We start from the raw sequence: 57671 nt of genomic DNA on the forward strand, positions 1-57671 counted from the left end.
TACACCCGGTAGAAAACCCCTTCCCCCCCCCCCGCCTCTTTTCCTTTTCCCTCGGGGGCGGGCGCGACCGGGCTCCCCCTTTTTTTTCCCCCCCCCCCCCCCCCCCCCCCCCTCCCCCCTCCCCCCCCGCTTCCCGTGTGATCACCTTGCCGCGCGGGCCGGCCCGCCGTCCAAGACCGACGGTGATAGCCGATGGTTATCGATGACGGGAGCGTGCTCGGCACCACCGCCAGCCCGGGTCATGCTCGGCTCCGCCGGAGACCCGGGGTCGGCTCGGCACCGCTCGAAACCCGGGTCCGCCCCGGTCACGGCGGACCGACCACCACCGTGCGGTCCGTGGCGCCGGAGCGGACCTCGAAAACGGTGAAGCCGTGCGGCCCGGCCAGCACCTGGTGCACACAGCCGGACGGGATGAACACCACGTCGCCCACCCTCATGCGCACCCCGCCGGTCAACCCCTCGCCGGAGAACACGTCGCAGCTCCCCGCGGTGAGCAGCACGATCGTCTCCTCGTCCTCGTGGTGATGCACCGCCGTCCGCTCACCCGGTCCCAGGGTGGCGAAGAAGCCGCACAGGCGTCCGGCGCCCACCGTCGCGGCGGACACACGTTCGCTGATCCGGATGCCCTGCGCACCGACAAGGTCGGCGCCGGGAGGTACGAGCACGGCTTGGTTCACAAGTTCACGGTCGGCCATGAGTTCAGGGTCGACGCGGGCCGACAGCCGGAAACGCGCACCGCGCCGAACCACACCGAATGGGCGAGTCTCCCGGTCCGGACACGATCGCGACCGCCCGGCGTCGGCCCTTCCACGATCGGTACGGCGCCGGCACTCTTGGGGCGGCCTCGCGCGGTCCGGCCGGGACGCGCGGCTCGACTTCTTCGACGCGGGAGCAGCGATGGTGAACCGTGACCGGGTCGATTGGGTCGTTGCCCACCACGATGTGGCCGCTTCCGCCGCGCGGGCGATCGTGCGCGATGTGGTGGCCGCGGCGTCGGCGGCCGGGCGTGCGGTGAGCGTCGCGGTGGTGGACGGCGCGGGCGTACCGGTCGCGTTCGAACGCATGGACGGCGCGCTGCGGTTCAGCGCGGATCTCGCCGCGGCCAAGGCCCGCACGGCGGCGGCGTTCGGGCGGCCCACCGCAGCCATGGAGGAACTGCTCGGCGATCGGCCCGTGTTCGCGCAGAGCTTTGTCGCACAGGGGAGTTGGTATCTCGGGCGCGGCGGCCATCCGCTCCTGATCGACGGTCGCCCGGTGGGCGGGGTCGGAGTCAGCGGGGACGCGGCGGAGTTCGAGGACGAACTCGCCCGCGCCGCCGCCGAATCCTTCGGCCGCGACGCGGACGGCTGACCTATCGGGACGGCGCGCCCCTACCTCACGATGCGCTTCTCCACCTCAACCGTCGCCCGCTCAACGCCCCGAGCCACGTCCCGCACGAGGCCGTTGACCCGCAGCAGCACCGCCGAGGCGACCGTGGTCGCCGCCTCGATCAGGTTCCCGGACGCCGCCGCGGGCACTGCCGCGGCCGCCGCGCCGCGTACGCCGGTCGTCGCCGCCGGGAACGGCAGGGGCAACGGGCCGGCCTCCGAACGCAGGTCGGAGAGTTGGCCGTTCTTCAGCGCCATCAACGCGTCCTCGCCGGACACCAGCCCCTCGCAGTGACCGTGCCCCTTCAGCGCCGCGTGCAGGAACGCGGTCGCGTACACGTTGGTGATCGCGTGCTGCTCCGCGAAGGTGATGCCGGGCTTGCCGTCCCGGGGCAGGCCGGGCAGGTGGATGTCCACGTCGCTGGGGTCGAGGAACTGGACGTGATTGCCGCCGGTGATCTCCACGTACGCCTTGTAGCCCTGCGGGACCAGGTCCAGGTAGTGCACGCCGGATCCGGGCGAGATCCTGTCGTTCTGCCCGGACACGATCAGCGTCGGCGTGGCCACCTTGCAGACCTCGGCGTCGATCCGCGCGTACAGGTCGGGTTCCTTGACGTTGCGACCGGGCGCGAAACCCAGGACCGCGCGGATGCGCTTGTCCCGGGCCGCCGCCAGCAGCGCGCCGGCCCCGCCCAGGGACACCCCGACCGCCGCGAACGCGTCCTGCTTGATCAGGCCGCGCAGCGGGTTGAACCGGTCGTCGTCGATGTCGATCAGCTTGTCGATGGCGTCGCTGACGGTGTCGGCGTGCACATGCGGGTCGAGCGCGAGGATGTTCTCCGGGAAGTAGCGAAAGACGATGTACCCGTGCCGCACCACGTAGTCGGTGAACCAGTCGTACATGTTCGAACCGGTCCAGGTCGCGGGCGCCAGGACGATCGACGGATACGGGCCCTCGGATTTGTCCGCCGGGGCCAGCCAGCCGTCGTACTCCGCCGGGTAGCTGATCTTGGCGAGCGTGAACCCGGGGCCACCGGTCCAGAACGGGAACTCGATGGTGCCGATGTTGAAGTGACCGGGCTGGTCCGGTCGCACCGGACTCTCGGGTACGAGTGTGGTTGCCATGAGTGGAGTCAATCGTTGTCCAACTCGCTTTGGCAGGGCGATACTTGGCCAAAGAATGGAGACTCCGGTCACAGTGGTGGGATTCCGGCAACCCGAACGGGGGATCCGCCCGGCGGCTCGACGTGCGCCGCGGCCCGGTTCCCCTCCGGTCATTGATGGACCATCAGCAACACGGCCCGGTTGCTCTCGTCCAGTCCCCGGTAGACGTGTGGTCGGGTCGCGTCGAAGCGGATCGAGTCGCCGCTCGACAGGTCCCGACGGTCGGCGACCGGGCCCGTCTCGATCCGGCCGGCGGTGACCAGCAGGCACTCCTCGACGCCGGGGCGGTGCGGCTCGGACACCTGTTCGTCCTCGGTCACGTCGAGCTCGTACAGCTCCACCCAGCCGCGTACGTGCACCCGGTGCAGCAGCCGGGCCCGCACCGCCTCGCCGCTCACCCGCGGTCCCTGATCGGCCCGCACCACCGTGACCGCCGGCGCGTCGGCTTCGAGCAAGCCGCCCAGCGGGACGTCGAGCGCGCCCGCGAGTGCCCACAGCGTGCTCAGCGTCGGATTGGCCTCGCCCTGTTCGATGCCGTGCAGCGTGGTCTTGCTCAGGCCCGCGCTCGTGGCGAGATCGGCCAGGGAGCGGCCCGCCGCTTCGCGGAGCGTCCGGATGTTGTGTCCGATATCCCTTGCGATGGTCATGGCGTTCATTATGCTGGATCCACGTATCAGTTTACCGGTACGGGCGGCGCGCGATGCGCTGTTCCCCGGCACCGCCGACAGCACCCCGCACCGCTCGGCACCGCGCCCCAGGGATGGAGATCACGACCATGCGCGTCTCCCGCCTCCAGCACATCCCGGGCATCGGCGTGGACAAGGTCGGCGACGCCGCCGACGCCGCGCACGATCCGGACCTGCTGCGCCTGGAGAACCTCGATACCGACCTTCGCCCGCCGGCCGTCGCGCTCGCCGCGACCCGGTCCGCGATCGACGACGACACCGCGAACAGCTACCTGCCCTTCCACGGTTCGCTCGCTTTGCGGGAGGCCGCCGCCGCACACGTGGGCCGACTCGCCGGACGCGGGTACGACCCCGGTGGCGAGGTGGTCAATGCGGCCGGCGGGCTCAACGGCGTCCTGAACGTCCTGCTCGCCACCGTCGAACCGGGCCGCGAGGTGGTGATCGCCGACCCGATCTACGCCGGCCTGGTCAATCGCATCCGCCTCGCCGGCGGCGTCCCGCGCCACGTGCGGGCCACCCCGGGCCCCGCCGGCTGGAGCACCGATCCGGACGAACTCGCCGCCGCCGTCGGCCCGAACACCGCCGCCGTGCTGGTGATGGCCCCGGCGATGCCCACCGGCGCGCTGCTCGACGGCAGCCACTGGGACGCACTGGCCCGCGCGGTCGCCGAGCACGACTGCTGGGTCGTCTACGACGCGGCGATGGAGCGCATCCGCTTCGACGGCAAGGCCCCCGACCATCCGGCCGCGCATCCCGGGCTGGCCCACCGCACCATCACGTGCGGCGCGGCGTCCAAGGAACTGCGCATGATCGGCTGGCGGGTGGGCTGGGTGGTCGGTCCCGCCGAGATCATGGCCGACGTCAAACTCGTGGGCCTGAGCAACGTGGTCTGCCCGGTGGGCATCGGTCAGGCGGCCGTCGCCGCCGCGCTGTCCGCACCCGACGCGGACGCCGACGTCGCCGCGGCGACCGCGATCTGGCGCGAGCGCTGCGCGAGGATCCTGGATCGGCTCGCCGACTACCCGTGCGTGCGTCCACACGGCGGCTGGTCGCTGCTGATCGACACCACCGCGCTGGGCCTGACCCCCGAGACGGCCGCCGAACGGCTCTTCCGGCTCGGGCGGGTCGCCGCCACGCCGATGAACGGCTGGGGACCGCAGGGCAGTTCGTATCTGCGGTTGGTCTTCGCCAATGAACCGGTCGAGCGTCTGGGCGACCTGCGCGACCGGTTCGCCGCGGCGTTCGGCTGATCCGTAGGCTGACCCGCCGGGCGGTTGATCCGCCGGGTGCTCGTGCGACGGAACCACGGGCCGCGACCGGATCGGCCGCCTTCGCGTCGATCCGGACCGCCGTATTCAGCGGCCGGAGTCCCCCGAAACCAGCCGCAGACGCGACCGCCGCCGCGCCCGCTCGCCCTCGTCGGCGACCCCGATGCCGAAAGCGAAGCCCAGGCCGCCGGGTGCCTCGTTGAGGAGACGGCACATCGCCTCCGTGGAGTGGTTGCCCTCGTCGAGCAATCGACGGATCAGCGGCTCGTCCTCCGGCCGGTCCGCGCGCTCGGGATTGGCTATGCCCTCGGACAACCGACGCACCAGATCCAGCAGCGCGTGGTCCTCGGGCGTCAGATCGCCGGCCCGACGGCCCTGGGCGGCCGGATGGTTTCGGCGCATCGCCGCGCCCGCCGCCACCGCGCGGGCCGAACTCGGGTCGCGCATCGCCGATATCGCGCGCGCCGCCCACGCGCGCGGGCTCTGCCGGCGACGGTAGTCGAGCCGGTGGTCGGGCGGCGCCACGTGGCGTCGTTCGCGGCGCACGGCGGCGACCCGGCCACGCATCCGGTCCACCGTCGGGCCGTCGACCCACTCGATGCCCCAGGCCGCGATGCCGTCGACGACGATACGGACCTCGACGCCCGCCACCCGGGTCAATTCCCGATCCAGCCCGAACTCCCGGATCCCGCGATCGTTCACCGGTTCCCCTTCCGATCGCGTGATCACCCGTTCAGCCACTGCTCCGGATCATGCCCATGCCGACGGACCGGAACACAAAATACATCTGCAAGCCAAATCTGGTCTTCTCGTTCACATTTGCTACCCAATGATGGACATTCGGCCGGCAAATGCAAAATCCGATCGGGCCGGGTCGGTCGGCTGTCGCCGCCACCACGCATCTGCCCCCGAACTACGGCGTGTTCGGCACCCCGGCCGGTTCGAGTCGGGCCAGTACGGCGCCGAGTGCCTCCTCCCGGGACAACGTGACGCATCGAGCATAAGCCTCGTGGTAGCCCGCCTCGCCCAGCTCGGTGACGAGCCGGTCCACCAGCACCCGCAGCTCCGGGCTACCCGCGTCGAAGATGCCGCGAAGCGCCGCGCTCAGCCCCAGCGCCTCGGCCGCGCCGACCGGATCGCCCTCGCGCCCCAGCACCGCGGCCAGCAACTCCGCCGTCGGCGCCACATCCGCCAGGTCACGGCGGGACACCGCCGCCGCCGATGTGGCCGGCAGCAACTCCCGCGCCCGCGAGAGCACATCGGGGCCCTCGGCGGCGCTTGCGAGCAGTGTCGCCAACCGCCCCTGCGCGATCAGGTCACCGACCATCTCGGCGGGCAACGACAGACTCTCGGCGAGTGCTCCCACCCGGTCGAGGATGTCCTCGGCCGCAGCGAACTCCCCTTCTCGACGGTGTAGTTCGGCACGCCCGGTGAGTACGCCGATCTCCAGATAACGATGCCCACGCGCCCACGCCTGCCGCTCCGCGGCGTGCAGTTCGCTCCGCGCGCCGGCCAGGTCCCCGGCCCGCATGCGCTCGGCAGCCAGCGTGCCCCGGTACAGCGACAGATCGTCCACCGCGCCCAGTTCACTCGCCAGTGCCACCGCCCGCTCGAACGCGGCGATCGCCGCCGGGTGTTCGCCCCGGATCGAGTGGTGCGCGCCGATGGCCATCAGCGCCATCCCCAGGCCCCATCGATCGCCCACCGCCGCGAACCCGGACAGCGCTTCGTTCCGCGCCGGCGCTCCGCCCTGCCAGTCGCCGCGATCGGTGTACACGAAGTCGGTCATCCAGTGCGCGCACGCCCGGACCCACGGATCCGATCCGGCCGACATCCGGGCCAGCTCCTGCTCACCCACCTCGGTGTTCCCGGACAGGAAGGCGGCCAGCGGCAGTCCCACCACCAGTGCCGGATAGTGCGCGTACACGTCGGCCATGGCGCACGCCCGCAGCACCGAGCGCAGTTCCTCGCCGTCCGCGAGACGTGGGGCGTTGATCCCGGCCAGCACGTGCATCGCGGCGAACGCGGCTCGCGCATGCTCGGGCAACGCGTCGCCGAAGCGCAGCACCTCGGGCACGATGGTCTCGAACGGCGCACCGATCCCGCGCATCCCCCAGTACCAGAACATCGCACCGGCGAACCGGGCCGCGTCCGCCGCGTCCCCGCCGTCGACGAACGCCCGCAACGCGGCCATCAGGTTGTCGTACTCGGCGTCCAGGAGCGCGATCGAGGTGAGCTGCGCGGCGGTGCGCAGGAGCGGGTCGTGTTCGCAGGCCAACGCCAGGCAGTACCGCTCGAAGCGGCCGGCGAACTCGTCGCGTTCCCCGGCCCGGACCAACCGATCCGCCGCGTAGGCGCGTACCGTCTCCAGCATCCGGTAGCGCGGTTCGCCGTCGCCGACCGCGTCCACGATGGATTTCTCCACCAGGGAGCCGAGTACGTAGAACACGTCGTCCACCGGCAACATTTCGTCGGCGCACACGGCCTCCAGCGCGGCCACCGTCGCACCGCCCGGGAACACCGACAACCGCCGGGCGAGCTGCTGTTCCGACTCGACCAGCAGGTCCCAGCTCCACTCGACGACCGCCAGCAGGGTGCGCCGACGCGGTGCCTCGGCGCGACTGCCGGAGCTGAGCAGCCGGAAGCGGTCGTCGAGGCGGCGGGCGATCTGCTCGACGCTCATCGCACGCAGTCGCGCGGCGGCCAATTCCAGTGCGAGCGGCATCCCGTCCAGTCGTCGGCAGATCTCCACCACCGGTTCGATCGTGCCGGCGTCCAGCGTGAACCCGGGCCGCACCGCGGCGGCCCGGTCCAAGAACAGCCGCACCGACGCCGCCTCGCCCGCCGCGGCGAGATCCGCGCGCGGATCGCCGACCGGAGTCGGCACCGGCAGCGGGCCGACCCGACACAGCGCCTCACCGGTGATGCCCAGCGGCTCCCGGGTGGTGGCGACGATGGTGAGCTGTGGCAACCGGTCCAGGAGGCGGTACGCCAGCTCCGCCGCCGCCTCCACCAGATGCTCGCAGTTGTCCAGGATCAGCACCGCCTCGCCGACGTCGAGCAGTTCGGCGACCCGGTCCACCGGGGTGCCGGCGCGGCGCGGTCGCCCGTCCGAGGAGCGCAGTTCCCACGAACCGAGCGCGGCCAGCACGGCGTCGGCCACTCCGTCCGGCGTGCCCACGCCGGCCAGCGGCACGAACCACACCCGCCCGCGCCGATAGGCCTGATGCCGGGTCACCGCCTCCACGGACAACCTGGTCTTACCCGCACCGCCGGCGCCGACCAGCGTGACCAGCCGGGAGCCTGCCATCAGGTCGGCGAGCAACCGCAGTTCGTCGTCCCGGCCGAAGAAGCCGGTCAATCGGGCCGGCAGCGGCGCGGCGGCCGGTTCGGGGCGCGCTGCCGGTGGGGCCAACTCGCCGCGCAGCACCGCTAGATGGGTCTCCCGCAGCTCGGCCGAGGGGTCCACACCCAGTTCCCCGGCCAGTCGGCCCCGGATGTCCTCGTACACCGCCAGCGCGTCGGCCTGGCGTCCCGCCGCGTACAGCGCGCGCATCCGCATCGCCGCGGTGCGTTCGCGCAGCGGGTGCGCCGCGCAGGCCGCGGTCAGATCGGCCAGCACCTCGGCGTGCCGGCCCGAGCGCAGCTCGGCCTCGAACCGGTCCTCGGCGGCATCCACCCGCAGCCCGTCCAACCGCGCGGCGTAGGTCCGGGCGAACGGCGCCTCCACCAGGTCCGCCAGCGCCGGCCCGCGCCACAACGCGAGCGCCTCGGCCAGCACCGCGGCCGCCTCGTCCGCCCGGTCCGCCGCCAGCTCCCGCCGCCCTCGCGCGGCCAGCTCCTCGAACCGGTGCGCGTCCACGTTCTCGGCCCGCACATCGAGCCGGTAGCCGCCGCCGATCAGGTCCACCGACACGCCGGCCGGCCGCAGCACCTTGCGCAACCGCGACACCAACGTCTGTACCGCGTTCCCGGCGTCCGCGAGCGGCTCCGCACCCCACAGCCCGTCCACCAGGGCGTCGATCGACACCACGTTCCCCGCGTCCAACGCCAGCCGGGCCAGCAGCATGCGCAGCCGCACCCCACCGATCTCGATCGGCGTGCCGTCATCGACCTGGGCCCGGACCCCTCCGAGCAGCGCAACCTGCATGGCGCCAGGATCGCAGAGCCCCACCGGGGGCCGGCGGGCGGCAGGTGGCGGGCGCCGGGCCCGCGGGCGGCAGGTGGCGGGCGCCGGGCCCGCGGGCGGCAGGTGGCGGGCGCCGGGCCGGCGGGCGACAGGCGGGGGCGCCGGGCCGGCGGGCGACAGGCGGGGGCGCCGCCCGGCGGGCGGTGGCCCCGACCGTCGCGGACCCGGGTCGGCGGGCCGCGGCGCCGCGAGGCACGCAGGCGGGCGCCCGGCCGAGGGTGTCGACCCCCGGCCGGGCGCCCCTGGGGGTTACCCGTGCGTCACCCGATCACGGGCACACGCTCGTGCACGGCGTGCCGAACGCCGTGGCCGAAGCGAGCGGGATGGTGACCGAGGACGGATTGGCCGGACCGGACTTGAGCTGCCAGATGCCGGCCAGCAGGCCCGGTGTCTGGGTCAGCGTCGCGGCCAGGTGCGGGGTGTCGGCCGTGGTCACGTTGACCCGGATCCGGTGCCCGGGGGCGATCGAGGCGAAGGTCGGGAAGACCTCGATGTCGTAGCGGGTGACCTGGTTCGGCTGTACCGAGGTCGTGGTGGTCTGGGTGGACGGGTGGTACGGCATCAGCGTGCTGCCGTCCGGCGCGTACCACGTACGGGCCGGGTCGAGGGCTCGGTGCGAGCCGGCCAGGGCGCCGGAGCTGAGCGGGACCGAGGAGCCGTCGGGGGCGACGTCGGTGACGGTCACCACCCAGTGCGTCTCCGGGGTGTTGGACTGCGCGTACAGGGTGGCGCCGATCGGGCCGGCGAGCACCTTGGTCTCGGTCATCGGGGCGGTCGTGTAGACGAGCGAGTTCGGGCCGCTCTCGCGGGCGGTGTTGCTGTCGGTGCAGGCGGGGTCCTTGAGGAAGCCGCCGAGCCATTGCGCGGTCGAGCGGGTGCACGGGCTGTTGTTCGCCGTCCAACTGATCCACTCGCTGCCGTTGCCGGTGGGCGCGTTCGGGGTGAGCAGGCCGTCGTTGGCGGACGCCGGGGCGCTGCCGGTGCGGCCCTGGTCCAGGTAGAGGCGGGTGGGGTCGGCGCCCGTGAACGGGTAGGTGCGGGTGTCCAGCCAACGGTTGCTGCCCAGTTCCTTCACGTGCAGCGGGTTGGGGTTGGCTCCGCCGGTGATGCCGGTGTCGATGCCCTTCAACCACTTGTCGTACCAGCGCAGTTGCAGCCCGGGCAGGTCCAAGGTGGGGTCCTGGCGCGGGTCGTGGTACCACGGGCCCATCAGGAGTTGGTAGCGGTCGGTGACCGGCTGGCCGGCGATCATCGGCGCGCCGACCGGGCGGCCTGCCCACGCGTTCTGCAGACCGGCGTAGTTCATCAACGCGCCGCGCTGGAACAGGTCGTACCAGCCGCCGACCAGGAACGCGGGCACGCCGTTGGCGACCACGCCGGCGAGCAGGTCCGCCGGGCGGCGCTGCTGCCAGAACGTGCCGTCGTACGCCTGCTCGCCGCCGCCGAGCAGGCCGGTCAGGATCGGCAGGTTGGCCGAGGCGACCCCGCCGAGGTGCTGCAGCTCCAGGGCCAGGGTGTCCAGGATGTTCTGCGTCGAGCCCTGGCGCAGTGCCTCGGCCAGCGGTGCGCTCAGGTGCGCGATGCCGGTGTAGGTCAGCCAGAAGGACATGAACTCGGCGTCCGGGATGCCGCCCATCGTGGCCAGTTCGCGGTACAGGTCGTTGCCCGCAACCAGCGGGAAGATGGCCTTGACCGGCGAGTTCGGGCCGACGGACGCGGCCGTCATGATCTGGTTGATGCCGGCGTACGAGCCGCCGTTGAGGCCGACCTTGCCGTCGGCGTGCGGCAACGCGGCTGCCCAGGCGACCAGTTCGGCGCCATCCTGGGCCTCCTTCGGCGCCCACGGCGACCACAAACCGGCGGATGTGCCGGTTCCGCGCACGTCGGCCGCCACCGCGATGTAGCCGCGTTGCACGAACCAGGACAACTCGGCCTCGGTGGACCCCTTGCCGTAGGGGGTCTGGGTCAGCAGCACCGGGAACGACCCGGTCGCCGGCGTGGTGGTGCCGGCGGCGGCCGGTGTGTAGACGTCGACCCGCAGGACCGTGCCGTCGGCCATCGTGACGGGCAGGTTCTGCTGCTTGGCGACGCCGTACTGCGCGACGCTGCCCTGCACGAGCGGCGTCGCGCCGGCGGGCGTCGAGGTCGCCGGGCCCGCGCCGAAGAGCGCGGCGAGCAGGGCGAGGGTCGAGGCGAGGGCCATGCCGACACGCCGGCGCGCCGCTCTTTGTGCTGTTCGTCGCGGGGGAATGGGAACGGGGATGGGGATGCGGACGGACACCCTGACCTCCAAAAGGTCACGCATACGAGGGGGACGGTGGCGCGAAGTGCGCTGGGTGGGACGGGTGGTCGGATCGCGTCGGGCCCGGGTGGGTTCGACGGCGCGCGGTGGGCACGACCGCGAGGCGGGCGTGCCGGGATGGCCGCGTGGCGGTTCGGCTCTCGAAGCCCGACCGGCGGCCGGTGTCGTCCTCGAACGCGCCCGGCCGGGTCCGCGGCCGCTCGGTGGAGCGAACCTCGGCAAGGCCGGACTGCGTTCGAAACGACCGTCTCAGGGGTGGGTCAGGGGGCGAGCGTCCCGGTCAGGGCTCTGCGCACGGAGGCGGCGCGGAGGTCGCCGACGAGGGCGTGGGTGACGGTGCCGGGAATGACCCAGCCGCCGTGCAGGTGGGCCAGCACGCGGAAGGCCGCGCCGGGCACGCCCGCTTCGTGCAGTCGGGTCAGGTAGCGCTCGCCCTGGTCGCGGACCGGGTCGTATTCGGCGACCGTGATCACGGCCGGCGGCAGGCCGCTCAGGTCGGCCTCGTACATCGGCGAGACCCGCGGATCACGCGGGTCGGTGACGCCGGCCAGGTAGAGGCCGAAGAACTCGTTGCAAGCCTCGGGGGTCAGTCCGCCGAAGTCGAGGATCGCCTCCGGGTCGGTGTCGGTGTCCATCCGGGTCAGGTCCAGGCACGGTACGTCAAGCAACTGGGCGCACGGCATCGGCAGTTCGCGGTCGCGAACGATCAGGCACAGTGCGGCGGCCAGGTTGCCGCCCGCGCTGCACCCGCCGACGGCGATCCGCTCGGGGTCGAGCCCGAGCTCCGCGTGGTTGGCGTGCAGCCACGTGTAGCCCGCGACGCAGTCCTCCAGCGGCACCGGGTAGGGGTGTTCGGGCGCGAGCCGATAGTCGACCAGGGCGACCGCGCACGGCACCAGCGAGGTGATCGGCCCCAGTTCCACCTCGGCGGTGTCCAGGTCGCCCTGGAACCAGCCGCCGCCGTGGATGAAGTAGAACACCGGTGCCGCGGCGGGCAGTCCGGCCGGACGCAGGATGCGCACGGTGATCTCGCCGTCGGCGACCGGCACCTGGTGGTCGGTGGCGGTGACGTCGTCGGGCCGTCCGGTGAAGGCGAGTCGCATGGTCGCGTTGGCGAGCTTGCGCCGCTCGTCCAGGGTCCCGGGCGGCTCGTTCGTGTCGCGGTGGGCGGCGAGCAGGTCGATGATGCGCTGAATCGGCGGGTCCAGGGGCATGGGTCAGCTCTCCATCGCGGGGTCGGGCACGGGGTGCGGCGGGGTGGCGGCGGATGCTGCCAGGACCGGGGTGTCGGCGCGGGTCGTACCGGCGGTCGGCCCGGCATCGGCGGTCGCCGCTCCCGATCGGTCGATCGCGCGCACGTCGGTGCCGAGATAGCCGGCGATCACGGCCGGGTCGGAGCGCACCTGCTCGGGCGTGCCCTCACTGATCACGCGCCCGGCGCCCAGGCAGTACAGCCGGTCGCTGATCGACATCATGAACGGCATGTCGTGCTCGATCACGATCATCGCGGCGTCCAGTTCCTGGCGAAGGCGCAGCAGCAGCGGACCCAGGGCCTCGGTCTCGCGCTGTGCGACGCCGGCGGTCGGCTCGTCCAGGCACAACACGCGCGCGTCCAGGGCGATCAGGTTGGCCAGTTCCACGATCCGCCGGGTGCCGGTGGACAGGCGCGCGACCGGGGTGTCCGCGTAGCGGCCCAGGCCGACCAGGTCGATCAGGTTCACGGCCTCCGCCCGGCGGTGTCGTTCGGCGCGCGTGGCGGCGGGCAGCAGGAGCGCGGTGGACACCAGGCCCGAGCGGCGGCGCGCCTCCAGGGCGACCAACACCGTTTCCCGGACCGTGAGTTCGGGAAACAGGCGGGCGGCCTGGAAGGTCCGGCCGAGGCCGAGTGCGGCTCGCCGGGCGGGGGCCAGGCGCGAGACGTCCCGGCCGAGGAGTTCGACCGTACCGGTGGCCGGCGCGAAGCCGCCGATCGCGTTGAGCAGGGTCGATTTGCCCGCGCCGTTGGTGCCGATCAGGCCGAGGATCTCGCCGGGGCGAAGCTGGATCGACACGGCGTCGACCGCGGTGTTGCCTCCGTAGCGCACCGACACGTCGCGCGTGGCCAGGACCGGCGCGTCGGAGGGGACCGCCTCGCGGCGCTCCCGAACTCGCAGGGCGCGTTCCGGTTTCGGCGCGGGCGTCGACGGCGTGCTCTCGGCCGGCAGTCTGCCCTCGGCCCAGCGCAGCAGGGCCGCGCGCGCCGCGTTCGCGATCTGGGTCAGTCCTCCCGGGAAGTACAGCAGCAGCACCAGCAGTCCGATGCTGGAGGCGAAGATCGGCACCAGCGAGTTGCCGGGGAAGAACGCGGGCAGGCCGATCACCCACACCGCGCCGATCACCGGGCCGACCGTGGAGCCGAGGCCGCCGATCACCACGATGGCCACCAGGGTCAGCGAATCCGACACCTGGAAGAAGCGTTCGGTCAGCGGCACGCTCTGCACACAGCCCGCGAGCAGCGATCCACCGAGCCCGGCGATCGCCCCGGACAGCGCGAACGCGGTGACCTTGGTACGCAGCGGCGGGACGGTACACGCGGCGGCGGCCTCCGGGTTGTCCCGAACGGCGATGGTGCGCCGCCCGGTACCGTGCGCGCGCAGCCGGGCGATCAGCGCCAGGACCACCATCAGCACGACCAACAACACGTAGTAGTAGGTGCGTTCGTCGGCGAGGTCCAGACCGAGCAGGTCACCTCGGGGCAGCGGCACCGAGGACGCGTTGCCGTCGCTGAGGAACGGCCGCCGGTAGAGGTAGCCGGCCGCGGCGACGCCGAGCGCGAAGGTACTGACCGCCAGAAGCATGCCGTCCACCCGCAGCGCGCCGGCGCCGACGACCGCCGCCAGCGCGGCCGTGACCAGGGCGGCGAGCAGCGCGGAGAGCGCGAACGGCAGCGCCTGGAAGGCGATCGTACGATCCCCGCCGATATCGATCGACACGCCTCGGGTGAGCGCGGCGGTGGTCAACGCCCCCAGCCCGGCGAACGCCATCTGGCCGAGTGAGAGTTGGCCGGCCCAGCCGGTGAGCACGGTGAGCGAGCAGGCGCAGATCGCGAAGGCCAGGATCGTGCCGTAGAGCAGATGCCGGGACGCCTGGGTGACCACGAGCGGCAGTAGCGCGGCGACCAGGAGAGGGACGACCAGGGCGAGTCGGTTCAGGTGCCGGATCCACCACACGCCGCGCAGCCGTTCCGGGATCGGTGCCGGGCGCGGCCCGGTGGCGAAGGTGCGCACGTCGCCCCGGCTGTCGGTGCGGGCGTCGCGTCGGGCCCGCACCCAGACCGCGACGACCACCGCGCACAGCAGCAGGAAGTCCACCAGGCCGGTCTGTTCGACGAAGTTGAATCGAATGGCCGCCTGGAGCACGCCGATCAGCACGCCGGCGAGCATCGACCAGCGGAACGAGGTCAGTCCCGCGATCACCGCGGCGGCCATCGCCCGGACCATGGTGTTGGGGCCCAGGTCGGCGGTGGCCGAGACCCGGCCGGACTGGCCGGCGATCAGGATCATCGCGAGCGTGGAGAGCAGGCCGGCGAGCGTCCAGACCACGGTGGACACGACCTTGGGGCTGATCCCGACCGTGCGGGCGAGATTCGGGTTCTCGGCGGCGGCGGTGACCGCGCGTCCCTGGGTGGTGCGGCCGAGGAACCAGGTCAGCGCGCCGGCCACGACGGGAACCACGACCAGGACGCACACCTGCGCGCCGGTCACCCGGACGCCGGCGAGCTGCCATTGCGCGTCGATCGCCACCGGGTAGCTCGCGCGGACCGCGCCGTCCACGTCGGGCAGCGCGCGCACCGCCGCCACACACGCCTGGGCGACACCGATGGTGGCGATCAGTACGGTCACCCGAGCCGAGTCGAACAACCTTCGAATTACCGCGAGTTCGACGATCGTCCCGGCCAGGGTGCCGACCAGGAGCGAGCCGGTCAACGCGGCCCAGAACGGCACACCGTAGTTGATCACCGCGAGCGGCAGCAGCGCCGCACCGATCACGCCCAGGTTGCCGACCGCGAAGTTGATCACCCGACCGGAGCGGTACACCAACACGATGCCGAGTGCGATCAGGCCGATCGCGAGGCCGTTGACCAGGCCGTCGAAAGCGATCTGGCGAGTCATCAGATCAGCCATGGTCGGCACCCTTTCCGGCAGAGCCGGCAGAGCCGGCAGAGCCGACGGAGCCGATCGGCCCGGCCGGCCCGGCCGAGCCGACGGACCGTGCCGCGTCGAAGGAACCCGCGGTCCCGTCCGCGGCGCCCGCCTCCGCGTCACCGCCCAGGAACACCGCTCGCACGAAGTCGCGTTCGGCCAGGTCGGCCGCCGCCCCCTCGAACCGGATCCGGCCCTTCTCCAGGAAGATCGCCCGATCCGCGATCGACATCGCCACGTTCAGCGACTGCTCCACTACGATCATCGCCAGCCCCTCGGCCCTGAGCCGCTCGATCACCGCGAGCAGCTCGGCCACCATCGCCGGCGCGAGGCCCAGCGAGAGTTCGTCGATCAACAACACCTCGGGGTCGTGCAGCAGCGCCATCGCCAGCGCGAGCATCTGCTGCTGCCCGCCCGACAGCGCCGACGCCGGCTCGCCCGCCCGCTCGACCAACTGCGGGAACAGCGCGAGCGAACGCTCGATCCTGGCCCGCACCTGTTCGGGATCGGCGCGGTGGATGTACGCGCCCATCTCCAGGTTCTCCCGCACACTCATCCCGGGGAACACGCCCGCGCCGCCGGCCAACGACACGATGCCGAGCCGGATCCGCTGCTCGGGGGCGACGAAGGTGACGGTGCGTCCGTCCAGTCGGATCACTCCGCGCTCGGGAGTGGCCAGGCCCGCGATCAGCCGCAGGATGGTGGACTTGCCCGCGCCGTTGGTGCCGAGCAGCGCCAGCACCTCGCCGCGCCGCACCTCGAGGCCGACGTCGAACAGGACCTGCACCTGGCCGTAGGAGAAGTCCACGTGGTTGAGCTGGAGCACCGGGACCTGATCGGGCCGGGCCCGCCGGCGCTCGTGTTCCTCGTGCTCCTCGTGCAGTTCGGCCACGATCAGCGCGAGGTCGTCGTGCACGTAGCCGGCGCCGCGGATGATCAGCAGGCCGCCGATGACGGTGGCCGGGACCAGGGTGACCAGCACCGCGGTGCGCGGGCCGAAGCTGTCGATCAGCGGCGCGGAGACCAGGCCGCCGCCGGTGGCGCCGATGAAGAACACGTAGATGGAGGCCATCGCGGTGCCCAGCCCGCGCAGCCGGTAGGGGACGATCGTCTGCATCAGCGGACCCATCAGCGCGAACGCGCAGGACAGGAGCACGATCTGCGGCACGCCGAAGACGGTGTAGAGCACCGGGTTGGGCGAGAAGTACTGCAACGGCGCGAACAGCGCCGAGGGCACGATCAGCATCCCGATCAGGCGCAGCGCCTGCGCCGGGTCCTCGCGGAAGCGGCGGTCGTAGTAGCGGCCGATGAACGGCAGCACGAGCAGTCCGCCGATCCCGCCGGCGGTGCCGACCAGGCCCCGTTCGAACGCGCCGAGGCCGTACTCCTGTTCCAGGAACAGGTTGCCCAGCACGGGCGTGGTGAACAGGCCGAAGCCCATCGCGGCGAAGGCCAGGATCACCGTCTTGAGCGTGCGGATCCGGCCGAGCCGGGCGAACGCCGCCTCGATCGAGATCGGCGGCGGGTTCTCGTCCTCGATCACCTCGCCGAGCACGTCGGCCTTCTCCCATTGCCCGCGCGGGGGTTCGGGCAGGAAGAAGGCGAACGCGGCGAAGATCAGCACCGGCAGGCCGAGCAGGTAGTACGCCCAGCGCCAGCCGTCGGGTCCGCCGACCGCCGCGGCGATCCCGCCGACCACCAGCGGGCTGAGCACCGCGCAGAGTCGGCCGCCCACACCGATCGAGGCACCCAGCCGGCCGCGGATTCCGATCGGGTAGGTGTCGGCCAGCAACGACCCCTGCACGGGGCCGCTGTTGGACTTGGCCACGCCCGCGCCGAACCGGGTCCAAAAGAACATGAACGCGTTCATCGCGAAGCCGGAGAGGAACACCATCGCGGCGAAGAACGCCGTGGAGATGCCGATCACCGGACCGCGCCGGAAGCGGTCCGCGATCCAGCCCATCGGTACCGCGCCGAGTACGGTGAACGCGCCCGCGGCGACGCCGAGGAAGACGATCGTGCCGTTGCCCACGCCCAGGCTGTCCCGGATGTCGGGGGCGAGCACCGCGAGCGCGGCGCCTTCGAGTTCGTCGAGCGCGGTCAGGATCAGCAGCACGGTGAACACGGAGGTGCCACCCCTGCGCAGCCCCTGACGCAGGGTCAACGGTTCGGCGGGCGGTTTCCGGTCGGCCGGGTCGGGGCCGCCGCCGACGCCGGGGACGGCGGTATCGGCGTCGGCGGCGGGGTTCTCGGGCCGGTTCGTCGGCCTGCGTCGGCCGGACGACGTGCGCCCGGCCGCCCGGGGTGTCTCGTCCAGGACCGCACCGGCGAGATCCGCCAGGTTGCCGGGCTCGCCTCCGGTGTCGTCCCGCTGGGGTGCGGCGGTGCCGCCGTCCATATCTGATCGGCCTTTCTCGTGGTTCGTGTGCCGTCACTCCGGCACCGCGCGTGCCGCCACTTCGTCGCGGAGCACGCCTTCACGTCATCGCGGTCCGCGTGCTCGGTTCGTCGCGACGCGTGCGATCACTTCGTCGCGGAGATCGGCGGCCCGGCCGGGAGCATCTGGTTCTGGGCCGGGTCCCATCGGTACACGCCCACCGCGTCGCCGGCGCTGTGCTTGCCGGGTGCGAGCGAGGCGAGCGGCATACCGGGCAGCGTGAGCTTGGTCAGCGACTCGGCGCCGCGCTGCCAGGACGCCGCGGTCAGGTCCCGCCCGGCGGCGTCGGCCGCCTGGACGAACAGCCGGAAGGCGGCGCACGAGTTGGCCACCGCGCTCAGCGCCTCCCGACCGGCCGCCGCCGCGTCGAAGCGCTCCCCGACGCCGCCCGCGTTGTACTCGTCCACGCACGCCGTCACCGCCGGGTCGGCGAGCAGTTCGGCCTTGGTCGGGATGTACGGCGCGGCCACCGTCACCCGCTGCATCGTCGTCGGCTTGATCCCGGTGGTCTTGACCACCGCCGGGCTGAGCGCCTGGGCCGAGGTCGCGTACACCTGCTCGGGCAGCCAGTTCGCGCGTTGCAGCGCGATCATCAGGTTGGAGAAGTTGGAAGTGTTGAGGATCGTGTCGGCGCCCGAGGAGCGCATCTTCTGGACCAGGGTGTCCAACGCCTGGTCGCCGGCCGCCTGGTCGGTGCCGTAGTCGTCGAGCGGGGTCTGCGTGACCACGTCGACGCCCGCCGCGTCCAGGAGCGGTTTGACGGTGTTCTTGGTGACGGCCGCGTCCTGGGCCTCCCAGTACAGCGCGACCTTCTTGCCCTGGAGCAGCTTCTGGTCGAGCAGCGCCTTGACGGCGGCTGCCCGCTGGCGGTCGTCGGCCATCTCCAACGCGACGAACGGTGCCTTGGAGCGGCGGTCGCGTTCGGCGGACTGGCCCCATTGGCCGAGGTAGGGCGTGCCGTGCGTCTCGGTGAAGCACAGCGGGGTGTCCCCGGTGAGGATGCCGATGGCCAGGAACACCTTCTTGTCCTCGCTCAGTTCCACGCACGCGGCCTGCGCCTCGGCCGGGCCGGTGGGCAGGAACGGGCGGAAGGCGAGTTCGATGGTGCGGCCCTGGACGCCGCCGCGCTTGTTCTGCGCGGCGATCCAGGCGGCGTACATGTCCTTGCTCGCCGGGCCCTCGCTCGGCACGCCGAAGGCCTTGAGTTGCGCGGGGTCGGTGGCCGCGACGCCGAGCTTGACGGTGGTGTCGGTGACGCCCCTGGCGGGGCCGCTCGGGGCGGCGGCCGGCCCGGTGGGCTTCTTGTCGTCCGACTTCTTCTCGACCGAGCAGCCGACCGACGCGGTCAGGCCGAAAGCGACGAGCAGGACGCCTGCGGCGATACGTCGCGCCGGAGCGGGTCGGTCTCCTCGGAGCAACACAGCGGCTCACCTGTCCTTCGAAGGAAGTGTGGGAATGGCGGCCGGGGAGGCCCTGGCCCCGGCGAATCCGGGGGGATTTGTGTGTCACATCACGACGGCGGGACGCTAACATCGAATACATGCCAGATGGAAGGCTTTCGTGGACGGCATCATCCCGACTCCTCGCCGGCGGTACGCTCGGCGAGGCCGAATCGCACACCTTCGACCCCTCTCGTCCCCCCTTTTCCCGGGCGGATCTGCGCTACTGCGACCTGCCCCCGGCCGACCCCCGACCGGGTACGGCACCCCTGCTCCTGCTGCACGGATTCGCGGGCAGCCTGGCCGACTGGGACGGCGTCGCGCCGCTCCTGGCCCGGGATCGGCGGGTGCTGGCGTACGACCACCGCGGGCACGGCGGCAGCACCAAGTTCGCCGACCGATCCGCGTACACCTTCGACCTGCTCTCCGCCGACCTGGCGGGTTTCGTCGAGCGCCTGCTGCCCGAGCCGATCGATCTGCTCGGCCACTCGATGGGCGGCGTCCTGGCGCTGCGCTACACGCTGGCCCACCCGGACCGGGTGCGGTCGCTGGTCCTGATGGACACCGCCGCCGAACCCACCGGCACGCCGCTGTCGCGGGCGCTCGGCAAGGGCATGAACGCGGTGGTCGGCCGGTTCGGCCTGACCCCGCTGCTGACCGTCCTGAAGCCGTTCACCCGCACCCCGGCGGACGCCGACCCCGACGTCCTGGCCCGCCGCGAGCGACAGACCCGCGCGCTCACCGGGATGGACCGCGCCGCCTTCGTCGGCTGCGCCGAGGCGCTCGGCGCGTATCCGTCCCTGGTCGGCCGGTTGGCCGAGCTGTCCTGCCCGGTCACCGTCGTCGTCGGCGAACACGACCGGCGGTTGCGGGGCGCGGCCGACCGGTTCGCCGCCGACATCCCGGGAGCGGAGCTCCGGGTGATCCCGGGAGCCAAACACAGTCCGCAGACGGAGCGACCCCAGGCGTGGCTGCACGCGATTCGCGAGCACCTGACCCGGTAGCGCCTCGAACACCGGCCGGGCGAAGTCGCGCCCGGCCGCGAGTCGCCCGCTTCCCCGATACGAAGGAACGATCGCGTGATCGCCAAGACCGACTTTCCGCCCGGACGGTGGCGGGCCCGATGGATCTGGGCCGAGCCGCGGGACGACCGCCCGCCCGGCCGGCACGCCGTCGCGTTGCGGGCCGAGCTCCACCTCGACGCCGTCCCCGAGCGGGTGCCCACCCGAGTGGTCGCGCTCTCCGGATACGCGCTGTCCGTGAACGGCGTCGAGGTGGCCCGCGGGCCGGTGCGCGCGAATCCGCGCGTGCGGCCGTACGACGACCTCGATCTGGCCGGCCGGCTGCGGCCCGGGGCCAACGTGGTGACCGCGCTCGCCTGGGTCTACGACGGGCCGAACCCGTGGTGGTTGCCGCCGTCGCCGTTCGCCAACGACCTGGTGCACGGCGCGTTCGTGCTGGAGGCCCGGCTGGGGCCGGACACCTGGTTCGTCACCGACGAGCGGTGGCAGGCCCACCTGCTGGACGGCTGGACCGCAACCGCCGGAGGCGGCACCGTCTCCGGGCGTGGCCGCGAACTGCTGGACGCCCGGGCGCTGCCCGCCGACTGGCAGCTACCGGACCACGATCCGGGCTGGCCGGCGGCCGTGCTGCGACGCGCGATGACCACCGGCGAACCGGGCCGGCCCGAACCGCCCAGCTACCCGGGCGGCCCGTTCGGCGGCCGGCCGATCACCTGGCCGCAACCGCGCGAGACGATCCTGACCCCGGGCCCCGGCGGCGGGTACACCGCGGCGCAGGTGCTCTCGGGCACCCTGGTCGTCGACGCCCACGGCCCGACCGGCGCCGAAGTCGTGCTGCACACCGCCGAGTTCCTCGACCCGAGCGGACGACCCGCGCCCGGCGAGCACGACGCGAGCCTGGCGGTGACCGCCGACGGCGGCCGGCGCGTGCTCGAATCGCTCGACTCCTACGGCCTGCGCGGCGTCCTTGTCGAGGCCCCGGACGACGTCACCGTGCACCGCGTGGCCGTCCGCGAACGCACCTACCCGGTCACCGGCGGCGCGTGGTTCACCTGCTCGGATCCTCGCCTGGAACAAATCTGGCGGGTCGGCCGACGCACGGTGACGCTGTGCTCGGCGGACGCCTACGTCGACTGCCCCACCCGCGAGCAGCGGGCCTGGACCGGCGACGCGGTGGTGCACCAGTTGGTCGACCTGACCACCAACGCCGACTGGCGGTTGGCCCGTTGGCACCCGAGGTTGGCCGCCTCCCCACGCTCGGACGGCATGTTGCCGATGGCGGTGGCCGGGGACGCCGAGTGGGCCGACTTCACGGTGATCCCGGATTGGGCGCTGCACTGGGTGCACTCGGTGTGGAACCTGTACCGCTACGTGGGCGATCGGGAGGAGATCGCCGAACTGCTGCCGGTGGCCGAGCGCGTGCTGCGCTGGTTCGTCCCGTTCCTGGACGACACCGGCCTGCCCACCGACGTGTTCGGCTGGGTGATCATCGACTGGTCCGCGGTGCACACCGAGGGCGTCTCGGCGGCGCTGTGCGGTCTGTGGGGCCGGGGCCTGCTGGAGTTCGCCGAACTGGCCGACTGGCTCGGCGATCGGGGCCGGGCGGACTGGGCACGCGCCGCGCACGCCCGGCTCGTGGCGGGCTTCGAGCGGCTGTGGGACCCGGAGCGGGAGCGCTACGCGGACTCGATCGCGGACGGCGAACGCCGTCCGATGGCGTCCCAGCACGGCCAGGCGGCGGCGATCGTGGGCGGCCTGGTGCCGGCCGAGCGGATCGAGCGGCTGGTGCGGGTGCTCACCGCCGAGGACGACCTGGTCCACGCCGCCTTCAGCGCCCCGGACGGCCCCGCCGACCCCGGCTCGGACACCGAGGTCGGCGGCGCGCACCTGCGCGCCGGGCCGCCGAAGCCGTGGTGGGACACCGGACGTCAAGTGGTGCGCGCCCAGCCGTTCTTCCGCTACGTGGTGCACGACGCGCTGGCCCGGGCCGGCCGCGCCGACCTGATCGCCGGCCTGTGCCTGGACTGGGTCGCGCTGCTCGCGCGCAGCGACACCTCGTGGAGCGAGACCTGGTACGGCGGCACGGTCAGCCACGGCTGGTCCTCGACGCCCACGCGCGATCTGATGACGCGCGTCCTGGGCGTGGAACCGGCCGAACCGGGGTTCGCGGTGGCCCGGATCGATCCCGAACTCGGCTACCTGACCCGGGCCGCGGGCGCGGTGCCGTGCCCGGCGGGCCGGATCGAGGTCGTGGTGACGCCGAGCCTGTTGACGGTGGACAGCCCAGTGCCGTTCGTGCACGCCGGTCGGCGCCGACCCGCCGGACGGCACACCATCCACCGGGCGGACCCACCGGCCCCGTAGCCGCGAACGCGCACCGGATCCCGGGGCCGGCGCGGGGCCGCCGGCCACCGAGGCACCGGATCCCGGCGCCCGGCACGAGGTCACCGCCCGGTCATTGCCTCGCCGTCCCGCCCGCCTCCGGCAGCGGGACGGCGAGCACCGCCAGAAAGCGGTCCAGGAACTGGCCGTAGGCGGCCACCATGTCCACCCGGTCCGGCTCCAGCAGCCACTGCACCTGGAGGCCGTCCATCGCGGCCAGCATCAACTCGGCGCAGTGCTCGGCGTCCACGTCGGCGGCGATGTCACCGTCGTCCCGCGCCCGGGCCAGGTGCCCGGCGGCGATCTCGCGCGCGATCCGGTAGCGCTCGACGAAGTACGCGTGCGCCGGATGCGCGGGATCGGTGGCCTGCACGGACAGCGTCGCGAACAGCCGGATCAGCAACGGCTGTCGGGCGTTGAGCGCGACCACGTCCCGGCTGGCCCGCACCCACGCGATGCCGGACACGTCCACCGGCTCGTCGGGGGTCAGCGTCAGTTCGTCCTTGTACCGCAGCACGGCGGTGAGCAACTCCTCCTTCGACGCGAAGTGGTGCCGCAGGCCGGTGTGCGACAGGCCTACCTGAGCGGCGATCTCGCGCAACGAGACCGCGTCGTAGCCGCGCGTGGCGAACACCTCGAGCGCCGCGTGCACGATCTCCTGCCGCCGCGCGACACCGCGCGCGTACGGGCCCCGTGCCCCCGTGCGATCCGACATCCGTCCGGCTCCCCTCGTGAAAGCATTCCACCTGGAATATATTGAATGTAGTGTGCCCCGCGTGTCGCAGGCCAACGGTCATGATGACCGCACCCTTCCCCTGTCCTCGGTCGAAGAGGCGTCCGGCGCCTTCGAGCCGCTCGAAACCACCCCCATGCACAGTCCCAGGGCGCCGGACGCCCACATCCTCGAGCACATCGAGGCGGCCCTGGCCGGACTCGACCTCGAACGCAAGGTCCGGCTGCTCACCGGTTCGGGATTCTGGCGAACCGCCGCGGAACCCGCGATCGGACTGCGCGAGATGGTGTTGTGCGACGGCCCGGCGGGCGTGCGCGGCGAGCGCTTCGACGAACGCGAGCCGTCCGCGTCCCTGCCCTGTCCGACCGCGCTCGCCGCGTCCTGGGACGAGGACCTGGTCGAGCGGCTCGGCGGCCTGCTCGCCGTCGAGGCACGCCGCAAGCAGGTGGACGTCGTGCTGGGCCCGACCGTCAACCTCCAGCGCAGCCCGTACGCCGGCCGGCACTTCGAGTGCTACTCGGAGGATCCGCTGCTGTCCGGTCGGATCGGCGCGGCGCTGGTGCGCGGGGTCCAGGCGGGCGGCGTGGCCGCCTGCGTCAAGCACTTCACCGCCAACGACTCGGAGACCGAGCGGTACTCCGTCGATGTGCGGATGTCGCGGCGGGCGCTGCACGAGGTCCATCTCGCGCCGTTCGAGGAGATCGTGCGCGCGGGCGGCGTATGGGCGCTGATGGCCGCCTACAACAGCGTGGACGGCGTCACCATGACCGAAAGCCCGCTGCTGGAGACGCCGTTGCGGACCGAGTGGGGCTTCGACGGGCCGGCCGTCTCGGACTGGTTCGCGACCCGCTCGACCGAGGGCGCCGCGAGCGCCGAGCTGGACCTGGCGATGCCGGGCCCGGGTCCGGACCGGCCGTGGGGCGCGGCACTGGTGGCCGCCGTACGCGCGGGTCTGGTCCCGCGGGAGGCGGTCGACCGCAAGGTGCGCCGGCTGTTGTTGCTCGCCGCCCGGGTCGGCGCGCTCGCCGACATCGCACCGCCCGCGCCGGCGCCCCTGGCGTCCGAGCCCGCCGTACTGCTGCGCGAGGCCGCCGCGGCGGGCATGGTGCTGCTGCGCGACACCGGCGCGGCGCTGCCGCTGGATCCCGGCACCCTGCGCCGGGTCGCGGTGCTGGGACCCAACGCCGACACGGCGCGGATCCAGGGCGGCGGCAGCGCGACGGTCGTACCGCCGTACACGATCGGCCCGCTGGCCGGTCTGCGCGCCGCGCTGGGACCCGACATCGAGGTCACCCATGGCGTCGGCGCCCGGATCCGTCATCGGCTGCCCGCGGTCACCGGCGCGGACGTGCACGATCCCAAGACCGGCGAGCGCGGTCTGTGGGTGCGCTTCATCGGTCCCGGCGGCGAGGTGCTGCACGAGGAGGCACGCGGCGGTGGGCGGCTGTTGTGGCTCGACGATCCGATCGTCGCGCGGGCCGTGGCGATCGAGGCGATCGGCGTGTTGGAGGTCCGCGAGGACGGGCCGCACCGGATCGGCGTGGCCGGCGTGGGCCGCTTCCGACTGCTGGCCGACGGCGTCCCGCTCGTGGACGACGACCTGGTCACCGACGACCCGCTCGGCGGCATCCTCACCCCACCCGAGCGGTGGGCCGTCGTGGACCTGAAGGCCGGTGGGGAGGTCGAGTTGCACCTGCGCCACGACTTCGAGGCGGAGCGCCCGGGCACCGGGTTCGTGCTCGGCGTCGATCGGCCGGCGGCGCACGAGGACGCGGACCTGGAGCACGCCGTCGCGCTCGCGGCGGACGCCGAGGTGGCGATCGTCGTGGTGGGCAGCACCGAGGAGAGCGACAGCGAGGGCCGCGACCGGGCGCACCTGTCCCTGCCGGGCCGGCAGGACGAGTTGATCCGCCGGGTCGCCGCAGTCAACCCGAACACGGTGGTGGTGGTCAACGCCGGCTCACCCGTGCTGCTGCCCTGGCGCGAGGACGTCGCGGCGATCCTGGTCTCGTGGTTCCCGGGACAGGAGTTCGGCGCGGCGCTGGCCGACGTGCTGCTCGGGCGCGCCGAGCCGGGCGGCCGACTGCCGATGACCTGGCCCGGGCACGAGGACGACCCGGCGGTGTTGTCCACGATCCCGACCGAGGGGCGTCTGGAGTACGCCGAGGGCATCCACCTCGGCTACCGCGGCTGGGCGCGGGCGGGCGCCACGCCGGCCTACCCGTTCGGGCACGGCCTGGGTTGGACCACGTGGGAGCACGTCGGGATGGAAACGCTCGCGTCCGACGCCGGTTTCGTGGCCCGGGTGACGGTGCGCAACACCGGCGCACGCGCGGGCCGGCACGTACTCCAGGCCTATCTCGGTCGCGCCGACGGCGGTGTCGAGCGCCCCGTCCTGTGGCTGGCCGGCCACGCGTCGGCGACCGCCGCGGCCGGCGCCGAGGTCACCGTCGACCTGCGGGTGCCGGCCCGCGCCTTCGAGTACTGGTCCGAGGAGACGGGCCGCCGCGAGAGCGAGCCCGGCACCTACACCCTGCGCGTGGGCGGATCCAGCGCCGACCTGCCGCTGCGCACCACCGTGGAGGTGCACCCGACAGGTCGGTCCTGACCGGGTGTGGGACGGTCCGCGCCCCCGCGCGACCGTCCCACACCCGGCCCGCGAAGGCGGTACACCCGCCACTCCGGTGACCGCCTCCGGCGGTAGCACGCGGGCGACGAGCACGAGGCCGACGGTCTTCGCCGAACACCCGGTGGAGGCCGCCGTGTCGACCCGCCACATCGACGAGTTCCTGCTGCCGCCGGCGGCCTCGGCGCCGCAGCCCTGGGCCGCCGGCGGGGCCTCGGCCGCCGGCATCTCGGCCTCCCCGCCACGCGAGGTGGGGCCGATCGTTCGCGAGCCCGGCGGCGCGCGGTGTGGGGACTCCGTGCCCCGCCCCCACACCGCGCACGCGTGCCGTCAGGCCACCGGCACCCCCGCCTCGCCCGCGCGGGCCAGCCGCCGGTCCGCCTCGGCCTGGATGGTGTCCTTGTCGCCGATCTCCACATCCGGGATCGCGTCCGGCAGCACGTCCTCCATCCGACTCAGCGGCCGGTACAACAACCCCACCAGGCCCCAGACACCCAGTGCGAGGCCGACCAGGACCAGCAACAGGCCGGTTCCGCGCCCGGGCCCGGTGCCCAGCACCACGCCCACCGAGTCGGCGAGCGCGCCGTCCGGGCGCAGCAGCGGCTCGAACACCCGGTCCGCCAGCGGTCCCGCGGTCAGGAAGCCGAGCGGCATCATCGACATCGCCAGCATCTGATTGGTGGCCAGCACCCGCCCCTGCAACTCCATCCCGACCTTGGTCTGGATCAGAGCCATCCAGTGCGAGTTCAGGATCATCAGCGCCGCCCACAACACGAACAGCCCGATCGCCACGAACACCGGCTCGGGCCGGCTGCCCGCGAACACCGCGGCCACCCCCACCACCGAGGTGAAGCCGATCATGCCGGTCGCCCGCCGGGCGGTCCCGCCCCACAGCGCCATCACCAGCGCGCCCAGCACCGCGCCGACCCCGCCGACCGCGGTGACCACGCCCAGTGTCACCGCGGAGCCGTCGGCCAACACCATCGGGGTGACCAGCACGGTGGCCACCGCGAAGAGGTAGTTGAACACCACGAAGAAGACCACCATCGCCACCAGACCGCGCCGGCGCACGATGTAGCGCCACCCGGTGACCACTTCGCGCAGCAGCGGCTCCTCGCGCTTCTCGAACAGCGTGTCCGGGAAGCGCACCCGCAGCAGTACGCTCACCCCGATCAGGAACGTGGCCATGTCGAACAGCACCACGCCGTGCAGGCCGACCGCCGCGACCAGTACGCCGCCGGCCAGCGCGGCCAGCATGTCCCCGGAACCGGTGCCCAGTTGGGCCAGGCCGTTGGCCTGACCCAGGTAACGCTTGGGCACCAGCTGGGCGATCGCCGCGATGTAGGCGGGCCGTTGGAAGGCGTTGCACACCGAGCCGACGCAGGCGACCACGTACACGTGCCAGAGCTGTAGATGGTCGGTCCACAACAGCACGCCCAGCGACAACATCGCGGCGGCGGCCACCGTGTCGGTGACGATCATGATCCGCCGCCGGTCCACCCGGTCCGCGACCGCGCCCGCGATCGGCAACAACAACACCGCGGGCAGCACCGCGGCGACCGAGATCATCGCGAAGTCGAAGGCCGAACCGGTCCGCAGATAGACCCACACCCCCAGCGCGAAGGTGGACAGCGCGGTGCCGATCATCGACACGAACTGGCCGCCCGCCACCTTGGCGAAGGTGGCCAGATTCGGCCGGGCCGAGGCGGCCCGCGGGTCGGGAGGCGGGTCGGCGGCCCCGGGGCCGGGACCGGCCGACCAGCGGCTCAGCACCTCGGCCAGCTCGACGGCCTGGTGTTTGAGGAAGTAGTGCCCCGCGCGCGGGATCACCGCCAGTTCGACCCTGGGGCCGAAGTGCTCCCACTCCGCGTAGCGTTCCTCGTACAACAACGTCGCGCGGTCCTTGTCGCCCACCACACACAGGATCGGCGCGGCCACCGGCATCGGGCGCGCGTCGCCGTAGGCACGCGTGTAGAAGTCCTCCGCCTGGCGCACGTCGTGCCGCAACGCCCGGATCAGGAAACGCTGTTCGGCCTCGTCGTAGACATCGGTGAAACCACCCATCGCGCGCAGGTAGTCGAGGTAGGCCCGGTCCGAGAGCAACCGGTCGCCGGGCAGCCGCCTGGCCACCCACTCGGCGAACCGCCCCGGAAGCCGAGCCGCCGGGAAGGTCCCGCCCAGTGCGACACCGCGCAGTTCGGCGCCCGCCGCCTCCAGGCGCCCGGCCAGCGCGGTGGCCAGCGCGCCGCCCAGACAGTGTCCGTAGAGCAGGATCGGCCCGCTGATCCGCTCGGTGATCCGTACCGCGAGCCGGTCGGCGAGTTGCTCCAGATCCTCGGGTTCCTCGTCCGGCCGACTGGGGTCGTGACCGGGCAACTCCACCGCGTACAGCCGATGTCCCGGGGGTAGCGCGTCCGCGAGTGGTTGGAAGGTGATCGGGCTGCCGCCGCCGTACGGCACACAGACCAGGGTCAGCGTGGTCGGTCCGGCGTCCTTGGTGAGCCGGTGCAGCAGCGGGCGCGGTCGCTCGGCCGGGCCGCCCGCACCGGCGCGCTCGTCGAGCAGGGCGGCGAGTTCACGTACGGTGGGGTGTTGGAACAGGTCGATGATGGACAGGCTCCGGCCGATCGTGCGGACCGCGCGCACGGCGGAGAAGCTGTCTCCGCCGAGCGCGAAGAAGTCGTCCGCCGCGCCGACCCCGGTCGTGGCCAGGACGTCGGCGAAGGTCGCGGCCACCGCCACCTCGGTGGGCGTGGACGGCTCGACGCGGCCCTCCTCCGCCGGCGCGAGTGCGGGCGCGGGCAGTGCCGCCCGGTCCACCTTGCCGGCGCCGGTCAACGGCAGCGCGGCCAGGACGAGCACCGCCGAGGGCACCATGTAGTCCGGCAACCGGGTTCGCAGGGCCGCCCGGATCGTGCCCCCGTCCACCGCCGCCGTGGCGTCCGCGACCACGTACCCCACCAGCTTGCGTGCGGCGCCCTCGCCCCGGGCCACCACGATCGCCTCGCGCACCCCCGGCTGCGCGCCGAGTTCCACCTCGACCTCGCCGATCTCGACCCGGAAACCGCGGATCTTGACCTGCTGATCGGCCCGGCCCAGGAACTCGATCGCTCCGTCCGCACGACGCCGGACCAGGTCCCCGGTGCGATACGCGCGCCGCCCGGCCCACTCGACGAAGCGCTCGGCGGTCAGGTCCGCGCGCGCGAGATAGCCGCGCGCCAACCCCGCTCCCGTCACGTACAGTTCCCCCGGCACGCCGATCGGCAGCTCGCGCCCGTGCGGGTCCAGCACGTACGCGCCGACGTTGCCGAACGGCAGCCCCAGCGGCGCGCTCGCCGCACCGGCCGGCACCGCGGTCACCGGCGTGCCGAGCATTGACACGGTGGTCTCGGTCGGCCCGTAGTGGTTGTGCAGCGCCAACTCCGGCCGGGCCGCCCGCAGGCGGTCCACCGCGTCCGCGCGCAACGGCTCGCCCGCGCAGATCAGCAACGCGCGCGGAAGCACGTCGGCGAGCCGATCGCCGAGCGCGGCCAGGCCCTCCAGGTGGCTGGGCACCAGTTTCATCGCGTCGACGCGATGCGTGCCCAGGTACCGGGCGAACGCGTCCGGATCGGTGGCCTGATCCCGGGTGAGCAGGTGCAGGCAGCCACCGCCGGTGAGCGCGCCGAACACATTGGTGGTGCCCAGGTCGGCGGCGAACGTGGAGACCAGCGCCCAGTTCCACGGCCGCCCGTCGGCCGTCCGTCCGGGGCCCACCCGTTCCCGCAGGCCGTGCAGGTAGTTGCGGTAGTTGCGGTGCTCGACGGCGACCGCCTTGGGCGCGCCGGTGGATCCGGACGTGAACAACACGTAGCACAGGTGGTCCGGCCGCACGTCCACGACCGGAGGTCCCGGATCCGCGTCCGCGGGCGCCTCCTCGGGCACCACCACGGGCAGCACCCCGGCCACCCGGGACCGCAGTTCCTCCGTCGTGACCACCGCGACCGCGTCGGCGGCCGTGAGCAGCGCGCGAACCCGCTCGTCGGGATACAGCGGGTCCAGCGGCAGATACGCGCCACCGGCCTTGAGGATGCCGAGCATGCCGACGATCAGCGCGGTCGAGCGCTCCGCGAACAGCCCGACGATGCGATCCGGCCCCACCCCGAGGTCGCGCAGCCGATGCGCCAACACGTCGGCACGGCTGTCGAGTTCGGCATAGCTCAGCTCGCCGTCCACGCCGCGCACGGCGGGTGCGTGCGGCGTGCGGCGGGCCTGCTCCTCGATCAGGCCGTGCAGGGTGCCGTCGGTGTCCCAGTCCCGGGCGGTGTCGTTCCAGCTCGCGAGCTGCCGCCTTTCGCCGGCGGTGAGCAGCGGCAGTTCGGTCACCGGGCGGTCCGGGTCGGCGATCATCGCGTCCAGCACGGTGATCAGGTGCCCGAACACCCGCCGGATGCTCGCCTCGTCGTAGAGCACGCTGCGCCACACCAGGTCGGCGACGAGTTCGTCGGCGGGCCCGGTGTCGAGCACGGCGAGCGACAGGTCGAACTTCGCCGCGCCGGTGTGCGTGTCGCACCACTCGACCTCGACGCCGGGCAGCGTGGGCCGGGCCGGCGCCTGGTTGTGCACGTTCAACAGGACTTGGAACAGCGGTGTGTAGGCGAGTTCACGATCCAGGTCGAGCGCGTCGATCAGCCGGTCGAACGGGAGTTCCTGGCGCGCGAAGGCGGCGAGGGTGTCCTCGCGGACCCGGCCGAGCAACTCGCGTACCGTCGGGTCGCCGGACAGGTCGGTACGCATCGCCAAAGTGTTCACGAAACAGCCTATTAGGGCATCCGTGCTGCGGTGCGTGCGCCCCGCGACCGGGCTGCCCACGGTGACGTCGGTGACGCCGTTGTACCGGGCCAGCACGACCTGCAGCGCGCTGAGCAGCACCATGTACGTGGTACCGCCGGTGCGTTCGGCCAGGGCCCGGATGCGGCGCGAGCGGTCCCTGCCGAAGCAGACCTCGATCCGCTCGCCCCGGGTGTCCGCGACGGCCGGACGTGGCCGGTCCACCGGCACGCTCACCGTGGCCGGCGCGCCCCGCAACCGGGCCCGCCACCAGGTCTGCTGGCGGTCGAGTTCGGCGGCCAGGGTGGTCTGCTGCCGGTACGCGACGTCCGCGTATTGGACCGGCAACGGCGCGAGTTCGGGTGGATGACCGGCACAACGCGCGGTGTACGCGGCGGCCAGGTCGTCGAACAGCACGCCCACCGACCAGGCGTCGGCGGCGATGTGGTGCAGCACCAGGCTCAGCACGTGCCTATCGCCCGTACGGAACAGAACTGCCCGGATCGGGAGTTCGTGGGACACGTCGAAGGGGCGGCGGGCCTCGACGGCGAGCCGGGCGGTCACCTCCGCCTCGGACACGTCGAGCACGGACACCCGGAACTGGTCGATGTCGTGCACGGTGGGCAGGACATGTCCGTCCACGCTGGGATACACCGTGCGCAGCACCTCGTGCCGGGCGACCACGTCGCTCAGCGCGGTCACCAGCGCGTTCCGGTCCGGTCGACCGGTCAGGCGCAGCACGAGCGGCATGTTGTAGGCGGCGCCGTCGGGTTCGTACTGGGCGAGGAACCACATCCGGCGTTGCGCGGCGGAGAGCGGCGCGGGCACGTCGGCGGGCCTGGGCACCAGGTCGGCACGGGGTGCGGCGACTCGGGCCCGGGCGAGCCGGCTGCGGAGCAGGTCACGGCGTGCGCGGTCGGGTTCGGGTTCGGGGCGCGTGGTCAGGATCTCCTCGGAGTCGGTCATCGCGCCTCCAGGTCGGTCGAGTCGATCGAGTCGGTGTGCCCGTTCGCGACGTTCGGGCCGCTGGGGTGGCCGAAGTCGGACTCGGGTTCGTCGAGTTCGCTCAGCAGGATGTCCTCGATGCGGCGGGCCATCGCGGCCAGTGTCGGCGCCTCGAAGACCACGCGCAGCGGGAAGTCGATCTCGAAGCGCTCGCTCACCAGGGCCATCAGGCGCAGCCCGAGCAGCGAGTTGCCGCCCAGCGCGAGGAAGGTGTCGTCGCGGCCGATCCGGTCCGGGCCGAGCAGTTCGTACCAGATCTCGGCCAGGATCTCCTCGCAATCGCCCTCGGGGGGCGCTCCGCTGCCGCCGGGCCGGGGTTCGGGCAGGGCGGCCCGGTCGACCTTGCCGGCGGGGGTCAGCGGCAGCGCGTCGAGCGGGACGAGCACACCGGGCACCATGTGTCGGGGCAACCGCTCGCCGAGCGCGGCGATCAGGTCCGTCGGGTCGAACGGGCCGTCCGGGACGACGTAGCCGACCAGGGTCGGTCCGGCCGGTCCGTCCCACAGGGTCGCGACCGCGGCCGTGACGCCCGCGAGCGCGGTCAGTTCCGCCTCGATCTCGCCCAACTCGATCCGGAATCCGCGCAGTTTGACCTGATGGTCGGCGCGCCCGTGGTACTCGAGGGTGCCGTCGCGTCGGCGGCGGGCGAGGTCGCCGGTGCGGTACATCAGTGCTCCGGGTGGGCCCATCGGGTCCTGGACGAAGCGTTCGGCGGTCTGTTCGGCCCGGCCGAGGTAGCCCAGCGCGACCCCGGCGCCCGCGATGCACAGTTCGCCGGGAGCGTTGACCGGCGCGGGACGCCCGGCCGGGTCCAGTACATAGACGCGGGTGTTGGCGATAGGTGCGCCGAGCGGGACCACGGGCAGCGCGGCGTGCGAGCGGTCGACGCGCAGGACGGTGGACCACACGGTGGTCTCGGTGGGGCCGTACATGTTCCACACCCGCGCGCAGCGATCCAGCAGCGCGCCGGCCAGGTCCCCGGTGAGCGCCTCGCCGCCGCAGAGCGCGACCAGCGCGGCCGGCCAGGTCCCGTTCGCGTCCAGCAACATCCGCCACGTGGCCGGCGTCGCCTGACAGACCGTCACCCGGTGCTGCGCGAGCCAGTCGGCGAGCCGTCGGCCGTCGGCGGCGGTGGCCCGGTCGGCGATCACCACCCGGGCGCCGACCACCAGCGGCAGCCACAACTCCAGCGCGGCGATGTCGAAGGTGAGCGTGGTGACCGCGGCCATCGTGTCGGCGGCGGTCAGTCCGGGTTCCTCGGCCATCGAGAGCAGGAAGTTGACGATCGCCCGGTGCGGTACGGCGACCGCCTTGGGACGGCCGGTGGAGCCGGAGGTGTGGATCAGGTACGCCGGGTCCTCCGCCTCGGCCCGCCCGTCGAGCGGGCTCTCGTCGGCCGCGCCGACCTCGGTGCCGTCCACCGCGATCACGTCGTAGCCGGGGTCGGCCAACAGCGGGATGTCGGCGGCGGGCGCGCTCGGGCCGACGATCAGGGTGACCTTGGCGTCGTCGAGCAGGGCCCGGTTGCGGGCGATCGGCTGGTCGGTGTCGATCGGCAGGTAGGCCGCGCCGGTGCGGAGCACGCCCAGCAGGGCGGCGGGCAACAGGTGGGTGCGTGGCATGGCGATCGCGACCAGGGTGCCGCGATCGGCGCCGCGCCGGCGCAGGACGTGTGCCAACCGGTTCGCGGTGGCGTCCAGTTCGGCGTAGGTGAGGCTGCCGGTGTCCGCCACGACGGCGATCTCGTTCGGGGTGCGGGCGATCCGCGCCGCGACCAGGTCGGGCAGCCGCAGGTCGGGCCGGGCGATCGGGGCCGGGTTGACGGCCTCGATCAGCCGGTGTCGTTCGGCCGGGTCGAGCATGATCGTTTCGCCGATCGGCCGGTCCGGCGCGGTCAGGACCTCGGCCAGCACCGCCAGCAGGTGGTCCACGATGGTCTCGATCGACGCGGCGTCGTAGCGTCCGGTGCGGTACTCCACGGACAACAGCGGTCCGGCCGCCGGGAACTCGACGAACATCGACACATCGGTCTTGGCCCCGCCGTTGCACACCTCGTTCACGAACTCCAGGGTCAGGCCCGGCAGTTCCACCGAAGCGCCCGGGTGGTTCTGGACCGCGAGCAGGATCTGCGAGACGGGGGTCGAGGTCTCCGCACCCGAGACGCCGGCGAAGCGGAGCTGCTCCAGGTACGGCAGCGCGCTGTGGTCGAGCGCGTCGAGCACCACCGGGCGCAGTCGGCGCACCAGTTCCCGGAACGTGTCGGTGCCCTCGACCCGGAAGCGCAGCGGAACCGTGTTCAGCAACGGACCGATGACGTTTTCGAGTTCGGGCAGCGGGCGGACCGCGAACGGACTGAGCACCGCCTGATCGGTGCGGCCGGTGTAGCGGTGCACCAGCGTGCCGAGCGCGGCGAGCAGGGTCATGTACAGGCTGGCGCCCTCACCCGCCGCCCATTCCTCGGCGGCGCGCAGGAGGTCGGGATCCAGCCGGCGCGTCAACCGGGCTCCGCTCGGATCGAACGGGTCGGGCCGAGTGCGGTCGCCGGGCAGGTGCTGTTCGGTGGCCAGACCCCGGAGTCGGCCCGCCCAGCGCCGCGCCTCGTCGTGTTCGGCGTCCGCGTGCCGTCGTTCCCAGCGGGCCACGTCGGAGTACTGCAGGGCCGGTTCGGCGAGCGGCAACCCCTGGTAGGCGTGCGCCAGATCGCGCAGCAGCAGGCCGATCGACCAGCCGTCCATCGCGATGTGGTGCACGGTGAGCAGCAGTTCGTGCCGGTCCGGGGCGACCCGCACGGCCAGCGCGCGCAACAGCCGGCCCTCCGCCCGGTCCAGCGGCCGCAGCGCCTCGGCCCGCAGGACCGCGTCCAGGCGCTCCTCGTCCGCGCCCGGCAGATCCAGCAGGGTCGGCTCGACCGGGTAGGGCGGCCGGATCTCCACCACCGGTTGGCCGCCCCGGTGTACCAGCGCGGTGCGCAACACCTCGTGCCGGCGAACCACCTCGCCCAGTGCCCGGCCCAACGCGGCCACGTCCAGGTCGCCGCAGGCCCGGATCCGCAGCGGCACGTGGTACAGCGCGCTGCCCGGCCGGACCATCTCGTGCATTGTGAACTCGCCCTGCACGGTGCCGACCGTTGCCGGCGCGTGCGGTTCGCGGCACGGTGGCGACACCGTGGGCCGGGCCGACCCGGGGGACGCGTCGGCCTGCCGCACATGCTCGGCGAGGGCGGCCGGTGTGGGGTCGGCGAAGAACACGTCGAGCGGGATCCGCACTCCGCAGGCCCGCTGCACCCGAGCCAACAGCCCCACGGCGAGCAGGGAGTTGCCGCCGGACTCCAGAAACGGGTCGTGCACGCCGATGCGATCGGCGCCGAGGACCTCACGGAACAGGTCGGTGATGGTGGTCTCGGTCGGCGTCCCGGGCGCGACGAAATCGACGTCCCGGAAACGGGTCCGGGTCGCGACGGGCAGCGCGTTGCGGTCGATCTTGCCGTTGAGGGTGAGCGGCAGTGGGCTCAGCAGCGCCACCGCGTCCGGCAGCATGTAGGCCGGGAGTCGGGTCAGACAGTGCGCGCGCAACTCGGCCGGGGTGGGTTCGGGACCGCGTGCGGCGCCCTGCACGAACGCCGCCAGATACGGCCCCAGCGCGTCCTCGCGCAACACCACGGCGGCCGCCTGGACGCCGGGGTGCCCGGTCAACACCGCCTCGATCTCCCCGAGTTCGATGCGGAAGCCGCGCAGTTTGACCTGCTGGTCGACCCGCCCGTGATACTCCAGCGCGCCGTCGGGTCGACGGCGGACCAGGTCGCCGGTGCGATACCGACGCTCCCCCGCCACGGTGACGAACCGCTCGGCGGTCAGGTCGGGGCGGCCGTGATATCCCTGCGCGAGACCATCGCCCGCCAGGTACAGCTCGCCGAGCTCGCCGGGGGCGATCGGTTCGCCGCTCTCGTCGTGCACGTGCGCGGTGGTGCCGGGCAGCGGTATGCCGATCAGCGGTTCGGCCCGGTCGGTGCGGTCGACCACGGCCCAGGTGGAGTACACGGTGTCCTCGGTCGGCCCGTACAGGTTGTAGAGCTGCTCGACCTGCGGACACGCGTATACCTGGTCCGCGACCCGACGCGAGAGCGCCTCGCCGACCAGGTTGATCGTGCGCGCCCCGGGCGGCAGTCCGGGCCCGCGTAAGAGCGCGGCCATCGCGCTGGGCACGGTGTTGATCAGGGTGACCTCGTCCCGCGCGGGCGCGTCCGCGAGCGCGAGCACGTTGTCCACCATAACGACGCCCGCACCCACCACGAGCGGGAGGAACAGCTCGTACACCGAGATGTCGAAGCACACCGAGGTGGAGAACAGCACCCTGTGGGTCTGGTCGGGCCGATAGGTGTCGGCCGCCCAGCGCAGCATCGCGGTGACCCCTCGGTGGGTCACCCGGACCCCCTTGGGGCGCCCGGTGGACCCGGACGTGTAGAGGACGTAGGCGAGTTCGTCCGGCCCGGTGTGCGCGCGGGCCGGACGTACCGAATCGGCCGGGGCATCGGCGTCGACATACACCAGGTCGGCCGACGCGTCGGCGAGCAGGTGTTCGTGCGCGCGGTCGGTGACCACGACGGGAGCCCGGGCGTCACCGATCACCCACTCCAGTCGCTCCCGCGGGTACTCGGGGTCCAACGGGACGTACGCGGCACCCGCGCGCAGGACCGCGACCAACGTCGCGACCAGGTACGGGGTGCGCGGCAGGCAGACACCGACCAGGTCGCCCGCGACCACCCCCGCCTCGGCCAGGCGCGCCCCGACCCGATCGGCCATGGCACCCAACTCGCGATAGGAGAGCCGATGTTCCCCGGCGATCAAGGCGATGAGCGTGGGCGAGTGCTCGATCCGGGCATCGACCAGAGCGGCCAGGGACGCGGTCGGATCCAGTACTGGGTGGGCGGTTGGACTCATCGACTCTCCTGAGGTGTCCTGATGCCGATTCGTGGTCGGCGGCGCAGACGATGTACTCCCGGGGAGATCGTGGAGGAAAGAGTTGACTGTGCCTAGCATCTGTCCCCCACTACTTCGGGTTGGCCGAAAGCCGCCGTCGCGGGCTGTGGGCACGGGGTTGAGCGGGATTGGAATCGCATTGCTTCGGTTGCTTCGGACTGCTTCGGATTGGATCCGACCGCATCGGATCGGGCCCGGTCGGGCCGCGTGCGGCCGGCCGGGTCGTGCCTGGGCTGGTCGCGTCCGGTCCGGTCGGGCCGGGGCCGGTCCGGACGCGCCCGGGTCGGGCGATCGGGAGCGCGGCCCGGCCGTCCCGGACGGTGGCTTCGGTACGGCGGGTGTGCCGCCCCTGACTCGGGCCGGTGGGTCGACGCCCCGAGGGGTGTCACGTGCCGGTCGATCTCGTGTGCGGTGGATCTCATGCGCCGGTGGATCTTGCGTGCCGGCGGGCCGCGTCGGCCCGTGCATCAAGAAGTACCGCCCCGGGCTTGCATCCCGCTTGGCTCGGGCCTGCTCCCGGGGCACGGACACCCCTCGTGGCGGCGGAGAGCCACCCGGGCGACCTACGCACAACCACCGGCCGACCACCGCGCGTACCCGACCGTTGGGCAGAGCTTCAGCGTCGCGTGATCGGGGGTTCGCCCACGCTCCCTAGCGTTTCGAACATGCCTTCGCAGACAACTTCGTCCCCGTTCCGGCTGCCTCGGCGGCATCGCTCCCGACTCCGCGTCGGCGCCGTGGTCGCCGCCCTCGGGATCGGCGCCACCGCCACCCTGACCGGCGTCTCGGTAGCCGCCCCGGACGCCCCCGCCGCGCCGCCCGCCGGCGACGTAGTCGTGTCCGAGGACTTCACCGGCTCCGCGCTACCCACCGGGTGGCGGGCGGTCGAGGGTGCTTGGAAGGTCGAGAACGGCCGCCTGGTCGGCACCTCGGCGAACTCCGGCCAACAGAGCCGGATCACCTTCGGCCGGCATCTGGACGACTTCCGCTTCGAGGCGGTCGTCCGCTTCGAGAGCGCCGTCGACGCCGCACGCTGGACCGCGTTCGGCCTGGACGTGCCCGCCGCCGGCACGACCCCGTGGTCCATCGCGACCATGCGCACCGGTACCACCGCCGCCAACGGCCTGGAGTTCGCCCAGCGCACCACCGGCGACGCGTGGAATGTGACCGACACCGGTTCGGCGCCGGCCGCCGCCGGGACCGGCCGGGACGTGCGAGTCGCGGTGGAGGTGCACGGCAGCCGGGCACGACTGGTCGTGGACGGCCGCGAGGCGTTGCGCAGCACCCGGGTCCAGCGCTCCGCCGACGGCGCACAGGCGCTGCTCGTCAACGGTTCGCGGGTCTCCTTCGACGACGTCAAGGTCACCCGACTGGCCCCGGAGGCGAACGCCTACCTGCGCGCGCCCGGCGCCCCGCTCACCGTGATCGCGCACCGCGGCGCGTCCTCCGCCGCGCCGGAGAACACGCTGATCTCCGACGAGACCGCCCGCCGGGCCGGTGCCGACTGGATCGAGAACGACGTCCAGCCCAGCAAGGACGGCATCCCGCACATCCTGCACGACGACACGGTCGACCGGACCACCGACGGCAAGGGCCGGATCCGCGACCTGACGGCCGCTCAACTCGCCGCCCTGGACGCCGGCTCGTGGTTCTCCCCGCTGCACACCGGGGCCCGAGTGCCGACCCTGCGCGCGCAACTGGAGGACCTGCGCACGCGCGGCGGCAACCTGCTCCTGGAGATCAAGGGCAAGCACAGCAAGGACGAGGTCTCCCGGATCGTCGAGGACATCCGCGACACCGGCATGAGCGGCCGGGTCTTCGTCCAGAGCTTCGAGGTCGACGCGCTCACCCTCACCCACGAACTGGCCCCCGATCTGCCGCTCGGTCTGCTGCGCGGCAACCTGGACGCGGATCCGGTCGCGCTCGCCAAACAGCTCGACCTCAAGGCCTACAACCCCTCGGCCGCCGGCCTGGCCAAGCGCCCCGGTGTGGTCGCCGACCTGCACCGCGCCGGCGTCGCGGTCATGGTCTGGACGGTCGACGACGCGACCGGGTGGAAGACCCTGGAGGCGGGCGGCGCGGACGCGATCATCACCAACCGTCCCGCCGAGCTGGCCGGCTGGAACGCCGCCTGGCGCCAGACCGGCACTCCCGAGCCGCCCGCCGCACCCACCGTCGAGGTGCTCGCACCGGCCGCCGGCGCCCAGGTCGAGCGCGCGAGCAACCCGGTCCCCTCGCTCCGCACCACAGGCGCCGAAACGGTCCGACTCACGCTGGACGGGCGGGAATTCGCCGCCGGTACGCCGATCGACTCGGGCACGCTGCCGCTCGGCGCGCACACGCTGCGGGCCGAGGCCAAGGGCCCGGGCGGCACCACGGTCGCGGAGTCGACCTTCACCGTCACCGCCTCGCGGACCGGCCTCGCCCACCTGATCCTGACCTCCGCCGCCGACCGCAACGCGATCGCGACCCTGACCACGATGCTCGCCCACGACCAGTACCAGGCACTCGCCCGCTGGGCCGACAACCAGGCCGGCCGCACCATCCCGGCCCCCCGGGCCGGGTTGATCGCCTCGGACGCTCGCGCACTGGGCTGATCGGGCCGGTTCGCCCGCGCTGCGCCGACCGGGGGGAAGCGCGGCGCGGGCGAGCCGCCCTCACGCCGAACACGGGCGAGGTGGACCAACGTGCCGAAGGGCACGCCACCTCGCCCATCGGCCCGCCCAGGGGGACGTGGGGGCTCCCTAGTGGCCGGGAACCAGATCACCCAGGCGATGAGCCACGCTCGTGGACGCCGCGCCGGCCTGGGCGGTTCGGCGGGCGAGGCCGACGTCGTGCCGGAGGGCGTGCGCCCGGTGCCGGCTGCGCCACGCGAGTGAGGGCTTGCCGCCGGTGTCGGCGGAGGCGATCAGCAGACCCCCGAGCATCGACACGTTCTTGAGGAAGTGGACGCGCTGACCCGCCCGTTCCTGCTTGTCCTCGGCATCCCAGAAGCGATGTCCGGCAAGAGTGGTGGGCACCAGGGTGGCGGCGAGCGCGAGCGCGGACAGGCGCGGCACCCGGCCGAGGGCGAGCAGCGTGCCGGCGACCAGTTGCACGCCGCCGTTCAGGCGTACCGCCGTACGGATGTCGGCCGGCACGATCGGCACCAGCCCGGCGATCCGCCGCACCACCGGTTCGGCGACCGGCACCACGCGGTCCGGACGCAGCACGGCGTCGTACCCCTGCAGCACGTAGATCGAGGCCAGCATGGGACGCGCGAAGGTTCTCAACACAGCCATGCCGGGACGAGTGCCCCCGGAACGCGCGCCTCGAACCCACCCCTGCCGGAGGCGACTCCCGGTCGGCGAAACACCTCGGCCGGTGATCCGACGATCCGCCGGTATGCCCGGACGCGGACCGTACACTGCGGGAATGGCCCAACGGAACGCGGCGAGTGCCCTGGTGTTGCTGGTCCCCGACGTCGAGCAGGTCGTCGAGCCCTGGCGCGAGCGCTACGACCCGCGCAGCGCCGAGGGCATCCCGGCGCATGTCACGGTGCTCTATCCCTGGCTACCGCCCTCCGACATCGGGCCCGCGGACCTGGCCGCGCTCGCCGACATCGCCGCCGGGTGCCCCGCGCTGGACCTGGTCTTCGCCCGGGTCGGCCAGTTCCACCGCGGGTTGTGGCTCGCGCCCGATCCGGCCGAGCCGGTGTCGCGCCTGATCGAGGCGGTATCCGACCGCTGGCCGGACCATCTCCCCTATGGCGGCGCGTACCTGGACGACCCCGACGACGTCGGTCCGCACCTGACCGTCGCCCTGGGGCAGGGCCCCGACGAACTGCGGGCGCTGGCGCAGGAGGTGAGCGGCCGACTGCCGTTGACCGCCCGGGTCGACCGGCTCGACCTGGTCGTCGGCGACGACGACGGCAACTGGGTCCTCCGCGAGGCGTTCCCGTTCGCGCCGCGCACCACCGAACCCGATACGAACACCGGTGTCGCCACCGCGTCCTAGCCGCGCGCGAACCGACCGATTGCCGGGACCGACCGGTTGCCGGACCGGTCGATCGCGGCCGATCGCGGGACCGGCCGGCTTACGAGAGCGGCCCACCGCCGACCCGGCCGGCCGCGCGGGCCTTGCGTTGGCGCTCGGACAGGGCCGCCTGGGAGACGTCCACGGCCTGCGTCTTGAGGTTCTTGTAGCCGTAGCCGCGCTCGTCCAGCCGCGCCTGTGCGCCGGCCGGCGCCCGGGCGGTCGCCGGGACGATGTCCTCTTCCGCCTCCCCGGAGTCCAGGAAGCGGCACGTGAAGAAGGGCCGCGCCGCCGGATCGTAGGTCAGCTGCCCCTCCGTGGTGAAGGCGGCCCGCAGCACGTCGTGCTCGGCCGCCCGTGCGAGCAACTCGGCCCGCTGCGCGTCACTCAGTCCATCGAAGGCACCGCGAACCGTGATGCGAAAACCGCGCTCACTCATGCCTCGAACCCTGGACATCCCCTCAACCGGTTTCGAGGGCCGGCACGACGCGGACGCGGGTGAGGGTGGGGTGGGCCGGCCCGGATGCCCTCCTCGTCAGCTCTCCTTGGTCCAGGAGCCGAGCACCATGAGCGTCTTGGTGCCCGTGACGTTGCCGTTGCGGCGCAGGTGGTCGATGACCTGTTGGAGGTGGGTGATGTCGCGAACACGGACGTGGATGAGGGCGTCCGGGTCGCCGGCGATCGTGTACACGGCCTGCACCTCGGGCGTGTCCGTCGCGGTGCGGACGATCTCGCTGACCGGCATGCTGCCGGGGTAGCGCAGCTCGGTGAACGCCTCCACCCCCCAGCCGAGCTTGGCGTGGTCGATCTGGACCGTGAAGCCGGTGATCACACCCTCCTCGCGCATCCGGTCCACACGGCGCTTGACCGCCGCGACGGACAGGCCGATCTGGCCCGCCATCTCGGAGAAGGTCCGCCGTCCGTCCTCGCGCAGCATGCGCAGGATGTTGTGGTCGATGCTGTCGATCTCGGCCATGCTCGGCGCTCCACTCCTCGGCACTGCCCACGCAAAACTCCAGGCCCGGAACCTGGCCGGCAGGCAAGAATCTTGCGGCTTCCAACCGATTCCGCGCAAGGGGCTTGCGCCGATCACCCGGATGCTCGCGCCGGGCCGCGGCGGTGAGCGGCACCGGAGCCGGGCGCCCGGCCCGATACGCTTCCGGCCGGGACTCCGGCACGATGACCCGTCGACCGGACCGGGAGGGGACGCGGCATGGGCGGCACACGAACGCATCGCGGCGGTACGGACGATGCCCCCGACGCATCCGACGACGCGCCGGGCCACCGACACCACGCGGCCGGCCACGGCCACGCACACGGGCACAGTCACGCGCACGGACCACCCTCGCCCGTCTCGGCCCGGCTGCGCCGCCTGGTGGCCGCCGTCCTGATCCCGTTCGCGGCGGCCGTGGTGGTGGGCCTGGTGATGCTGTGGCCGGGCAGCACACCAGCGCATCCGCGTACCGGGGTGGGCTTCGACCAGGAGACCCGCGACGGACGGGTCACCAAGGTCGAGGAACTGCCCTGCGCCCGGGCCGACGCCGAGGCCTTCGCCGGCGCGGCGGGCCCGTCCGCCCCCGATGCCGCGTCCGACCCGCCCGGATCGGCCGACGGGCACGCCGCGCCGCCCGGCGACCCCGCCGCCGAACCGGGCGGCGTGCCCTGGCCCCCGCCCTCCCCCGGCGCCTCCACCGCGCCCGGCTCGGGCGCCGCGCGCGCCGACTGCCACCGGGCCACGATCGAGGTCACCTCGGGCGCCGACAAGGGTCGCTCGGTCACCGAACTGGTCCGGCCGACCGAGTTGCGCCGGTTCTCGGTCGGGCAGGGGGTGGTGCTCGCGTACGCTCCCAACGCGCCCGAGGACCTGAGATACTCGGTGATCGACGTCCGGCGCGGTCCGCCGATGTTGCTGCTCGCCGGCCTGTTCGCGGTCGCGGTGATCGTGGTCGGGCGTCTGCGCGGCCTGACCGCGCTGATCGCTTTGGCGATCAGCTTCGCGGTCCTGTCGTTCTTCATCCTGCCCGCGATCCTGCACGGGTCCGATCCGCTCCTGGTCGCGGTCGTCGGCGGCAGCGCGATCATGTTCGTGGCCCTGTACCTGTGCCACGGGATATCCGCGCGGACCTCGGTCGCGGTGGTCGGCACCCTGGTATCGCTGTCCCTGATCGGGGTCCTGGGCTCGCTGTTCATCGGTTGGGCGCATCTGACCGGCAACACCTCCGACGAGACCGGCCTGGTGCACGCGTTGTATCCCGACATCGAGTTGCACGGTCTGTTGTTGGCCGGGTTCATCATCGGATCGTTGGGCGTCCTGGACGATGTGACGGTCACTCAGACGTCGGCGGTATGGGAACTCAAGCAGGCCGACCCGACCATGACGGCCCGTCGGTTGTATCGGGCGGGCATCCGGATCGGTCGCGATCACATCGCGTCCACCGTCAACACCCTGGTATTGGCCTACGCGGGCGCGGCGTTGCCGCTGATGCTGCTGTTCTCGATCGCCCGTCGGGACGTCCTGGACGTGGCCACCAGCGAGATCGTCGCGGAGGAGATCGCCCGCACCCTGGTCGGCAGCATCGGCCTGGTCGCCTCGGTCCCGGTGACCACCGCGCTGGCGGCGATCCTGGCGGCGGCCGATCACGGCAGGCCCGGCAAGGGCGGGGCCGCCCCGGTGCCGATGCCCGCCGCCCGGGGCCGGCATCGGGGCCGCTGAGACGGCGGCCCCGATCGGCGACACCGCACGACCCGCGTCGACCTCGTGGCCGGCGGCGTCGAGGACGGTCCGCGCCTATCGCCGGCCCGCGCGAACGCCTGCTCGACGCCGCTCGCGACCTCACCTACGAGCACGGCGTCCACGTCGGCGTCGACGCGATCCTCAAGAAGGCGGACGTGGCCCGCCGCTCGCTGTACCAACACTTCGGCGGCAAGGACGAGTTGATCGCCGAGGTGCTGCGCACGACGCGGACCCAGGAGCGCCACCGCAGCGAGCCGGAGTCGGCCGAACAGGCCGCCGCGCACGCCGGAGCCACCCCCTCCTGCTCCTGGACACCGAGGCCGAGAGCACCGCCGACCACCTCTATCGCCGGGCCGGCTGGACCCGCTACGGCGTGGTCCCCGAATACGCGGCCACCCCGGACGGCACGCTCCGGGACTGCACGTTCTACTACAAAAAGCTCCCCCGTCCCGCCGTTCCCACCTCCCCCACCGGCGCCCCGCTCCGGCCCGGCGCCCCGATCACCTGACGCCCATGGCGCAGGCGGCAGGCGCGGGATGGGGCCGGCACCAGTGCCTGCCCTGGGGGTAGCCGGATTCTGCGTGCGGGTCGACTTCCCTACCTTCGAGGGGACTCAGTCGTGCATACCGATCAAGGGGACGATCGTTGTGGATCGCAAGAGGAGCCGTCGATGGGTCCGGACCGCCGCCTGTGCCGGGCTCGCACTCGGTGCGGTGGGACTGTCCGCCGCACCCGCCCTCGCCGACGGGCGGGCCGCGGCTCGGGCGGCGCCCGCCTCGGCCGCCGCACCGCTGCCCACCTTCGACTTCACCGACTGTCCGACCCTGCCCGCAGGCGCGGATCCGGACAAGTGGCGCTGCGAAGTACACGTCGCCACCGGCGACATGAAGCTCGGCGGGCTCACCGTGCCGCTGCGTCCGATGACCATCACGCACGCGGAGGGTCCGCTGCCGGACGGCTCGACCGGACAGGTCTTCGGCGCGATGCACGCGACGCCCAGCCCGGCGACCGGCGGCCTGCCCAACATTCCCGGACTGCCCGAGCGCGCGCCGATGCTCGGGGTGAACGTCGAGACGAAGTACGGCGGTTGGTTCGACTTCCTGTCGCACGGCACCTCGGCCGGCGGTCTGGACGTCACCTTCGCCCTGAGCGGTCCGCTCCTGCCCGAGCACTGCTCGATCGGCACCGCCGAGCAGCCGATCCGGCTGACCATGATGCGCAAGGGCCCCAACGAATGGATCTCCAAGGACCCGCCCATTCTCAAGGGCACGCTGTGGGACAACACCGTCGCGATTCCCGCCGCGACCGACTGTGGCCCGCTCGGCGCCGTCCTCAACCACCGCAACAACCTGCCCTCGCCCGGCGGTGCGAACTCGGTCACGCTGGACGGCCTGTACACGTTCAAGACCTACACCCAACTGGGTCGCTGACAACCGCCGCCCCCGGCGGCCCTCGCGAACAGGCATAGCCTGATCTCCGATGGCGGGACCGGGACGCGAAAACGTTCCGGCCACGGCACCGGCGATCCCGCGACGGGCCAAGGGGAGCACATGGATCTGGCGGCGCAGTATCGAGGTCTGTACCACGCGGCCCTGTTCACCGCGGAGTGCGCCGAGGACGCGTACCGCCTCGGCGCACTGGACTCGGTCCTCAAGCCGTGGCTTCGCGGGCAACTCGAATCCCGTGAACACAGCCTGAGTTATTGCGACAGCCGGATGGACCTCGCCGCCGCGGTCGAGGGCCTGGCCGCCATCGCGCCCCGCTACGCGGAACTGCGCCGCGACCTGTTCGGCGACATGCACCACATCGGCCGGCCGGTGCCGACCTGGCGCGCGGTCGGCCCCACGCTCACCGTTCTCGCACCGCTCCAGGTATGGCGACAACCGCCGGCCTACGCATTGCGACTGCGCGACCCGGGCACGGCCGCGGGCGGCGCCCAGACCTGGGACTTCATCGTCTTCACCCGCTCCGGCGACCCCCGCGAACCGGGCACGGTACACACCGCGATGCTCTTCCCCGACACCGACGCCAACACCGCCACCGGTACCGGGCGGCGCACCGTGCAGGTCACCAAACAGCTCGAAGTCCGACGCGAGGACTACGAGCAACTCACCTACGCGTTCCAGTCCTTGACCGCCAACGTGCACTTCGCCGCCCTGCACGACCCCGACCGAGGGCAGAACCCGCCGCCCGACGGCGTCTGACCCCCGGCTTCGGCACGCCCTGGCCGGCATGTGGGGCGGAAACGGGCATCCGGCGTCCCCCGGGGCTTTCTGCGGCGCGGGCGCACGCGCGGGTCGCGAAGCGGGCTCAGCGGAATTGTTCGATGTTCTCGCCGAGGAAGGCCTCCAGCGTCCGGGGCGGTCGGCCGAGCAGGCTCGCCACGGTGTCGGTGGGTTCCTCCGGCCTGGTCACGGCCAGTTGCTGGATCTCCACCACATGGTCGGCGAGCCAGGCCGGCAGGCCGGCGCGTTCGATCAGGTGGTCGCGCATGACCCGGGGCGGCAGGTCGACGTGGCGGATCGGCCGACCCAGCAGGAGGCCGAGCAGTTCGACGAGTTGCGGATGGCTGAAGGTTCGACTCCCGGTGAGGGTGTAGGTCCGCCCGGTGAGTTCGGGGCGGGTCAGCACCTCGGCGGCCACGTCCGCGATGTCGCGACAGTCGACGTAGTTGCAGGCCGCGTCCGCCATCGCCCCGTGGACGACGCTTTGAGCGGCGACCGCCGGTGCGAGGGTGAGCAGTTTCTGCATGAACGCGTAGGGGCGCAGCACGGTGTGGGACAGACCGGAGTCACGCAGGGTCTCCTCGATGGCGTGGTGCCATCGGGAGACGGCGACCGGGGAGTCCGCGGTCGCGGCCGGGGCGGAGAGTTTGACGACGTGTTCGATGCCGACCGCCGCGGCGGCGTGGATGGCGCGGGTCTCCAGCGCGGGCTGTTCGGGGCTGTTCGCCATGGCCAGGAACAGTCGACTCGCACCGTGGAAGGCATCGCGCAACGATTGCGGGTCGCCCGCGTCGGCCGCTCGGGCCTCGACGAGGCGGCGCGCCGTATCGTCGAGGCCCGCCCACAGCCGTTCGGGGTCGCGGCTGAGCGCCCGGCTCGGTATGCCGAGGGTGACGAGGCGGTGCAGGAGGGCGCTTCCGGTGGCGCCGGTGGCGCCCATGACGACGATCATGTGTTCCGTCTTTCCTGGTCGGTGGTGGTGCGGGAGTTCGGGCGGGGTTTGCGGATGGGCTACGGGCCCGGTCGCCGCTGTTTCGACGCCCCGCGCCAGCGCCACGTGATGATGGTGGTGGCCAGGGCCGCCGAAATGGGCAGGTCCAGACGGAGGCGTTCGGGCCACGAGCCGTGGTGCGGGATGATCCGCTCCGGTATGTGGCCGCCGACGAACCAGCCGACCAGGCCCGCGAGGGTGGCGACCGCGACGGCCAGGACGACGGTCGGGACCAGGCGCGGCGTCGTGGTCAGCCACGTGCGCCTCGCGCCGCGGCGCCGAAGGCGGGCGCCGACCAGCGCGGCCACGATCGCCGAGGTGCCCGCGATCGAGGTGCAGGCCGCGATGGTCAGGTCGCGCTGCCCGGTGGCCACGCCGCCGGCGCCGGCGGTCAGTGCGGGGGCGAGGTAGGCGACGAGCACCTCGCGCCACAGCGTGAACGGCGGCGGACCGGAGCCCCGGGCGGACGAACGGCCTTGTCCCATACGGTTTTCGGTCTCCGTTTCAGACATTTGATTAGCTCCCTAATTATATGGCCGAACAAAGGCCGTCCCGGCGGCGCGTCGCACGGACGCGACACGCCGGGACGGCGTCGAACAGGGATGCCTCGTGGTCCCGCTACTCCCGCGTCAGCGCCGGGATCCCACGGACGAGACGACCGAGCAACTCCAGGAAGACGGCGCGCTCCTCGGGATCGAGCGCGCCGACCATCTCCTGGAGTCGACCGAAGTGCTCCGGGGCCAGGTCACGCATCTTCCGCGCCCCTCGCGCGGTCAACACGGCCACGGCGGAGCGGCCGTCCTCGGCGGAGGGTCGGCGAAGCAGCAACCCTTCCCGCTCCAGACCGCCGAGCAGTCCCGTCACAGTGGCCCGGGACACCCCGAGCACGTCCGCCAGGCCCGAAGGGGACATCTCCCCGTCTGCGTCCTCCAGGGCCGCCAGCAGCCGATATCGCCCCGCGGACAGGCCGAACCTGGAGAAGTGCACCTCGACCGCCTGGCCCAGCCGCGCCCCCGCCGCCATCAAACGCACGGCGACCAGCACCGCCTGCGGGTCGACATCGAGCCCGTAGCGCCGGATCTGATACGCCGCCTGGTCGAGCGTGGGGGTTTCCTCAGGCATCGGTTCATGTTCCACAGCAACTAATATGGCCCCTAACTACTTCCCGGTCAAGCCACGCGGTCGTGGGTGCGCCGGGTGATCCCCAACATGGTCCCCGGGGCACTGCCCGGGTACTGCCCCGGTCCTCGAACGCGCTCCAAGTCGCCTCCATGTGCCTTCCAGGAGTCCCCGGCGAAAGTTCTTCCAGGCAGACGAAGACCGCCTCCCGCAAGGCGGGTTCGCTCACGAACCGCTCGACCGGGACCATCACTTCATTCGGGAGATCTCATGAACATCAGGAACCTCACCACGACCCTCGCCGCTCTCGGTGGCCTGTTCATCGTCTACATCGGGCTCGCCTACCTGATCGCCCCGCAGTCCACCGCGTCCGGGTTCGGCCTGCCGAGTTGGCCCGAGCACGAGGGCACCGCGTTTCTGGCCGTCAAGGGTGTGCGTGATTTGGGCTCCGGACTGGTCGTCTTCGCGCTGCTGCTGACCGGCCACCGGCGGGCACTGGGCTGGGCGCTGGCGGCCATCACCTTCGTGCCCGCCGGCGACATGGTGATCGTGCTGGGCAACGACGGTTCGGCGGCGAAGGCTCTCGGCGTCCACGGCCTCACCGCCGTCCTGGTCGCGCTGACCGCCGGCCTGCTGCTGCGTGAGCGCCCCGCCCCGGCGACCTCGCCCGTGACCTCCTCCCCCGTCGCGACCCGGATCCCGGCCCCGGCCGCGCGTTGACCCACCGGGCCGAGCCCCCGAGTCGCCGACCCGAGCCCCGAAGCCCGAGACACCGAAGCCCGAACCACCCGGCCGCCCGCCCCACCCGCTCAGTCGGGGGGAGCGAGGCGGCCGGTGCCCGTCGGCAACCGGATCAGCCCGAAGTCGTCGGCGCCGCCGCGAACGCCGATCTCCACGATCGCGTCGCGGCGCACGCACGTGGAACGGGTCTCCGCCGGGGCACGCGAGGTGTCCCGGTTGTCGGAGGTGAAGGCGTGCGTACTCGCCGGTGCCGACACCGATGCAGGCCGGCGCCGAAGAACCTTCGGGAACACCGATCCCGCGGCCGTGTCGGCGGGCCCGACGCGCACTCCCGCCGATGGCCGCGCTCTGGCACCCGGCATCCGCGAATCGACGTGAAACACCGCAATATCCGCGACTTACGGCAAGCCGGGGGCATCGATCCACGCCCGCGAACAGGTACCGTCGGAATCCGCAGCCGACCGGGAGCCGGGTATACCCGGACACGGAGGACGGAGGGACGCGGTGCACGAGTCGCCCCGGGTGCAGGGGGAGTTGCAGGCGGAGATCATGTCCGTGTTGTGGCGGATCGAAGCCGGTACCGTCGAGCGCGTCCGCGCCGAGTTGGCCGAGCCCTCGCGTGGCGCCTACACGACCGTGCAGACCGTGTGCAATCGGCTGGCCGAGCGCGGCCTGTTGGCCAGGGCCCGGGAGGGGCAGGCGTTCGTGTACCGGCCGACCGTGACCGAGGCCGACTACGTCTCCTCCTCGGTGAGTTCGGCGCTCGCCGCGGCGTCCGCGCCGGCCCGACGGGTGGCCCTCGCCCAACTCGTCGGCGGGCTGGAGGTATCGGAGCTGGAGGACCTGCGCGAACTCGCCCGCCGGATCGAGCACGAGCGCGGCGGGCGATGAGCACGTTCCCCGCCCGGGCCGTGTTGTCGGGCGTGGCGATCGCATGGGCCCGGCGCCGAGCACGACCCTGATCGGCACCGTGCACTTCGGCACCGCCCCGGTCCGGTGTCACAGCACCGGCGCGTGTTCCCATCCGGCCTCGTTCGCGCGCCGATGGCCGAACGCGCCGCAGACCGTCATCCCGGGCGGGCACTACCCGCGCCGCGGGCCGTCGGGCGAACGTGAGCCCGCGTGGCAGGCGGTCACCCGGTGGCGCGCGAACCCGCGCCACCACCGACCGCGTCCTCGGTCAGGCCGGCCGCGCGGCGTCGACACGCGCGATCATGGCCCACACCAGCAGCTCGCCCGCCAGTGGCCTACTCCCCCACTCCAGAGCCAACGCCTCGACCAGGCGCAGACCTCGGCCGCACTCGCTGCCCCACACCGACTCGCTCGGCTTCGACGCCTCGTCCGGTTCGGGCGACCCGATCGGCGCGACGGATCCGTTGGACCTCGCCAGGCGCCTGGGTCGGGCATGCCGGTTGCGCACGGCCAGGTGTATGTGCACATCGTCCATCCGCACGTCCAGGTCCATCGTCGGCCCGCTGCCGTAGCGAACCGCGTTGCTCAGCAGCTCGCACGCGACCAGTTGTGCGCTGTGTACGTCGTCCTCGTGCACGTCCCACCGGCGCAGGGCCGCGACCAGCACGCGCCGGGCCCGGGGCACCTCGGCGGGGACCGCGTCGAACACCGCCCCGCCCTGGACCGGCGCCGGGCGCACCCCGTCCGCCGGGGTCGCCGGCCCGCCGCCCGCAAACCGCGCCATCGCACACGTCCCCTCACCCGGCAAAGCAACTCCTACGCACTGTAGGAGAGATCGAGCCGGGACTCCAGCCGTCGACCAGGACCCGCGGCCGAGCACTACTCACCCACAGTGATCATCCTGTTACCATTCGAATATCCTGCTGTCCCACCGCACGCCATCCACCCCAGAGGAGCCAGTCGACATGCACGCCACCAAGGGTGATCGCCTTCTCATCCACGGCCGAGTCGTCGGCCAGGAAGACCATTTCGTGGAGATCATCGAGGTCCTGGGCCCCGACGGCACGCCGCCGTTTCGGGTACGAGCCGCCAACGGGCACGAAACGATCATGTCGCCGGGTCCGGACTCGGTGGTCGAACACCGCAAGGCCGGCGACTCCGACTAGGCCCTGTCCGGCAAACCCGCCAGGGTCCGCCGGACAGGGCCCGGGCGAGTCGGCCACCCGGCAACCGCCGTCGGCCCGCCCGTGCCCACGCCCCCCGAGGAGGATCCCCGGTGACCAGCCCCGCGCCGCCGCCGGCGTTCGAACTCGGTACGGACGGGCCCCGTGCCGTACTGGTCGGCGTGGACGGTTCCCGAACCTCCCTCCGCGCCGCCGACTACGCACTGGGCCAGGCCCGTCGCGGCGGCGCGGAACTGGTCGGCGTCTACGTACGCGCGCCGCTCGGGCTCGCCGCCACCACGCCCGAGGGCGCCGAGGTGATGGAGCAGGCGCACGAGGACACGATGCGCGACATCGCGGACTACATCGCCCGACGAGCCGCCGAACTGCGGGTACGGCACCGCTTCGTCGAGGCACGCGGCGACGTCGCGCACCAGATCGCCAAGGTGGCCGACGAGGTACGCGCCGACGCGGTCGTGGTCGGCGCCTCCGAACGCTTCGGCCACCGCCTGATCGGCTCCGTGGCCATCCGCCTGGTCCGCTCGGCCCGCCGGCCGGTCACCGTCGTCCCCTGAACCGCGCACCCGGGGCCCGAGATCCGCACGGGACGGCCGGCGCGTTCGCCCGGCCCACACTGGACAAATCCCTGGACAGGCCACGACCACCCTGTAAATATATGCCGTATGGAGCATACCTATTCGGCACTACCGCTCGAACACATGCTGGTGGTCCCGCAATGGCAGGGTTCGAGCGCCGTCGACGCGCGCCGCCTCGTCGCGGGAGCCCACTGGTTGAGCGCGCTGCTGCCCGCCGTACGACGCACCTTCGTGAGCGTCGACGCGGATCCGGCGCCCGATCGGGACGGCGTACGGCAACTCGACGTGCTGACCCGCACGTTGGCCGCGAGCAGGCAGGCGCTGGAAGGGTGGGGCGAGGCGGCCCTGTTCACCGTGGGCGGCGACTGCGGTGTCGAACTCGCCCCGATCGCCCACGCCGTGGGCCGGCACGGCGATCGCCTGGCGGTGGTGTGGTTCGACGCCCATCCGGACCTGAACACCCCCGACTCCTCGCCCTCCGGCGGCTTCCACGGCATGGTGCTGCGCACCGTGCTCGGCCAGGGGCCCGCCGCCCTGCTCCCTCCGCCCGGACAATGGCTCTCCGCCGAACGGCTCGTGCTCGCCGGTGTACGGTCCATCGACCCCGCCGAGCAGCGGTTCATCGACTCCGCGCGGATTCGACGGGTGTCCGTCGACCGCCTCGACGAGCCGAGCGCGCTGGTCGCCGCCGTGGCCGAGACCGGGGCCACGCACGTCTACATCCACATCGATCTCGACGTCCTGGATCCCGAGCAGTTCACCGCGCTGTCCTTCCCCGAGCCCGAGGGCCTGTCCCCCGCGCGGCTGCGCGCGGCGCTCTGTGCGCTGACCGACGCGTTCCCGCTCGCCGGACTCGGCATCACCGAGCACGCGCCGGCGCCCGAACCCGAGGCGGACGGCGATCCGGCCGGCAACGACCGCGTGCTCCGGGAGATCTTCGCCGGCGTGTCCGTGGGATGACGAGCGTCGGCTCGCTCACTCCTTCGGCGCAGCACGGCGAATCCGTCGTTCCCGGACCCGCGCGTTCGCGAGCCTCGCACCGGCTTCCGAAGCCAGACTTGACGCGTCCGAACAATACGTGTCAATCCGGACCGAAACGGGTCAGATGGTCCCATGAAGTCCGATGAAGGAGCGACATGCTCAGCACCGACTACGTGACCGGCGCGCCGAACTGGCTCGACCTCGGCAGCCCCGACACCACCGCGGCGGCCGCCTTCTACACCGCCGTCTTCGGCTGGGACTTCCAGTCCGCCGGACCCGACGCCGGCGGCTACGGCCTGTTCATGCAGGACGGCAAGACCATCGGCGGCATCGGCCCGCTCACCGAGGAGGGCGCTTCGTCCGCCTGGACCGTCTACTTCAAGACGCCCGACGCCGACGCCACCGCCCGGGCCGCGAAGCAGGCCGGCGGCACGGTCCGGGTGGAGCCGTTCGACGTCATGGAGATGGGCCGGATGTCGCCGCTCACCGACCCGGCCGGCGCCGAGTTCGCCATCTGGCAATCCGGCACGTTCCAGGGCTCGGAGCTGGTGGGCAAGCCGAACTCGCTGTCCTGGGTCGAACTGCACGGCGTCGAACTCGACGTGGCAACCTCCTTCTACGGCGGGCTGTTCGGCTGGCGTGCGCAGGACTTCGAGATGCCCGCGATGACGTACACCGTGCTGTCCACGGCCGAGGGCGAGCAGCAGGACGCCTCCTTCGGCGGCGTCGTTCCGGACTCGAACGGCCAGGACCCGCACTGGATCGCCTACTTCGAGGTCGCGGACGCCGACGACATCGTCGCCAAGGCGCGGCAGCACGGCGGAACGGTGCTCATGCCCGCCGCCGACGTCCCGCAGGTGGGCCGCCTCGCGTGGCTGGCCGACCCGTTCGGCGCACCCTTCGCCATCATCCGGAGCGAACCGCAGGCCGGGTAGTCGTTCGCGGGTGTCCCGACGCCGCGCCCGGGAGCGGGGGCGCCGTTCCGGTCGCGGCGCCGGGTCCGGCACTCGCGGGCCGGACGCCGGGCCCGTTCGGGTACGCGTCGTCCGTCGCGTCCGTTCGGGCGGCTTCACCTGTTCGGCGGGCGCTGCGCGACGACACGGCGCCGCCCTGCCGGCGATCATGGACACAACGATGAACAGCCTGGCACCGCCGCGGGTGGCCGGGTCGGCGACCCGGTCGCTGCTCCGGCAGGTCGCGCTGCCCGTGGGAATTCTCGTCGTGGTCACGGTGGTGGACCTGGCCACCGGAACCTCGACGGTCTTCTATCCGTTCCTGCTCCTCGCGCCGACTCTCGCCGCCGCCACCGCGCCGCCGGTGGCGATCCTGGTCATCGGCGGCGTCTCGCTGCCGTTGCGCTACTGGTTGGCCGCCAACGACGGGTATCTCGGCCCGGAGTACAACGATCTCTTCGAGGTCAGTACGTGGATGTACGTCATGGCGACCGCGCTGGCCATGTACCTGTCCGCCGCCCGGATCCGCCGCGAGCGGTCCCTGGTCGCCGTCTCCGAGGTGGCCGTCGCCGCGCAGCGCGCGATCCTGCTGCCGCCGAGCGACAACCTGGGCGGTCTGCGCCTGGCGGTGCGCTATTTCGCGGTGGCCGAGGAGGCCGAACTCGGCGGCGACCTCTACATCGCGCTGGACACGCCGTTCGGGGTGCGGCTGATCATCGGCGACGTGCTCGGCAAGGGCCTGGGCGCGGTTCGGACGGCCGCGATCACGATCGGCGCGTTTCGCGAAGCCGCCTACGACGAACCCGAACTGAGCACGGTGGCCCGCCGCATCGACGTCAGCGTGACCAGGAACGCGCCCGCGGACAGGTTCGTCACCGCGCTCCTGGCCGAGGTCCGTCCCGACCGGGTGGCCTTCGCCCACCGCGGCCACGAGGAACCGGTGGCGATCCACGCGGACGGCAGTGTGCATGTGCTCGAACCTCCGGATCCCGGTCTGCCGTTGGGCCTGGGCGAACTGGAGCCGGAGCCGCCCCCCGTGTGGGTGGTGCCGTTTCACGAGGGCGATCTGCTGCTCTTGATGACCGACGGGTTCGCGGACGCGCGCGACGCGACGGGCGGGCCGTATCCGCTGGTCGAGCGCATCCGAGCGTTGTTCGGCGAGGGCCGTCTGGTGGACGCCGATCCGGTGGTGGCGGTGGAACGGCTGGGGGACGACCTGATGCGGCATGTCGGCCTCCTGCGGCTCACCGACGACGCGCTGGTCCTGGCGCTCGCCAGGGCGGCCGACCCGCCGGAGCCGCACCGCGCGCCGTGAACTCGGCGCGAGGGTCGTGCGCGGCCGCGGTCGAGGCGACCGGATCCCGCCGGTGGGCGAGCGCCGCGCCACTCGACCCCGGGCGCCCCGCCGCACGCCCGACGGCCTACTCCTCGATCGCCCCGCCGGTGCGGCGCAGGTGTTGCCGGAACGTGTACGACGGGTCGACCGCGCGGCGGGCCAGATACTCGTCGAAGGTCGTCTGTCGGCGCAGCGTCTCGCCGGCCCGGATCCGGCGGGCCTGTTCGCGCTCGGTGTCGCGGATCCGATGGGCCGTCGCGAGCACCTCGTCGGCCCGATCGGCGGCGACGAACAGCACGCCGTCCTCGTCGCCGAACACCAGGTCGTCGGTGCTCACCAGGTGCGTCCCGAACCGGGCCGTGCTCAGCGCCTCGGGTTCACGCTCGTCCAACCGCACCGGTCCGGGCGGCAAGGCGCCGTAGCTGAACACCGGCAGGGCGATCTCCACCAGTTCCGGCGTATCGCGATGCAACCCCCACACCACCAGGGCCGCCACCCCCGCCGCCTCGGCTTCCAGGACCGCGAGGTCGCCGACGCACGCCTCGTCCGACCGGCCGCCGTTGTCGATCACCAGCACGTCGCCCGGCTCGGCTCCGCCGAACGCCTCCAGGAACACGTCCACGCTGCCGTAGTGCCGAACCGGCAACACCCGCCCGGCGACGCGGTGTCCGGGCACGACCGCGCCGATGCCCGGTGGCGCCACGCGCAGCGGTACGCCGTGACGCACGCACGCGTCGGCCACCAGCGGCGTGGACAGCTCGGCGAAGATCTCGGGCATGGGCGTTCTCCGTGGCTCGGCGTCCTCCCGACCCGGGAGTGGCGCGCGCGGATGCGGCGGCACAGCGCTGCGATGCTATCCGCGCCCGCTCGCACGCGTCGACGTTCCGGCCCGGCCGGTGTCCTCGGGGTGCAGGAGGCCGATCAGGACCCGGGTGACCAACCGGTCGAAGAGCGGTTCGGCCGGCTCCTCGTCCGCGCCGGGAGGCGTCCCGGTCAGCACGGCGGACAGGTGCGGATGGCGGCCCGCCTCGACCACGTGGGCGAGGTATTCGGCCTGGGCCCGCTGCCACTGCGCCATGGTCTTCCCGGCCAGGCGTTGTTCGATCTCGGCGCGGGTCAGCGCGGCGACGACGGCGTTGAGGATGCCGACGGCCTCCAGCTTGACCCGAGGGCCGACCGGGAGATCGGCGAGTGCGGCCATCGCGTGGTCCAGGTAGTCGACCGCGTGCGGTCCCATCGACGTCCGCGACGCGCCGGCCTCCGACAGCCACGGGTGGGCGAGGTGCACGCGCCGGCTCTCCCGGGCCAGCGCGAGCAGGTCGTCGAGCCAGTGCCCACCGTCGAGTCCGGCGTAGGAGATCTCGCCGTTGACCCGGTCGGTCATCAACTCCAGGAGTTCGTCGCGCGTGGCCACGTACCGGTAGAGGGATGCCGGGCCCGCGCCCAGGGCGACCGCCACCGCGCGCATCGTGACCGCCGCGAGCCCTTGCGCATCGGCCAGGGCGACGCCGGCCGCGGCGATCCGGTCCCGGTCGTACTCCGGCGCCGGACCGCGGGCGGCGCGCTCGGGACGTAGCCAGATGCTCTGCGCGGACTGCTCGGTCACGGACTCCCCTGTTCTGCGAACGACGTATGCAGTAGCTTAGTGATCGAAAACTGCGAACATTGATCGCAGTAAGCACCGAAGGGAATCGCCATGCCCGACCTGCAGTGGACGCCGACTCGTCACGCCCGCAACGGCGCGGTGGAGGTGGCCTACGACCGGCTCGAAGGCGCGCAGGGCGAACCGTTGTTGCTGATCATGGGCCTGGCCACGGCCCGGTTCTGGTGGCCGGCCGGGCTGTGCGAGGCGTTCGCCGCAGCCGGCTTCGCCGTCGCCCGCTACGACCAGCGCGACGCCGGCGAATCCACCCGGCTGCCGGAGACCGCCACCGGCAATCCGTTCCGGGCGCTGTTCGGCAAACGCGGCGAGGCCTACACGTCCGAAGACATGGTCGACGACGCGATCGCCGTACTGGACGCCCTCGGCTGGCAGCGCGCGCACGTGTTCGGCCACTCGCTGGGCGGGGTGATCGCGCAGCGAATCGCCCTGCGGCACCCGGATCGGGTGCTCGGCGTCACCTCCTCGGCCGCGCTGCCCAGCGACGTGTCCGGCCTGCGTGTCCTGCGCTACCTGCGACCGGGGCTGCTCGCCCGGCTCGCCCGGGCGAAGTTCCCGCCGGGACGCGAGGGCGACATCGAGGCCGCGCTCACCGTGTGGCGCGGCATCGCCTCGCCCGACTACCCGTTCGACGAGGACGCGGCCCGCGCGTGGGTCGAGGCCGACGTGGACAGCGGCCCGCGCGACAAGAAGGCGCAGAGCCGGCAGATCGGCGCCCGGTGGCACGGCCCGAAGCTGCGCGAGCTGCGCCGGCCGACGCTGGTCCTGCACGGCGAACAGGATCCGCTGCTGCGCGTGCACGCGGCCAGGGTCACCGCGCGCACGGTGCCGGGCGCCCGCCTGGTGACCTTTCCGGGCGTCGGCCACGACCTGCCCGCCGCCCTGTGGACGACCGTCGCCGACGAGGTGCGCGACCTCGCGTCGATTACACGGGTCTGACCGTTCACGAGGGACGAGGGCATTTCGCCATAGGCGGTACCGCAGGCGCAGCAGGGCATCGGCGCGCACATGTTGGCGCTGACCCAGTCGTTCGGCAGCGCGGTGGGCACCGCGATCCTGACCGCGATTCTGTCGGCGCACACCTACCAGGTCTCCACCGTCGCCCGGCCCGGCGCGCCGGCGCAGACCTTCGTCATCCCGCAGGTGTACACCGACGACGGCTGGACGATCGGGCTCTGCGCGGTGGCCGCCGCCGGCGTGGCGTGCGTCGGGTCGGCCGCGGTGATGCGGGCCGGCCGCACCCCGGCCACCGGCGGCACGCCGCGCCAGTGCATCCCCGGCGCCGCGCGGGACGTACCCGACCCACGCGGCGCCGGATCTCACAGCGGTTGCACCAGGCGGCTCTCGTACGCCACCACCACGGCCTGCACGCGGTCGCGGACGCCGAGTTTGGCCAGCACCCGGCTCACATGGGTCTTGATCGTGGCGTCCGACAGATGCAGCCGGGCGGCGATCTCCGCGTTGGACAGGCCGCGGGCGACCTCGATCAGCACCCCGCGTTCGCGCTCGGTCAACTGCGCCAGCCGGGGATCCTCGGCGCCGGGCCCGAGATCGTGCTGCGGCAGCCGGTGCGCGAACGTCTCCAACAGGCGGCGGGTGACGCGGGGCGCGACCACCGCGTCGCCCGCCGCCACCGAACGGATCGCGCCCAGCAGTTCGG

General features: G+C 72.7%; 44 protein-coding genes and 1 pseudogene (1 of these 45 running past the window's edge). 20 read left to right on the forward strand and 25 right to left on the reverse strand.

Going from position 1 to position 57671, the window contains the following annotated elements; all coding sequences use genetic code 11:
- Positions 1–305: 305 nt before the first annotated feature.
- Entirely contained in the window at positions 306–695 is a 390-nt protein-coding gene (locus ACZ4FV_RS28430) for a cupin domain-containing protein (protein ID WP_331770816.1), read from the reverse strand.
- A gap of 202 nt (positions 696–897) precedes the next feature.
- Between ACZ4FV_RS28430 and ACZ4FV_RS28435 the strand changes: the two genes are divergently transcribed.
- The gene (locus ACZ4FV_RS28435; RefSeq protein WP_395858737.1) at positions 898–1350 is read left to right on the forward strand and encodes a GlcG/HbpS family heme-binding protein; all 453 of its coding nucleotides are present in this window, start codon (positions 898–900) and stop codon (positions 1348–1350) included.
- A gap of 20 nt (positions 1351–1370) precedes the next feature.
- Here the strand turns inward: ACZ4FV_RS28435 and ACZ4FV_RS28440 are convergent, their stop codons facing one another.
- Positions 1371–2492 carry a poly(ethylene terephthalate) hydrolase family protein gene (locus ACZ4FV_RS28440; RefSeq protein WP_465323582.1) on the reverse strand — a complete coding sequence of 374 codons (1122 nt, stop codon included), beginning with the start codon at positions 2490–2492 and terminating at the stop codon, positions 1371–1373.
- Positions 2493–2641: 149 nt separating this feature from the next.
- Entirely contained in the window at positions 2642–3178 is a 537-nt protein-coding gene (locus ACZ4FV_RS28445; RefSeq protein WP_465323583.1) for a helix-turn-helix domain-containing protein, read from the reverse strand.
- Between the two features lie 128 nt (positions 3179–3306).
- On the opposite strand from ACZ4FV_RS28445, the gene ACZ4FV_RS28450 reads away from it, so the two are divergent.
- Positions 3307–4467, forward strand: a complete 1161-nt coding sequence (locus ACZ4FV_RS28450) for a pyridoxal phosphate-dependent aminotransferase (RefSeq protein WP_465323584.1) — start codon at positions 3307–3309, stop codon at positions 4465–4467.
- 105 nt (positions 4468–4572) lie between these two features.
- Here the strand turns inward: ACZ4FV_RS28450 and ACZ4FV_RS28455 are convergent, their stop codons facing one another.
- The 7 genes from ACZ4FV_RS28455 to ACZ4FV_RS28485 all read right to left on the reverse strand — a co-directional run bounded on the left by ACZ4FV_RS28455 (position 4573) and on the right by ACZ4FV_RS28485 (position 19015).
- Complete coding sequence (locus ACZ4FV_RS28455; protein WP_395858741.1) at positions 4573–5187, reverse strand: hypothetical protein; 615 nt, start codon at positions 5185–5187, stop codon at positions 4573–4575.
- A 211-nt stretch (positions 5188–5398) separates the two neighbouring features.
- Complete coding sequence (locus ACZ4FV_RS28460) at positions 5399–8635, reverse strand: AfsR/SARP family transcriptional regulator (RefSeq protein WP_465323585.1); 3237 nt, start codon at positions 8633–8635, stop codon at positions 5399–5401.
- Between the two features lie 307 nt (positions 8636–8942).
- Complete coding sequence (locus ACZ4FV_RS28465) at positions 8943–10877, reverse strand: CocE/NonD family hydrolase (protein WP_465323586.1); 1935 nt, start codon at positions 10875–10877, stop codon at positions 8943–8945.
- Between the two features lie 359 nt (positions 10878–11236).
- Positions 11237–12190: an alpha/beta hydrolase gene (locus tag ACZ4FV_RS28470; protein WP_395858745.1), complete on the reverse strand. Its 954-nt coding sequence runs from the start codon at positions 12188–12190 to the stop codon at positions 11237–11239.
- Between the two features lie 3 nt (positions 12191–12193).
- Positions 12194–15139 carry an ABC transporter permease subunit gene (locus ACZ4FV_RS28475; RefSeq protein WP_465323587.1) on the reverse strand — a complete coding sequence of 982 codons (2946 nt, stop codon included), beginning with the start codon at positions 15137–15139 and terminating at the stop codon, positions 12194–12196.
- The gene (locus tag ACZ4FV_RS28480; RefSeq protein WP_402231103.1) at positions 15132–17555 is read right to left on the reverse strand and encodes an ATP-binding protein; all 2424 of its coding nucleotides are present in this window, start codon (positions 17553–17555) and stop codon (positions 15132–15134) included. The genes ACZ4FV_RS28475 and ACZ4FV_RS28480 overlap by 8 nt, the downstream gene beginning before the upstream one ends.
- Positions 17556–17680: 125 nt before the next feature.
- Positions 17681–19015, reverse strand: a complete 1335-nt coding sequence (locus ACZ4FV_RS28485) for an ABC transporter substrate-binding protein (protein WP_395858748.1) — start codon at positions 19013–19015, stop codon at positions 17681–17683.
- Between the two features lie 119 nt (positions 19016–19134).
- Here ACZ4FV_RS28485 and ACZ4FV_RS28490 point away from each other — a divergent pair, with 119 nt between their 5' ends.
- The gene (locus ACZ4FV_RS28490; RefSeq protein ID WP_465323588.1) at positions 19135–20037 is read left to right on the forward strand and encodes an alpha/beta fold hydrolase; all 903 of its coding nucleotides are present in this window, start codon (positions 19135–19137) and stop codon (positions 20035–20037) included.
- Between the two features lie 75 nt (positions 20038–20112).
- The gene (locus tag ACZ4FV_RS28495; RefSeq protein ID WP_465323589.1) at positions 20113–22419 is read left to right on the forward strand and encodes an alpha-L-rhamnosidase-related protein; all 2307 of its coding nucleotides are present in this window, start codon (positions 20113–20115) and stop codon (positions 22417–22419) included.
- Positions 22420–22510: 91 nt separating this feature from the next.
- On the opposite strand, the gene ACZ4FV_RS28500 is transcribed toward ACZ4FV_RS28495, so the two are convergent.
- Positions 22511–23152: a helix-turn-helix domain-containing protein gene (locus ACZ4FV_RS28500; protein WP_331770830.1), complete on the reverse strand. Its 642-nt coding sequence runs from the start codon at positions 23150–23152 to the stop codon at positions 22511–22513.
- Positions 23153–23213: 61 nt separating this feature from the next.
- On the opposite strand from ACZ4FV_RS28500, the gene ACZ4FV_RS28505 reads away from it, so the two are divergent.
- Positions 23214–25778, forward strand: a complete 2565-nt coding sequence (locus ACZ4FV_RS28505; RefSeq protein WP_395858751.1) for a beta-glucosidase family protein — start codon at positions 23214–23216, stop codon at positions 25776–25778.
- 348 nt (positions 25779–26126) lie between these two features.
- Here ACZ4FV_RS28505 and ACZ4FV_RS28510 read toward each other — a convergent pair whose 3' ends face one another.
- On the reverse strand, positions 26127–31571 hold the full coding sequence (locus ACZ4FV_RS28510; protein WP_465323590.1) for a non-ribosomal peptide synthetase/MFS transporter: 5445 nt from the start codon (positions 31569–31571) through the stop codon (positions 26127–26129).
- Positions 31568–36547, reverse strand: a complete 4980-nt coding sequence (locus ACZ4FV_RS28515; RefSeq protein ID WP_465323591.1) for an amino acid adenylation domain-containing protein — start codon at positions 36545–36547, stop codon at positions 31568–31570. Before ACZ4FV_RS28515 ends, ACZ4FV_RS28510 begins: the two co-directional genes overlap by 4 nt.
- A 704-nt stretch (positions 36548–37251) precedes the next feature.
- On the opposite strand from ACZ4FV_RS28515, the gene ACZ4FV_RS28520 reads away from it, so the two are divergent.
- On the forward strand, positions 37252–39183 hold the full coding sequence (locus ACZ4FV_RS28520; protein WP_465323592.1) for a glycerophosphodiester phosphodiesterase: 1932 nt from the start codon (positions 37252–37254) through the stop codon (positions 39181–39183).
- Positions 39184–39330: 147 nt separating this feature from the next.
- Here ACZ4FV_RS28520 and ACZ4FV_RS28525 read toward each other — a convergent pair whose 3' ends face one another.
- Positions 39331–39867 carry a DoxX family protein gene (locus ACZ4FV_RS28525; RefSeq protein WP_395858756.1) on the reverse strand — a complete coding sequence of 179 codons (537 nt, stop codon included), beginning with the start codon at positions 39865–39867 and terminating at the stop codon, positions 39331–39333.
- Positions 39868–40000: 133 nt separating this feature from the next.
- Between ACZ4FV_RS28525 and ACZ4FV_RS28530 the strand changes: the two genes are divergently transcribed.
- Complete coding sequence (locus ACZ4FV_RS28530; protein ID WP_395858757.1) at positions 40001–40582, forward strand: 2'-5' RNA ligase family protein; 582 nt, start codon at positions 40001–40003, stop codon at positions 40580–40582.
- Between the two features lie 79 nt (positions 40583–40661).
- On the opposite strand, the gene ACZ4FV_RS28535 is transcribed toward ACZ4FV_RS28530, so the two are convergent.
- On the reverse strand, positions 40662–41039 hold the full coding sequence (locus ACZ4FV_RS28535; RefSeq protein ID WP_402231121.1) for a DUF6204 family protein: 378 nt from the start codon (positions 41037–41039) through the stop codon (positions 40662–40664).
- A gap of 96 nt (positions 41040–41135) precedes the next feature.
- Positions 41136–41576 carry an Lrp/AsnC family transcriptional regulator gene (locus ACZ4FV_RS28540; RefSeq protein WP_395858759.1) on the reverse strand — a complete coding sequence of 147 codons (441 nt, stop codon included), beginning with the start codon at positions 41574–41576 and terminating at the stop codon, positions 41136–41138.
- 237 nt (positions 41577–41813) lie between these two features.
- Between ACZ4FV_RS28540 and ACZ4FV_RS28545 the strand changes: the two genes are divergently transcribed.
- The 5 genes and pseudogenes from ACZ4FV_RS28545 to ACZ4FV_RS28565 all read left to right on the forward strand — a co-directional run bounded on the left by ACZ4FV_RS28545 (position 41814) and on the right by ACZ4FV_RS28565 (position 45538).
- Positions 41814–43313, forward strand: coding sequence for a YibE/F family protein (locus tag ACZ4FV_RS28545; RefSeq protein WP_465323593.1), 1500 nt, complete (start codon positions 41814–41816; stop codon positions 43311–43313).
- Positions 43314–43411: 98 nt separating this feature from the next.
- Positions 43412–43537: pseudogene (locus tag ACZ4FV_RS28550) on the forward strand (helix-turn-helix domain-containing protein); the annotation flags it as partial.
- A 170-nt stretch (positions 43538–43707) separates the two neighbouring features.
- On the forward strand, positions 43708–43842 hold the full coding sequence (locus tag ACZ4FV_RS28555; protein ID WP_465323601.1) for a hypothetical protein: 135 nt from the start codon (positions 43708–43710) through the stop codon (positions 43840–43842).
- Positions 43843–44047: 205 nt separating this feature from the next.
- A complete protein-coding gene (locus tag ACZ4FV_RS28560) occupies positions 44048–44764 on the forward strand; it encodes a hypothetical protein (RefSeq protein ID WP_465323602.1) in 717 nt (238 codons plus the stop codon).
- 120 nt (positions 44765–44884) lie between these two features.
- On the forward strand, positions 44885–45538 hold the full coding sequence (locus ACZ4FV_RS28565; RefSeq protein WP_402231124.1) for a hypothetical protein: 654 nt from the start codon (positions 44885–44887) through the stop codon (positions 45536–45538).
- 106 nt (positions 45539–45644) lie between these two features.
- Here the strand turns inward: ACZ4FV_RS28565 and ACZ4FV_RS28570 are convergent, their stop codons facing one another.
- The 3 genes from ACZ4FV_RS28570 to ACZ4FV_RS28580 all read right to left on the reverse strand — a co-directional run bounded on the left by ACZ4FV_RS28570 (position 45645) and on the right by ACZ4FV_RS28580 (position 47672).
- A complete protein-coding gene (locus ACZ4FV_RS28570) occupies positions 45645–46511 on the reverse strand; it encodes an NmrA family NAD(P)-binding protein (protein WP_395858762.1) in 867 nt (288 codons plus the stop codon).
- Between the two features lie 59 nt (positions 46512–46570).
- A complete protein-coding gene (locus ACZ4FV_RS28575; protein WP_402231127.1) occupies positions 46571–47035 on the reverse strand; it encodes a hypothetical protein in 465 nt (154 codons plus the stop codon).
- Between the two features lie 133 nt (positions 47036–47168).
- A complete protein-coding gene (locus tag ACZ4FV_RS28580) occupies positions 47169–47672 on the reverse strand; it encodes a MarR family winged helix-turn-helix transcriptional regulator (RefSeq protein WP_395858764.1) in 504 nt (167 codons plus the stop codon).
- Between the two features lie 267 nt (positions 47673–47939).
- On the opposite strand from ACZ4FV_RS28580, the gene ACZ4FV_RS28585 reads away from it, so the two are divergent.
- A complete protein-coding gene (locus ACZ4FV_RS28585; RefSeq protein ID WP_395858765.1) occupies positions 47940–48389 on the forward strand; it encodes a DUF4267 domain-containing protein in 450 nt (149 codons plus the stop codon).
- An 89-nt stretch (positions 48390–48478) separates the two neighbouring features.
- Here ACZ4FV_RS28585 and ACZ4FV_RS28590 read toward each other — a convergent pair whose 3' ends face one another.
- The gene (locus tag ACZ4FV_RS28590; RefSeq protein WP_465323594.1) at positions 48479–48667 is read right to left on the reverse strand and encodes a hypothetical protein; all 189 of its coding nucleotides are present in this window, start codon (positions 48665–48667) and stop codon (positions 48479–48481) included.
- 247 nt (positions 48668–48914) lie between these two features.
- Here ACZ4FV_RS28590 and ACZ4FV_RS28595 point away from each other — a divergent pair, with 247 nt between their 5' ends.
- Positions 48915–49301 carry a BlaI/MecI/CopY family transcriptional regulator gene (locus ACZ4FV_RS28595; RefSeq protein WP_465323595.1) on the forward strand — a complete coding sequence of 129 codons (387 nt, stop codon included), beginning with the start codon at positions 48915–48917 and terminating at the stop codon, positions 49299–49301.
- A 289-nt stretch (positions 49302–49590) separates the two neighbouring features.
- Here the strand turns inward: ACZ4FV_RS28595 and ACZ4FV_RS28600 are convergent, their stop codons facing one another.
- Positions 49591–50106, reverse strand: a complete 516-nt coding sequence (locus tag ACZ4FV_RS28600; RefSeq protein WP_465323596.1) for an ATP-binding protein — start codon at positions 50104–50106, stop codon at positions 49591–49593.
- A 181-nt stretch (positions 50107–50287) separates the two neighbouring features.
- Between ACZ4FV_RS28600 and ACZ4FV_RS28605 the strand changes: the two genes are divergently transcribed.
- The 5 genes from ACZ4FV_RS28605 (at position 50288) to ACZ4FV_RS28625 (ending at position 54330) form a co-directional block, all read left to right on the forward strand.
- Positions 50288–50488: a DUF1918 domain-containing protein gene (locus ACZ4FV_RS28605; RefSeq protein ID WP_331770851.1), complete on the forward strand. Its 201-nt coding sequence runs from the start codon at positions 50288–50290 to the stop codon at positions 50486–50488.
- A gap of 110 nt (positions 50489–50598) precedes the next feature.
- Complete coding sequence (locus tag ACZ4FV_RS28610) at positions 50599–51060, forward strand: universal stress protein (RefSeq protein ID WP_395858768.1); 462 nt, start codon at positions 50599–50601, stop codon at positions 51058–51060.
- Positions 51061–51168: 108 nt separating this feature from the next.
- The gene (locus ACZ4FV_RS28615) at positions 51169–52041 is read left to right on the forward strand and encodes an arginase family protein (RefSeq protein WP_465323597.1); all 873 of its coding nucleotides are present in this window, start codon (positions 51169–51171) and stop codon (positions 52039–52041) included.
- Between the two features lie 176 nt (positions 52042–52217).
- Positions 52218–52997: a VOC family protein gene (locus ACZ4FV_RS28620; protein ID WP_395858770.1), complete on the forward strand. Its 780-nt coding sequence runs from the start codon at positions 52218–52220 to the stop codon at positions 52995–52997.
- A 199-nt stretch (positions 52998–53196) separates the two neighbouring features.
- Positions 53197–54330 (forward strand): PP2C family protein-serine/threonine phosphatase, encoded by a 1134-nt coding sequence (locus tag ACZ4FV_RS28625; protein WP_402231139.1) that lies wholly within the window; start codon positions 53197–53199, stop codon positions 54328–54330.
- A 106-nt stretch (positions 54331–54436) separates the two neighbouring features.
- On the opposite strand, the gene ACZ4FV_RS28630 is transcribed toward ACZ4FV_RS28625, so the two are convergent.
- Together ACZ4FV_RS28630 and ACZ4FV_RS28635 are read right to left on the reverse strand one after the other, a co-directional pair.
- The gene (locus ACZ4FV_RS28630; protein ID WP_395858772.1) at positions 54437–55129 is read right to left on the reverse strand and encodes an RraA family protein; all 693 of its coding nucleotides are present in this window, start codon (positions 55127–55129) and stop codon (positions 54437–54439) included.
- A 75-nt stretch (positions 55130–55204) separates the two neighbouring features.
- The gene (locus ACZ4FV_RS28635) at positions 55205–55957 is read right to left on the reverse strand and encodes a TetR/AcrR family transcriptional regulator (protein ID WP_395858773.1); all 753 of its coding nucleotides are present in this window, start codon (positions 55955–55957) and stop codon (positions 55205–55207) included.
- A 99-nt stretch (positions 55958–56056) separates the two neighbouring features.
- On the opposite strand from ACZ4FV_RS28635, the gene ACZ4FV_RS28640 reads away from it, so the two are divergent.
- Positions 56057–56950, forward strand: a complete 894-nt coding sequence (locus tag ACZ4FV_RS28640) for an alpha/beta fold hydrolase (protein ID WP_395859308.1) — start codon at positions 56057–56059, stop codon at positions 56948–56950.
- Between the two features lie 143 nt (positions 56951–57093).
- On the opposite strand, the gene ACZ4FV_RS28645 is transcribed toward ACZ4FV_RS28640, so the two are convergent.
- Positions 57094–57285, reverse strand: coding sequence for a hypothetical protein (locus ACZ4FV_RS28645; protein ID WP_395858774.1), 192 nt, complete (start codon positions 57283–57285; stop codon positions 57094–57096).
- 45 nt (positions 57286–57330) lie between these two features.
- Positions 57331–57671: the 3' portion of a response regulator gene (locus ACZ4FV_RS28650; protein ID WP_395858775.1), read on the reverse strand. The gene runs 328 nt beyond the window's last position; only the last 341 of its 669 coding nucleotides appear in the window; the start codon falls outside the window, past its right edge — the gene reads right to left on this strand; it ends in the stop codon at positions 57331–57333.

This window comes from Embleya sp. NPDC025285 (assembly GCF_055558835.1).

Excerpts from the sequence above, each read along its gene's own strand:
- ACZ4FV_RS28450 (WP_465323584.1), top strand. The coding sequence starts at position 3,307 with ATGCGCGTCTCCCGCCTCCAGCACATCCCGGGCATCGGCGTGGACAAG.
- ACZ4FV_RS28615 (WP_465323597.1), top strand. The coding sequence starts at position 51,169 with ATGGAGCATACCTATTCGGCACTACCGCTCGAACACATGCTGGTGGTC.
- ACZ4FV_RS28535 (WP_402231121.1), bottom strand. The coding sequence starts at position 41,039 with ATGAGTGAGCGCGGTTTTCGCATCACGGTTCGCGGTGCCTTCGATGGA.
- ACZ4FV_RS28460 (WP_465323585.1), bottom strand. The coding sequence starts at position 8,635 with ATGCAGGTTGCGCTGCTCGGAGGGGTCCGGGCCCAGGTCGATGACGGC.
- ACZ4FV_RS28525 (WP_395858756.1), bottom strand. The coding sequence starts at position 39,867 with ATGGCTGTGTTGAGAACCTTCGCGCGTCCCATGCTGGCCTCGATCTAC.
- ACZ4FV_RS28570 (WP_395858762.1), bottom strand. The coding sequence starts at position 46,511 with ATGATCGTCGTCATGGGCGCCACCGGCGCCACCGGAAGCGCCCTCCTG.
- ACZ4FV_RS28465 (WP_465323586.1), bottom strand. The coding sequence starts at position 10,877 with ATGGCCCTCGCCTCGACCCTCGCCCTGCTCGCCGCGCTCTTCGGCGCG.
- ACZ4FV_RS28545 (WP_465323593.1), top strand. The coding sequence starts at position 41,814 with ATGGGCGGCACACGAACGCATCGCGGCGGTACGGACGATGCCCCCGAC.
- ACZ4FV_RS28630 (WP_395858772.1), bottom strand. The coding sequence starts at position 55,129 with ATGCCCGAGATCTTCGCCGAGCTGTCCACGCCGCTGGTGGCCGACGCG.
- ACZ4FV_RS28580 (WP_395858764.1), bottom strand. The coding sequence starts at position 47,672 with ATGCCTGAGGAAACCCCCACGCTCGACCAGGCGGCGTATCAGATCCGG.
- ACZ4FV_RS28430 (WP_331770816.1), bottom strand. The coding sequence starts at position 695 with ATGGCCGACCGTGAACTTGTGAACCAAGCCGTGCTCGTACCTCCCGGC.
- ACZ4FV_RS28500 (WP_331770830.1), bottom strand. The coding sequence starts at position 23,152 with ATGTCGGATCGCACGGGGGCACGGGGCCCGTACGCGCGCGGTGTCGCG.
- ACZ4FV_RS28645 (WP_395858774.1), bottom strand. The coding sequence starts at position 57,285 with ATGCACTGGCGCGGCGTGCCGCCGGTGGCCGGGGTGCGGCCGGCCCGC.
- ACZ4FV_RS28515 (WP_465323591.1), bottom strand. The coding sequence starts at position 36,547 with ATGAGTCCAACCGCCCACCCAGTACTGGATCCGACCGCGTCCCTGGCC.
- ACZ4FV_RS28435 (WP_395858737.1), top strand. The coding sequence starts at position 898 with ATGGTGAACCGTGACCGGGTCGATTGGGTCGTTGCCCACCACGATGTG.
- ACZ4FV_RS28490 (WP_465323588.1), top strand. The coding sequence starts at position 19,135 with ATGCCAGATGGAAGGCTTTCGTGGACGGCATCATCCCGACTCCTCGCC.
- ACZ4FV_RS28475 (WP_465323587.1), bottom strand. The coding sequence starts at position 15,139 with ATGGCTGATCTGATGACTCGCCAGATCGCTTTCGACGGCCTGGTCAAC.
- ACZ4FV_RS28575 (WP_402231127.1), bottom strand. The coding sequence starts at position 47,035 with ATGGGACAAGGCCGTTCGTCCGCCCGGGGCTCCGGTCCGCCGCCGTTC.
- ACZ4FV_RS28620 (WP_395858770.1), top strand. The coding sequence starts at position 52,218 with ATGCTCAGCACCGACTACGTGACCGGCGCGCCGAACTGGCTCGACCTC.
- ACZ4FV_RS28480 (WP_402231103.1), bottom strand. The coding sequence starts at position 17,555 with ATGGACGGCGGCACCGCCGCACCCCAGCGGGACGACACCGGAGGCGAG.
- ACZ4FV_RS28540 (WP_395858759.1), bottom strand. The coding sequence starts at position 41,576 with ATGGCCGAGATCGACAGCATCGACCACAACATCCTGCGCATGCTGCGC.
- ACZ4FV_RS28565 (WP_402231124.1), top strand. The coding sequence starts at position 44,885 with ATGGATCTGGCGGCGCAGTATCGAGGTCTGTACCACGCGGCCCTGTTC.
- ACZ4FV_RS28600 (WP_465323596.1), bottom strand. The coding sequence starts at position 50,106 with ATGGCGCGGTTTGCGGGCGGCGGGCCGGCGACCCCGGCGGACGGGGTG.
- ACZ4FV_RS28605 (WP_331770851.1), top strand. The coding sequence starts at position 50,288 with ATGCACGCCACCAAGGGTGATCGCCTTCTCATCCACGGCCGAGTCGTC.
- ACZ4FV_RS28625 (WP_402231139.1), top strand. The coding sequence starts at position 53,197 with ATGAACAGCCTGGCACCGCCGCGGGTGGCCGGGTCGGCGACCCGGTCG.
- ACZ4FV_RS28440 (WP_465323582.1), bottom strand. The coding sequence starts at position 2,492 with ATGGCAACCACACTCGTACCCGAGAGTCCGGTGCGACCGGACCAGCCC.
- ACZ4FV_RS28520 (WP_465323592.1), top strand. The coding sequence starts at position 37,252 with ATGCCTTCGCAGACAACTTCGTCCCCGTTCCGGCTGCCTCGGCGGCAT.
- ACZ4FV_RS28510 (WP_465323590.1), bottom strand. The coding sequence starts at position 31,571 with ATGACCGACTCCGAGGAGATCCTGACCACGCGCCCCGAACCCGAACCC.
- ACZ4FV_RS28530 (WP_395858757.1), top strand. The coding sequence starts at position 40,001 with ATGGCCCAACGGAACGCGGCGAGTGCCCTGGTGTTGCTGGTCCCCGAC.
- ACZ4FV_RS28445 (WP_465323583.1), bottom strand. The coding sequence starts at position 3,178 with ATGACCATCGCAAGGGATATCGGACACAACATCCGGACGCTCCGCGAA.
- ACZ4FV_RS28585 (WP_395858765.1), top strand. The coding sequence starts at position 47,940 with ATGAACATCAGGAACCTCACCACGACCCTCGCCGCTCTCGGTGGCCTG.
- ACZ4FV_RS28470 (WP_395858745.1), bottom strand. The coding sequence starts at position 12,190 with ATGCCCCTGGACCCGCCGATTCAGCGCATCATCGACCTGCTCGCCGCC.